At 54.6% G+C, this 57,671-nt stretch carries 57 protein-coding genes and 1 rRNA gene (1 of these 58 running past the window's edge); all 58 read left to right on the top strand.

Annotation, left to right across the window (positions count from 1 at the left end):
• Positions 1-390 carry the 3' portion of a lipopolysaccharide heptosyltransferase II gene (gene waaF / locus WC317_04330; protein ID MFA5339363.1) on the top strand. 657 nt of this gene lie to the left of the window's left edge, so 390 of the gene's 1,047 nt are visible here — the last part of the coding sequence; its start codon lies off the left edge, out of view; its stop codon occupies positions 388-390.
• 94 nt (positions 391-484) lie between these two features.
• Complete coding sequence (rfaD, locus tag WC317_04325) at positions 485-1,402, top strand: ADP-glyceromanno-heptose 6-epimerase (protein MFA5339362.1); 918 nt, start codon at positions 485-487, stop codon at positions 1,400-1,402.
• Between the two features lies 1 nt (position 1,403).
• Positions 1,404-2,408 (top strand): D-glycero-beta-D-manno-heptose-7-phosphate kinase, encoded by a 1,005-nt coding sequence (gene rfaE1 / locus WC317_04320; protein MFA5339361.1) that lies wholly within the window; start codon positions 1,404-1,406, stop codon positions 2,406-2,408.
• 2 nt (positions 2,409-2,410) lie between these two features.
• On the top strand, positions 2,411-3,142 hold the full coding sequence (gene kdsB, locus WC317_04315) for a 3-deoxy-manno-octulosonate cytidylyltransferase (GenBank protein ID MFA5339360.1): 732 nt from the start codon (positions 2,411-2,413) through the stop codon (positions 3,140-3,142).
• Positions 3,139-4,761: a CTP synthase gene (locus WC317_04310; GenBank protein MFA5339359.1), complete on the top strand. Its 1,623-nt coding sequence runs from the start codon at positions 3,139-3,141 to the stop codon at positions 4,759-4,761. The genes kdsB and WC317_04310 overlap by 4 nt, the downstream gene beginning before the upstream one ends.
• On the top strand, positions 4,758-5,588 hold the full coding sequence (gene kdsA / locus WC317_04305) for a 3-deoxy-8-phosphooctulonate synthase (protein ID MFA5339358.1): 831 nt from the start codon (positions 4,758-4,760) through the stop codon (positions 5,586-5,588). The genes WC317_04310 and kdsA overlap by 4 nt, the downstream gene beginning before the upstream one ends.
• A 3-nt stretch (positions 5,589-5,591) precedes the next feature.
• Positions 5,592-6,548: a KpsF/GutQ family sugar-phosphate isomerase gene (locus WC317_04300; GenBank protein ID MFA5339357.1), complete on the top strand. Its 957-nt coding sequence runs from the start codon at positions 5,592-5,594 to the stop codon at positions 6,546-6,548.
• Between the two features lies 1 nt (position 6,549).
• Positions 6,550-7,050 (top strand): HAD-IIIA family hydrolase, encoded by a 501-nt coding sequence (locus WC317_04295; protein ID MFA5339356.1) that lies wholly within the window; start codon positions 6,550-6,552, stop codon positions 7,048-7,050.
• A gap of 114 nt (positions 7,051-7,164) precedes the next feature.
• The gene (gene gspE, locus WC317_04290; GenBank protein MFA5339355.1) at positions 7,165-8,862 is read left to right on the top strand and encodes a type II secretion system ATPase GspE; all 1,698 of its coding nucleotides are present in this window, start codon (positions 7,165-7,167) and stop codon (positions 8,860-8,862) included.
• Positions 8,863-8,864: 2 nt separating this feature from the next.
• A complete protein-coding gene (locus WC317_04285) occupies positions 8,865-10,079 on the top strand; it encodes a type II secretion system F family protein (protein ID MFA5339354.1) in 1,215 nt (404 codons plus the stop codon).
• Positions 10,080-10,150: 71 nt separating this feature from the next.
• A complete protein-coding gene (locus WC317_04280) occupies positions 10,151-10,606 on the top strand; it encodes a type II secretion system protein (GenBank protein ID MFA5339353.1) in 456 nt (151 codons plus the stop codon).
• Between the two features lie 3 nt (positions 10,607-10,609).
• Positions 10,610-10,981 carry a type II secretion system protein gene (locus tag WC317_04275; GenBank protein ID MFA5339352.1) on the top strand — a complete coding sequence of 124 codons (372 nt, stop codon included), beginning with the start codon at positions 10,610-10,612 and terminating at the stop codon, positions 10,979-10,981.
• A complete protein-coding gene (locus WC317_04270; protein MFA5339351.1) occupies positions 10,971-11,483 on the top strand; it encodes a hypothetical protein in 513 nt (170 codons plus the stop codon). Before WC317_04275 ends, WC317_04270 begins: the two co-directional genes overlap by 11 nt.
• Positions 11,480-11,899, top strand: a complete 420-nt coding sequence (locus WC317_04265; protein MFA5339350.1) for a pilus assembly PilX N-terminal domain-containing protein — start codon at positions 11,480-11,482, stop codon at positions 11,897-11,899. Before WC317_04270 ends, WC317_04265 begins: the two co-directional genes overlap by 4 nt.
• Positions 11,896-13,332 carry a pilus assembly protein PilM gene (pilM, locus tag WC317_04260; GenBank protein MFA5339349.1) on the top strand — a complete coding sequence of 479 codons (1,437 nt, stop codon included), beginning with the start codon at positions 11,896-11,898 and terminating at the stop codon, positions 13,330-13,332. The genes WC317_04265 and pilM overlap by 4 nt, the downstream gene beginning before the upstream one ends.
• Positions 13,320-13,901: a type 4a pilus biogenesis protein PilO gene (gene pilO / locus WC317_04255; GenBank protein MFA5339348.1), complete on the top strand. Its 582-nt coding sequence runs from the start codon at positions 13,320-13,322 to the stop codon at positions 13,899-13,901. The genes pilM and pilO overlap by 13 nt, the downstream gene beginning before the upstream one ends.
• Positions 13,888-14,304 carry a hypothetical protein gene (locus WC317_04250; GenBank protein ID MFA5339347.1) on the top strand — a complete coding sequence of 139 codons (417 nt, stop codon included), beginning with the start codon at positions 13,888-13,890 and terminating at the stop codon, positions 14,302-14,304. The genes pilO and WC317_04250 overlap by 14 nt, the downstream gene beginning before the upstream one ends.
• A 40-nt stretch (positions 14,305-14,344) precedes the next feature.
• Positions 14,345-15,277: a lysophospholipid acyltransferase family protein gene (locus WC317_04245; protein ID MFA5339346.1), complete on the top strand. Its 933-nt coding sequence runs from the start codon at positions 14,345-14,347 to the stop codon at positions 15,275-15,277.
• Positions 15,274-16,056 carry an LPS export ABC transporter periplasmic protein LptC gene (lptC, locus tag WC317_04240; protein ID MFA5339345.1) on the top strand — a complete coding sequence of 261 codons (783 nt, stop codon included), beginning with the start codon at positions 15,274-15,276 and terminating at the stop codon, positions 16,054-16,056. The genes WC317_04245 and lptC overlap by 4 nt, the downstream gene beginning before the upstream one ends.
• Before the next feature lie 9 nt (positions 16,057-16,065).
• Entirely contained in the window at positions 16,066-16,788 is a 723-nt protein-coding gene (gene lptB, locus WC317_04235) for an LPS export ABC transporter ATP-binding protein (protein ID MFA5339344.1), read from the top strand.
• 71 nt (positions 16,789-16,859) lie between these two features.
• Positions 16,860-17,414, top strand: coding sequence for a ribosome-associated translation inhibitor RaiA (gene raiA, locus WC317_04230; GenBank protein ID MFA5339343.1), 555 nt, complete (start codon positions 16,860-16,862; stop codon positions 17,412-17,414).
• A gap of 10 nt (positions 17,415-17,424) precedes the next feature.
• Positions 17,425-18,699: a trigger factor gene (tig, locus tag WC317_04225; GenBank protein ID MFA5339342.1), complete on the top strand. Its 1,275-nt coding sequence runs from the start codon at positions 17,425-17,427 to the stop codon at positions 18,697-18,699.
• 1 nt (position 18,700) lies between these two features.
• Positions 18,701-19,309: an ATP-dependent Clp endopeptidase proteolytic subunit ClpP gene (clpP, locus tag WC317_04220; protein ID MFA5339341.1), complete on the top strand. Its 609-nt coding sequence runs from the start codon at positions 18,701-18,703 to the stop codon at positions 19,307-19,309.
• Between the two features lie 22 nt (positions 19,310-19,331).
• Positions 19,332-21,701, top strand: coding sequence for an endopeptidase La (lon, locus tag WC317_04215; protein ID MFA5339340.1), 2,370 nt, complete (start codon positions 19,332-19,334; stop codon positions 21,699-21,701).
• Between the two features lie 11 nt (positions 21,702-21,712).
• Positions 21,713-22,879 (top strand): alanine--glyoxylate aminotransferase family protein, encoded by a 1,167-nt coding sequence (locus WC317_04210; GenBank protein MFA5339339.1) that lies wholly within the window; start codon positions 21,713-21,715, stop codon positions 22,877-22,879.
• 9 nt (positions 22,880-22,888) lie between these two features.
• Entirely contained in the window at positions 22,889-23,545 is a 657-nt protein-coding gene (locus WC317_04205; GenBank protein MFA5339338.1) for a sulfite exporter TauE/SafE family protein, read from the top strand.
• Between the two features lie 14 nt (positions 23,546-23,559).
• Positions 23,560-25,143: a phosphoglycerate dehydrogenase gene (serA, locus tag WC317_04200; protein MFA5339337.1), complete on the top strand. Its 1,584-nt coding sequence runs from the start codon at positions 23,560-23,562 to the stop codon at positions 25,141-25,143.
• A gap of 1 nt (position 25,144) precedes the next feature.
• Positions 25,145-26,425, top strand: a complete 1,281-nt coding sequence (locus WC317_04195) for an adenylosuccinate synthase (protein MFA5339336.1) — start codon at positions 25,145-25,147, stop codon at positions 26,423-26,425.
• Between the two features lie 121 nt (positions 26,426-26,546).
• Entirely contained in the window at positions 26,547-28,778 is a 2,232-nt protein-coding gene (locus tag WC317_04190; GenBank protein MFA5339335.1) for a sodium-translocating pyrophosphatase, read from the top strand.
• A gap of 38 nt (positions 28,779-28,816) precedes the next feature.
• Positions 28,817-29,437: a DUF47 family protein gene (locus WC317_04185; GenBank protein MFA5339334.1), complete on the top strand. Its 621-nt coding sequence runs from the start codon at positions 28,817-28,819 to the stop codon at positions 29,435-29,437.
• Complete coding sequence (locus WC317_04180) at positions 29,430-30,437, top strand: inorganic phosphate transporter (protein ID MFA5339333.1); 1,008 nt, start codon at positions 29,430-29,432, stop codon at positions 30,435-30,437. The genes WC317_04185 and WC317_04180 overlap by 8 nt, the downstream gene beginning before the upstream one ends.
• 129 nt (positions 30,438-30,566) lie before the next feature.
• Positions 30,567-31,229 (top strand): hypothetical protein, encoded by a 663-nt coding sequence (locus WC317_04175; GenBank protein MFA5339332.1) that lies wholly within the window; start codon positions 30,567-30,569, stop codon positions 31,227-31,229.
• 12 nt (positions 31,230-31,241) lie between these two features.
• The gene (locus tag WC317_04170; protein MFA5339331.1) at positions 31,242-31,742 is read left to right on the top strand and encodes a peptidoglycan-binding domain-containing protein; all 501 of its coding nucleotides are present in this window, start codon (positions 31,242-31,244) and stop codon (positions 31,740-31,742) included.
• Positions 31,742-32,413: an OmpA family protein gene (locus WC317_04165; GenBank protein ID MFA5339330.1), complete on the top strand. Its 672-nt coding sequence runs from the start codon at positions 31,742-31,744 to the stop codon at positions 32,411-32,413. The genes WC317_04170 and WC317_04165 overlap by 1 nt, the downstream gene beginning before the upstream one ends.
• An 85-nt stretch (positions 32,414-32,498) precedes the next feature.
• On the top strand, positions 32,499-33,515 hold the full coding sequence (locus WC317_04160; GenBank protein ID MFA5339329.1) for a DUF4912 domain-containing protein: 1,017 nt from the start codon (positions 32,499-32,501) through the stop codon (positions 33,513-33,515).
• Complete coding sequence (locus WC317_04155; protein ID MFA5339328.1) at positions 33,516-35,096, top strand: 1,4-alpha-glucan branching protein domain-containing protein; 1,581 nt, start codon at positions 33,516-33,518, stop codon at positions 35,094-35,096. It abuts the gene before it with no gap.
• A 2-nt stretch (positions 35,097-35,098) separates the two neighbouring features.
• Entirely contained in the window at positions 35,099-35,806 is a 708-nt protein-coding gene (locus tag WC317_04150) for an isoprenyl transferase (GenBank protein ID MFA5339327.1), read from the top strand.
• Complete coding sequence (locus WC317_04145; protein MFA5339326.1) at positions 35,803-36,660, top strand: phosphatidate cytidylyltransferase; 858 nt, start codon at positions 35,803-35,805, stop codon at positions 36,658-36,660. Before WC317_04150 ends, WC317_04145 begins: the two co-directional genes overlap by 4 nt.
• The gene (locus WC317_04140) at positions 36,657-37,802 is read left to right on the top strand and encodes a 1-deoxy-D-xylulose-5-phosphate reductoisomerase (GenBank protein MFA5339325.1); all 1,146 of its coding nucleotides are present in this window, start codon (positions 36,657-36,659) and stop codon (positions 37,800-37,802) included. Before WC317_04145 ends, WC317_04140 begins: the two co-directional genes overlap by 4 nt.
• The gene (gene rseP, locus WC317_04135; GenBank protein ID MFA5339324.1) at positions 37,802-38,860 is read left to right on the top strand and encodes an RIP metalloprotease RseP; all 1,059 of its coding nucleotides are present in this window, start codon (positions 37,802-37,804) and stop codon (positions 38,858-38,860) included. Before WC317_04140 ends, rseP begins: the two co-directional genes overlap by 1 nt.
• Positions 38,857-39,963, top strand: coding sequence for a flavodoxin-dependent (E)-4-hydroxy-3-methylbut-2-enyl-diphosphate synthase (gene ispG, locus WC317_04130; GenBank protein ID MFA5339323.1), 1,107 nt, complete (start codon positions 38,857-38,859; stop codon positions 39,961-39,963). Before rseP ends, ispG begins: the two co-directional genes overlap by 4 nt.
• Before the next feature lie 4 nt (positions 39,964-39,967).
• A complete protein-coding gene (gene proS, locus WC317_04125) occupies positions 39,968-41,284 on the top strand; it encodes a proline--tRNA ligase (GenBank protein MFA5339322.1) in 1,317 nt (438 codons plus the stop codon).
• A 205-nt stretch (positions 41,285-41,489) separates the two neighbouring features.
• Positions 41,490-42,503 carry a tetratricopeptide repeat protein gene (locus WC317_04120; protein ID MFA5339321.1) on the top strand — a complete coding sequence of 338 codons (1,014 nt, stop codon included), beginning with the start codon at positions 41,490-41,492 and terminating at the stop codon, positions 42,501-42,503.
• A 162-nt stretch (positions 42,504-42,665) separates the two neighbouring features.
• Positions 42,666-43,130: a ribosome maturation factor RimP gene (gene rimP, locus WC317_04115; protein ID MFA5339320.1), complete on the top strand. Its 465-nt coding sequence runs from the start codon at positions 42,666-42,668 to the stop codon at positions 43,128-43,130.
• A 13-nt stretch (positions 43,131-43,143) separates the two neighbouring features.
• Positions 43,144-44,343, top strand: a complete 1,200-nt coding sequence (nusA, locus tag WC317_04110; GenBank protein MFA5339319.1) for a transcription termination factor NusA — start codon at positions 43,144-43,146, stop codon at positions 44,341-44,343.
• A gap of 3 nt (positions 44,344-44,346) precedes the next feature.
• On the top strand, positions 44,347-46,446 hold the full coding sequence (infB, locus tag WC317_04105; protein MFA5339318.1) for a translation initiation factor IF-2: 2,100 nt from the start codon (positions 44,347-44,349) through the stop codon (positions 46,444-46,446).
• Positions 46,447-46,448: 2 nt separating this feature from the next.
• Positions 46,449-47,429, top strand: coding sequence for a tryptophan--tRNA ligase (gene trpS / locus WC317_04100; protein MFA5339317.1), 981 nt, complete (start codon positions 46,449-46,451; stop codon positions 47,427-47,429).
• The gene (locus WC317_04095; protein ID MFA5339316.1) at positions 47,426-48,229 is read left to right on the top strand and encodes a segregation/condensation protein A; all 804 of its coding nucleotides are present in this window, start codon (positions 47,426-47,428) and stop codon (positions 48,227-48,229) included. Before trpS ends, WC317_04095 begins: the two co-directional genes overlap by 4 nt.
• The gene (scpB, locus tag WC317_04090) at positions 48,216-48,941 is read left to right on the top strand and encodes an SMC-Scp complex subunit ScpB (protein MFA5339315.1); all 726 of its coding nucleotides are present in this window, start codon (positions 48,216-48,218) and stop codon (positions 48,939-48,941) included. The genes WC317_04095 and scpB overlap by 14 nt, the downstream gene beginning before the upstream one ends.
• The gene (pheA, locus tag WC317_04085; GenBank protein MFA5339314.1) at positions 48,823-49,881 is read left to right on the top strand and encodes a prephenate dehydratase; all 1,059 of its coding nucleotides are present in this window, start codon (positions 48,823-48,825) and stop codon (positions 49,879-49,881) included. Before scpB ends, pheA begins: the two co-directional genes overlap by 119 nt.
• Before the next feature lie 11 nt (positions 49,882-49,892).
• Positions 49,893-50,984 carry a histidinol-phosphate transaminase gene (gene hisC / locus WC317_04080; GenBank protein MFA5339313.1) on the top strand — a complete coding sequence of 364 codons (1,092 nt, stop codon included), beginning with the start codon at positions 49,893-49,895 and terminating at the stop codon, positions 50,982-50,984.
• 1 nt (position 50,985) lies between these two features.
• Entirely contained in the window at positions 50,986-51,999 is a 1,014-nt protein-coding gene (gene aroF, locus WC317_04075; GenBank protein MFA5339312.1) for a 3-deoxy-7-phosphoheptulonate synthase, read from the top strand.
• Entirely contained in the window at positions 51,989-52,831 is an 843-nt protein-coding gene (locus WC317_04070) for a prephenate dehydrogenase (GenBank protein MFA5339311.1), read from the top strand. The genes aroF and WC317_04070 overlap by 11 nt, the downstream gene beginning before the upstream one ends.
• Entirely contained in the window at positions 52,828-53,493 is a 666-nt protein-coding gene (gene cmk / locus WC317_04065; protein MFA5339310.1) for a (d)CMP kinase, read from the top strand. The genes WC317_04070 and cmk overlap by 4 nt, the downstream gene beginning before the upstream one ends.
• 3 nt (positions 53,494-53,496) lie before the next feature.
• Positions 53,497-54,129 (top strand): lysophospholipid acyltransferase family protein, encoded by a 633-nt coding sequence (locus WC317_04060; protein ID MFA5339309.1) that lies wholly within the window; start codon positions 53,497-53,499, stop codon positions 54,127-54,129.
• A 58-nt stretch (positions 54,130-54,187) separates the two neighbouring features.
• A complete protein-coding gene (gene rpsA, locus WC317_04055) occupies positions 54,188-55,750 on the top strand; it encodes a 30S ribosomal protein S1 (protein ID MFA5339308.1) in 1,563 nt (520 codons plus the stop codon).
• A gap of 1 nt (position 55,751) precedes the next feature.
• Positions 55,752-56,945, top strand: coding sequence for a tyrosine--tRNA ligase (gene tyrS / locus WC317_04050; GenBank protein MFA5339307.1), 1,194 nt, complete (start codon positions 55,752-55,754; stop codon positions 56,943-56,945).
• A 312-nt stretch (positions 56,946-57,257) separates the two neighbouring features.
• Positions 57,258-57,671 (top strand): 16S ribosomal RNA (locus WC317_04045); the annotation flags it as partial.

Here is a 57,671-nt window from a genome sequence, read left to right as displayed (position 1 = left end):
GTGATAATCGGAGGGCCGTCGGATGTCAACACCGTAAAGGAGGTCGAGACAGGGATGCTCCACAAGCCCCTGGTCCTATCCGAAGAGCATTCGCTCGGCGAAGTCGCCGCGCTGCTCAAGAAGTGCAAGCTCCTTATCTCCAACGATTCCGGCCCGGTCCATATCGCTGTTGCCGTAGGCACGCCCGTGGTCTCGATCTTCGGCCGCCTCGATCCCGGCCTCTCGCCGCAGAGGTGGGGCCCGGTCGGACCGGACGACATCGTCATCCACAAGGATGTAGGGTGCGAGGAATGCCTCGCGCACAACTGCAAGCTCAGCTTCAAATGCCTCGACGCCATCACGGTCGAGGAAGTCTTGACCGCCGCCGAAAGCCTCCTCACTAAGACCTGATATCTTTCCCGCATAAACCGCTGAGATCCAAGGATAGGAATTGACATCGGGGCAGGTTGGTGGTAAACTTTGGAAGAACAAGGGGTTATCAATAATGAAATTCCTGGTTACCGGAGCCGCCGGATTGATCGGCTCCAACCTCGCTTTAGAGCTCCAAAAACACGGCAAAGTCACCGCCTTGGACGACCTTTCGGAGGGAAAGAGGGAGAACCTCGCCCGCTACAAGGGCGATTTCATGCACGCCGACATCCGCAACGCGAATTACCCTAAATTCCTCAAAGAATGCGACGCGATATTCCATGAGGCCGCGATAACCGACACTACCGTGACCGACAGGAACCTGATGTTCTCGGTGAACGTTGACGCCTTCAAGCGCCTCCTCATATACGCGAAATCCATCGGCTGCAAAAAGATAGTCTATGCCTCGAGCGCCGCGACTTACGGGAAAGGGAAAGTCCCGATGAAGGAGACCGACAGGCCCGCGCCGGCGAACATATACGGCGAGAGCAAGGTCAGGATGGAACAGGCCGCGAAGGCCTTCGTGAAGGAGAACCCGGATTTCTCGGTCATCGGCCTGCGCTATTTCAACGTATACGGCCCGGGCGAGACGCACAAGAAAAAGGCGGCGAGCATGATATACCAGCTCTACCTGCAGATGGCGGCCGGGAAGAACCCGAGGATATTCAAGTGGGGCGAGCAGTACCGCGATTTCGTATACGTCAAAGACATCGTCGGCGCGAATTTGAAAGCCTTAAAATACGATAAGAGCGGCGTATTTAACGCCGGGACCGGAGAGCCGAATACTTTCAATAAGGTGATAGAGGTCCTGGATAAGGCGATGAAGAAAGACCTGCAGCCGGAGTATTTCGACAACCCCTACGGTTTTTACCAGGACAGGACGCACGCGGATATGTCCTGGAGCAGGGCCGAGCTTAAATTCATTCCCCAATACGGCATCGAAAAGGGGATAAAAGATTACGTATCCATTCTCAAAAAAAAGAAAAGGCGCTGATATGTTAAAGCACGACGACCTCTCTAAGATAGAGCATACGATATCGAAATTCAAGGGCGTGAAGATATTGGTCATCGGGGACCTGATACTCGACGAGTTCATATGGGGCGATTCATCGAGGATATCGCCCGAGGCGCCGGTGCCTGTCGTCCTGGTAGAGCGCGAGTCGCTTATGCCGGGCGGCGCGGCTAACGTGGCGAACAATATAAGCGCGATAGGGGCGAAGGCGTATCTCGCCGGCGTGATAGGGAAAGACGAGCATGGCCGGCAGCTCGAGACTATCCTGAAGAAGAAGGGCGTAAACCTTGAGGGCATCGTCTCGGACCCCGGCAGGCCAACGACATTGAAGACGAGGGTCGTCGCGCGCCACCAGCAGGTCGTGAGGATAGACCGGGAGAATTCCAGCCATTTAAGCGGGCCGGTCCATAAAGAACTCGCAGATTACATAAAGAAAAAGATAAAAGATGTTGACGGCATAATAATAGAAGATTACGGCAAAGGGGTCATAACCCCGGCCGTCCTGAAAGAAGTGATCCCTCTCGCGAGAAAGCACGGGAAAGTGATAGCCGTCGACCCGAAGGAAGAGCATATTTCATATTACAAAGGGGTGACAGTCATAACCCCCAACCGCAAAGAGGCGGAGGCGATGGGCGGCATAAAGGCGTCGGACGACGCGTCATTGAACAGGCTGGGCCGGTCCCTCCTGCAGAGGTTAAAACTGCAGGCTGCGCTCATCACATTGGGCGAGCAAGGAATGCGGCTCTTTGAGCGCGGAGGCAGGATAACACATATCCCGACAGTCGCGCAGGAGGTATTCGACGTATCAGGCGCCGGGGATACGGTGATCGCGGTCTTCGCGGCGGCCTTATGCGCCGGGGCGAAGATGATAGAGTCCGCGCATATCTCCAATTTCGCCGGAGGTATAGTAGTCGGGAAGGTCGGTGTCGCGACGACATCGCAGAATGAATTGAAAGCGCGCATAAAAGACCACCATTGGCAGGCTTAGGAATGGACGCTATCGGCATAATACCGGCGAGATACGGTTCTACCAGGTTCGAGGGCAAGGTCCTCGCCGACCTCATGGGCAAACCGGTGATACAGCATGTTTGGGAGAACGCGAGGAGAGCTTCCACACTCGACGACCTGATAGTGGCGACCGACGAGGAGAAGGTAAAAGAAGAAGTGGAGCGTTTCGGGGGAAAGGTAGTGCTTACCTCAAAGGAGCATAAGACAGGGACAGACAGGTTAAGGGAGGTCGTTAACCCGATCGATACCAAAGTCGTCGTGAACATCCAGGCCGACGAGCCGCTCCTGCATCCGTCGATGATAGACGATATCGTCAGGCCGCTCCTCGAGGACAAGAGCATCTCGATGACGACGCTTAAGAAGAAGATAACCGATCCCGAGGACCTCAGGAATCCCAACGTGGTAAAAGTGGTCACCGATAAGAACGGCTACGCGATGTATTTCTCGCGTTCGCCGATCCCGTTCCCGCGTTTCCACGACGGCGTCGTCTTTTACAAGCACATCGGGCTTTACGGTTTCACAAAAGAATTTCTTTTCACGTTCACTACCCTTCCTGTTTCGGCCCTGGAGAACATAGAGGGGCTGGAGCAGTTGCGCGTCCTCGAGAACGGCTACAAGATAAAGGTCGCCGAGACGCAGTTCGACACCATAGGCATCGACACGCCGGAAGACCTCGAGCGCGCGAAAGAAGTATTGATATCGAGGAGTAAATGACAAAATACATATTCATAACCGGAGGGGTTGTTTCCAGCCTGGGTAAAGGCATCGCTTCCGCCTCGATAGGAAAGCTTCTTGAGTCGAAAGGGCTGAAGATAACTATACAGAAACTTGACCCTTACATTAACGTCGACCCCGGCACGATGAACCCGTTCCAGCACGGCGAGGTCTATGTGACCGATGACGGCGCCGAGACCGACCTCGACCTCGGCCATTATGAAAGGTTCACTTCCATAGTGACGGGGAAGGATAATAATGTGACGACCGGAAAGATATATAATTCGGTCATCACCAAGGAGCGTCGCGGCGATTATCTCGGCGGGACGGTCCAGGTCGTCCCGCACATCACCAACGAGATCAAGGATTCGATAAAGAGGGTCGGCAGGGGCAAGGGCATAGATGTTGTCATATGCGAGATAGGCGGCACCGTGGGAGACATAGAGTCACTTCCTTTCCTTGAGGCGATAAGGCAGCTTAGGCTCGAGAAAGGCCGCGGCAATGTCCTGAACATACACCTGACCCTCGTCCCTTATATTAAGGCCGCCGGAGAACTCAAGACAAAACCCACCCAGCATTCGGTCCAGAAACTCCGCGAGATCGGCATCCAGGCGGACCTGCTTCTTTGCAGGACAGAGAAGTCGCTCTCGAAAAAATTGAAAGAAAAGATCGCCCTCTTCTGCAACGTGGACGAGGACGCCGTATTCGAGGCGAAAGACGTCAAGGATATCTATGAGGTCCCGCTTATGCTCAAGGATCAGGGCCTCGACAAGAAGATCGTCAAGCTTCTCGGCCTGCATTGCCGCGACAAGGGATTGAAAGACTGGGTTGAGAAGGTCATAAAGCCCGCCCTGAACCCGTCGAAGCATACCACTATCGCGGTGGTGGGAAAATATATTGAACTGCAGGACGCTTACAAATCCATCTACGAGTCGCTGCGCCACGGCGGGATCGCCAATAACGCGCGCGTCGATATAAAAAGGGTCGAGTCCGAGAACCTTGAGAGATACGGCGCAGAGAAACTCCTCGGCGGCGTAGACGGTATACTTGTCCCCGGCGGGTTCGGGACGAGGGGGATAGAAGGCAAGATCAGGGCGGTGAGGTTCGCGCGCGAGAATAATATCCCGTTCTTCGGGATATGCCTCGGGATGCAGTGTGCGACGATAGAATTCGCCCGCAACGTATGCGGCCTTGATAAAGCGAACTCCACCGAGTTCGACAAGAATACCCCGCATCCGGCGATAAGCCTCCTGGAGGAGCAGCGGAAAGTGACGCAGATGGGCGGGACGATGCGGCTCGGGAAATTCCCCTGCAGGATCAGGAAGAACACGAAGACCTACGAGGCGTATAAAAAGCCTCTTGTATACGAAAGGCACCGCCACAGGTATGAATTCAACAACAAATACCAGGACGCGATGGCGAAATGCGGGCTTATAGTGACTGGCGTCTTCCCTAAGGCAAGGCTTGTGGAGATCGTCGAGCTGCAGGGGCACCCGTGGTTCATAGGATGCCAGTTCCATCCCGAGTTCAAATCGAAGCCGGATAATTGCCAGCCGCTCTTCAGGGAATTTGTCCGGGCCTCGATAGAGTCCGGATCAAAAAGGGGCGATAGACAATGACAAAGACCGTATCGGCAGGCAGGATAAGGATAGGCGGCAGGGGGCCGCTCGTTTTAATAGCGGGCCCTTGCGTCATCGAGAGCGAACGATCGGCCGTGCGCCACGCGAAGGCGATAAAAGCGATAGCTGAGCGCCTCGATGTCCCGTACATATATAAGTCGAGCTACGATAAGGCGAACAGGACGTCGATGAGGTCGTACCGCGGCCCGGGGATCAAAAAGGGGATACGGATCCTTAAAAGGGTAAAGGAGGAGACAGGCCTTCCTATACTGAGCGATGTGCATTGCAAGGAGGAACTCGACGCAGCGGCGCGGGTCCTCGATGTCATCCAGATACCGGCGTTCCTTTCCCGCCAGACCGATTTCATAATCGCGGCAGCCAAGACCAAAAAAACGATAAATATAAAAAAGGGCCAGTTCATGGCGCCGTGGGACGTAGGATTTGCGATAGAAAAAGTCGAATCGGCCGGGAACAGGTCCATAATAATCACCGAGAGGGGTGTCAGTTTCGGATACAATAATCTCATAAGCGACATGAGGGCGCTGCCGATCTTGGCCGGGCTGGGTTATCCGGTCGTATACGACGCCACGCATTCGGTCCAATTGCCCGGCGGGATGGGCAAAGCGTCGGGCGGCGAGGGCAGGTTCATCCCGGTCCTGGCGCGCGCGGCGGTCGCCGCGGGATGCGACGGCTTATTCCTCGAGGTCCACGAGGACCCCAGATGCGCCTTATGCGACGGGCCTAATTCGCTGGCGCTTAAAGACCTTGAAGAGTTACTGGTGACCGTAAAAGAGATAGATTCGGCGGTAAGAAGGAAAGGGATATAAGAGATGATGAGGCGGGCTAAGGAGGTCCTTAAGATCGAGGCGGAAGCTATTTTTTCGCTCATAAAGCGGGTCGACGCGAATTTCGAAAAGGCGGTCAAGCTCATGCTTGCCTGCAGGGGAAAGGTGGTCGTTACCGGAATGGGGAAACCCGGTTTTATCAGCGCGAAGATCTCGGCGACATTGTCGTCGACCGGGACGCCCAGCCTCTACCTGCATCCGGCCGACGCGATACACGGCGACCTCGGCAGGGTCACGAAAGACGATGTCGTCCTGGCCATATCAAATTCGGGAGAGACTGAGGAGATTATAAGGCTCCTTCCCACTTTAAAGAAGATCGGCGCGAAGCTCATAGCGATGGTGGGGAATACGGAGTCTTCGCTCGCCAGGTACAGCGATGTCGTGCTTAACGTCGCGGTCAAGAGGGAGGCGTGCCCCCTGAACCTCGCCCCAACCGCGTCGACGACAGCGATGCTCGCGATGGGAGACGCGCTCGCGATAACCCTGCTCGACCGCCGCGGTTTTAAAGAAGAGGATTTCGCGTTCTATCACCCGGGCGGCTCCCTCGGCAAGAGGCTTATCCTGAAAGTCGGGGATATCATGAGGAAAGGCAAGGCAAACCCGGTAGTGAAAGATGACGCGAAGGTAAAGGCCGTCCTCCTTAGAATAACCGAGGCGCGGGCCGGTTCGGCAAGCGTAGTGAACAAGAAAGGCGTCCTAGTCGGCATATTCACCGACGGCGACCTGAGGCGGCACCTTGGAAAAGACGCCGCGCTCCCCCTGAGACAGGTCAGGGAAGTCATGACAAGGAACCCTATAACCATATCGAAAGAGATGCTCGCCGCGGACGCGTTCCGGATCCTGCGCGAGAGGAAGATAGACGAGATACCGGTTGTCGACAATAAGAGGAGGCCTATAGGCCTTGTCGACGTGCAGGATCTCTTGAAGGCGGGGCTTGTTTAGTATGGATATCCGGGAAAGGGCCGCCAAGATAAAGCTGCTTATCCTGGACGTCGACGGGGTCATGACAGACGGCAAGATAATATACGACAACTACGGCGACGAGTTCAAGGCGTTCGACGTTCAGGACGGGTACGGCCTGACCCTCTGGTGGAGGGCCGGCCTGAAGTCCGCGATAGTGACCGCCAAGAAATCCCGCATAGTCTCCCGCAGGGCGAAGGTCTGCCATATCACCAAGGCCTTTATGAACGTGAAAGACAAGGGCGCGGCCTATGAAAAGCTCCTCAGGATATTCAAGATTACCGATGAAGAGGCGTGCTTTATCGGTGACGACCTGATAGATATGCCGATCATGAAGCGCGCCGGCCTCGCCGTCGCGGTCCCTTACAGCAGGCCCGAGGTCAAATCCGCCGCCCATTACACCACGAATGCAGGAAGCGGCCGCGGCGCGATACGCGAGCTTATAGAGATCATCCTCAAGGCCCAGAATAAATGGCCGGAATAGTCCCCAGCCCAAAATACGTTGACAAAAAAATCCCGCTCACGTATACTATTTAATCGGAATAAGTTAACAATTTAAAAAGTCGTAAAAAAGCAGCCCTTCTTACAAGGAGTGGTGATGCCGAAGGGAGAGAAGAAGTCTCTTGGCGAAGCTCTGGTCGAGCGCGGCCTTGTTACTCCGGAGAAGCTCAAGAAGGCTAAGGAGGAGGCCGACAGGACAAAAGAGCCTCTTCGCCGCGTCCTGACAAGGCTCGGCATGGTCGAAGAGGACGCCATCATCTCCTTTTTCGAGCAGCAGCTCGGCATCCCGCGCATAGATTTCTCGAATTATTTCATCGACCCAAAAGTCATCGATATCCTCCCCGAAAATTTCTGCAGAAAGAACATGATCCTTCCTTTATTCAAGATCGGAGGGACCCTTACCATCGCCATGGTAGACCCGCTGGATATCTTTGCCCTGGACGAAGCCCGCCTTAAGGCCAAATGCGAAGTGGAGCCTGTCGTCGTCCCGGAGAAGGAACTTATCGGGGCCTTCGACCAGTATTACGGCGCGCGCGGGACGATGGATGATATCGTAAAATCCGTCGATAAAGATAAATTTCAGATAAAAGAGGGCGCGGAATCCGACCTCAAGGCCCTGCAGGGGCTCGTCGAGGAGGCGCCGATAGTCAAGCTCGTGAATCTCCTGATAAGCGAGGCGATAAAGGCCGGGGCCTCGGATATACACATAGAACCCGACGAGATCTTCCTGGGGACGAGATACAGGGTTGACGGCGTCCTGCACGAGGTCATCTCCCCGCCGAAAGACCTCCAGTCGGCGATAATATCGAGGATAAAGATCCTCTCGGGAATGGATATCGCGGAGAGGAGGGTCCCCCAGGACGGGAGGTTCCAGCTGAAGATCGAGAACCGCCAGATAGACTGCAGGGTCTCGACGATACCTACCGTATACGGCGAGAATGTCGTCATAAGGCTCCTCGACCTGAACAGCATCCTCTTGGGATTGAGCGAACTCGGTTTCTCCCGGGAGATGCTTAACGTATACGAGAAACTTATACGCAGGCCTTACGGCATAATACTCGTGACCGGCCCGACCGGCTCCGGAAAGACGACCACGCTCTATTCCTCGTTAAGCACCATAAATTCCCCGGAAAAGAATATCGTGACGATAGAGGATCCGATCGAATACAGGTTGAAGCTCGTGCGGCAGATGCAGATAAATACGAAGGCCGGGCTCACTTTCGCGAACGGCCTGCGTTCCATCCTCCGGCAGGACCCGGACATCATAATGGTCGGCGAGATCCGCGACCTCGACACCGCCGAGGTGGCGATACAGGCGGCGCTTACCGGCCATCTCGTATTATCCACGCTCCATACCAACGACGCTCCCGGCGCGGTCGCGCGCCTCGTGGACATGGGCGTCGAACCGTTCCTGGTCAGCTCTTCGGTCCTGGCCGTCATAGCCCAGAGGCTCGTCCGCGTCATATGCAAGGATTGCAGGGAGAACTACGTCCCCTCCGCGAAATTATCGGAAGAGGTGGGCCTGTCATCATCGAAACAGGTAAAGTTTTACCGCGGCAGGGGCTGCGACAAGTGCCTGCATACCGGGTATAAAGGCAGGGTCGGCATATTCGAATTGATGCTTCCCGACGACGCCATAAGGGCGCTTACCGTCGCAAAATCCTCTTCCGCGGAGATAAGGAAGGCCGCTATCAAGAACGGAATGAAGACGATGCAGGAGGACGGCATAGAGAAGGTCAAGGCCGGCATAACTACCCTCGAGGAAGTCCTGAGGGTCACCCAACAGGAAGAATAGGCATGTCCCTATACCGCTATAAGGCGAGAGACGAATCGGGGAAATTCGTGGAAGGGGTGATGGAAGCTCCGGCAGAGGCCGATCTCGTCGAAAAACTCCGCAAGATGGGGTATGTTATAACCGGGGTCTCGGTCGCCTCCGGCGGATTTTCTGTCGGGGACTTTATCGGCGGGTTCGGGGGCATAAAACCCGAGGATATGATATTCTTTAATATCCAATTATCGAATATGCTCGAAGCGGGATTGCCCCTCTTGACCTCGCTTAGGACCATCTCCGCTCAGACGGAGAACAGGAGGCTTAGAAAATTACTGGAAGACGTCACGGTCAAGGTGGAGACAGGTTCTTCGCTCTCTGAGGCGCTTATGGCCCACCCGCTGGCTTTTTCCAGGCTCACGATAAGCATGGTCAAGGCGGGCGAGGCGAGCGGCAACCTTTCCCTCGTGTTGAAGAGGCTGGCCGATTTCGGCGAGAACGAGCTGGACCTTAGGCAGAAGGTCAGCGGCGCGTTATTGTATCCCGCGGTCCTGTCCGTAGCCGCGGCCGTCGTTATTTTATTCATAGTTACGTTCATAATACCGAAGTTCGCGGATATATTCTTGCGGGCAAATATTCCGCTCCCGATCGTCACGCGCATACTCTACGGCGCGGGGATGGCGATAAAAGATTACTGGTACATTTTCGCCCTCGGCCTGACCGCGCTTTTCCTGGCCGCGCGTATCTACGCGGATACCCGCGGAGGGCGCTTAAAGGTCGACGGCCTTAAACTCGCCGTCCCGGTGGTCGGTCCGCTCATCCGCAAGGCGGCCATAGCCAGGTTCGCCCGGATGCTCTCCACGCTTTCGGCGAGCGGCGTGGATATACTCGAATCGCTGGAGATACTCGAGGCGACTATCGGCAACGAGGTCTTATCGCGCGTGGTCGCGAAAGCGCGCGAGGCGGTGCGCGGCGGGAGCAAGATATCAGAGCCGCTTAAAGCGAGCGCGGAGTTCCCTCCGGATACGGTCCAGATGATCGCGGCAGGCGAGGAGACCGGCAACCTCGACATAATGCTGAATAAGGTCGCCGATCTCTACGAGGCGGCCGTCGCTTATCACATAAAGAGGCTCACGTCCCTTCTCGAGCCGGCATTTTTATTGATAATGGGTAGTGTCGTGGCCGTCATCATGGCCTCGATATTGGTTCCTATGTTCGACCTGGTAAAAGTGTTAAGAAGGTGAGCGCTTGACATATGCGTCAAGCGCGAATGGTAGATGTTCACCATCTACCATTAACGAAAGGAGGAAGTAAGATGAGGAAGGGGTTTACGCTTGTAGAACTTCTTATCGTCATCATGGTCATCGCGATACTGATAGGGATCGCCCTGCCGAGGTTCGGAGGCATGCGCGACGAGGGCAACACGACCAAGGCCGCCGCGGAATTGAGGACGTTGCAGGCAGCGGTAGAATCGTGGTATATGCACCGCAACCCGCATACGTATCCGGCAGCGGGCGGTAGTTGGGAGACCCAGTTGACGACGGCCATCCCGCAGATACTAGGCTCTGTTTTATATGACCCGTTCGGCGCCTCGGCGACGACGCAGTACAGATATGCGGTCAGCGGAGCGTATTATGTGATCTGGTCTCTCGGCCCCAACAGGACGGCTACGATAACAGGTATCAGCGCCACGGGAACGGTGAATCCCGCAGGCGCGACAGGCGATGATATCTTCGTCTCAAACGGGACTCCGGGTTCGGGAGGTTTTTAGCTTTTGGCCAAAATCGGCGCGCGCGGTTTTACGCTGATAGAGATCCTGATCGTGATCGCGCTTTTCGCGGCCGGCGCGGTAGTGCTGCTGCAAATATTAAGTATGGGCATTTACGGCAGCGTCGAGAACGAGAATACGGTGCTCGCTACCGCGCTTGCGCAGGTGAAGATGGAAGAGATTCGCAACGTCCCGTATGCCTCGATAGTCCCCGAGGCGAGGACGGCGGCAGGCAGCCCTTACGCGTTATTTGAGAGGGAGGTCCTGGTCCTGGGCGCTAAACCGAACCTTAAACAGGTAACGGTCAATATCTATTGGAGGCAAAGGTCGGGAGACGTGAAGATATCCTTAGTCACGTATGTCTCGGATGTCAATTAGGGACGGGCGCGGCCTCACCCTGATAGAGGTCGTCTTTAATATGGCGCTCGTTTCCGTTTTAATGTGCGCCATAGCCCTTACTTACATGGTCGGGTTAAGGATATTGGGCGAAGAAATGACGAGGGGAGGTTTCATTAAAGATATATCTTACGGACTGAATACTATGTCATGCGACCTGAGGCAGGCCACGTCTTTTATAGCGCCGACGGACACCCGCAGCCTGACTTTCCTCGCGGATGTCGACGGCGACGGCAGCCAGGAGACCATCCGCTACCGGCTGGCGCGCGGCAACCTGCTGCGCACGCAGGACGGCGCCGGCGGGCCGGTGGTGGCGCGGAACGTCCAGTCGCTGGCGTTCAGGTATTACAGGCCCGATGATAACACCAACCCGATGCTCGTGATAGTCCCGTCCCAGATAAGGGTCGTGGGGATCGACCTGACATTTGCGAGCGGGGCGGAATCGATCCAATTCATGGCTAAAGTCAGGCCGAGGGGCATATGAGAGGGCGTGGTTTCGCGCTGATAATCACATTTGTGTTCATGACGGCCCTCGCCGTCATGACGATGGCTATAGTATCCATGGTCTCTTCCAATACAAGATCCGCCGGATTTCAGCTCGACGATGCGAAGGCGTTATATCTGGCCCAGGCAGGCGTTGACAATATATTGAGCGATGTGCGGGCCGGGCGTCCGGTCGCGGCCGTTCCCGCGCCCATACCGCTCGGCGACGGGACGGTCGAGTATGTAGCGGTCACCCGCGTTTCCGATACGTTAACTATCGATGTGCGGGGCAAGATGCCTCTTGACCTCCCCGCAACGGGGAAAGAGATAAAAGCGCGCCTCGTCGCCGTCTATACGGACGATGGAAGCGGCAAGTTCCTTGCATGCTCTTCCTGGAAAGAGAGTTACGAGCAATGAATTTCAAAAAGAAAGAGATATATATAGGCATAGATATCGGTTCCTCGGCGATAAAAGCGGTCGAGATAGGGACCGGGCCTGCCGGAGATATCATTTTAAAAAAAGCCGGCCTCGTCCCGAAAGAGGAAGGCGTAAAGAAGGCCGTGGCCGGCATGAGTGTCAAATCCGCCAGGGTCACCTGCGTAGCCGATTGCCCGGAAGGATGCCTGCGTTATTTCACGATACCAAAGATGTCGGACCGGGAGATACCCGAGGCAGTGAGATGGCAGGTGAAAGAGAAGGTATCCCTGCCGCTTGACGAGCTCCTTATTGATTACAAACTGCAGGAGACCGCCGAGGGAGGCGTAAGCAAATACAAAGTGAAGCTGGCCGTGATGCCGGCAAAGGCGGTAGACAGTATAGTGGGAGCCCTCGCCGGGGCGGGCATCAGCCCGGCCGCGCTCTTCCCGCCGCCTATTGCCATAGAGAAGCTGTCGAACCGCATGGGCCTTAAGGGAGGCGAGGCCGCCGCGGTCGTGGATATCGGGCATAATTATACCGGGATAAATATCATAAAAGACGGTTATCTTGCGTTCACAAGAAATGTCAATTCAGGCGCCGCCGCGATCACCAAAGACCTGAACCGCCCGGCGGCGGAACGGCTGGCGCAGGAGATCGACCGGTCCCTCCACTATTACGGGAACGAATCGTCCGGAGACAAGGTCGGGTCGGTCTTCCTAACCGGAGGCGGCGCGTCGATAAAGGGACTGGCGGAATTTTTACAGGAGAACATCGGCGTTCCGGTCTCTCAGGGAGACCCATTTAAGGGGATCTCTCTGGAAAAGGGCGCGCTCGCCGATCCGGCCCCGGCATCAGGCATCTTCGCCAACGCCGTAGGCGCGGCCTTAAGCGAGGGCCGGGGGATAAACCTTTTGCCGCCGGAATTAAAACAAAAGACCATACGCACATTCGAGAAAGCGGCGGTCGAGTCGGTGGTAGCCGCGGTCGCCGTTTCCCTGGTGCTCTCTTTTATCGGCATGAGGATGCAGCTGGCTAACTACGACAAGAAGATAAGCTACGGGATAAAGGAGATGGAGGTCATGAAACCCCAGCTGGAGATAACATCGCATTATGAGCGCCTCGCGGTAGAACTCTCCGAAAGGAAGGCGTTTATCGACTCGGTCCTCTCAGGCATCCCGCCGTGGAAAGAGGCGTTAAAAGAACTCAGCAACAGGCTCCCGAAATACGCGGTCCTCTCGAGCCTTAAGGCTGACGCGTCCGGTTTAGAGATAAGCGGCCAGATCACAGGCGACGTCAAGAACCGCGAAAAGGCCCTGTCCGGCATCATATCGTCGCTTGAAGGAGGCATGTTCAAGAGCGTGACGCTATTGAACGCCAAGATGGGCGAAGGCATGAATTCAAATACGGAGTTCGATATCAAATGCCTGTTCTGAAAAATATAGGACTGAAGAAGAATAAGACGGCTGTGGCGGTCATCACCGGGATCGTCATATTCCTTATTCTGTTCGCGGTGGTTCTCGCTCCGGCGAGGAAGGAACTGGCCGAGAAGAAGAAGACCTGGCGCGAGCTCAATGCCCAGCTTACCGCCGGTCGCAATAAACTTTCCGCGTTCAAATTGGATAAGGCCGGGGTAGAGGCGAAAGTCGGGGACCTGCGCAAGCGGCTCCCTTCAAAGAGCCCGACGCCGGCTATACTCGAGGAGTTGGCGAAGAAGGGTAAGGGTCTCAACATAGATTTCATCTCGATAACGCCCCAGCCGGCCGAACCGCTCCCTGAGATGTCCGCGGCGTTCAATTGCAAGGCGTTACCCATAGACATAAAGATGAGGGCGGCCTATAAGAGCCTCGGGGATTATCTCGGATCGTTGGATAGTCTGGAGAGCAGTTTTGCGGCCGTCCCGGAATTCCGGATCGCGAAAGACGAGAGGACGTTCCCGAAATTAATAGTGGATATGAAGGTGTTCACGTATACCCTGGAAGAGGCCGAAAGTGGACAAGAATAAACAGCAATTAGTCATCCTTGGGGTAGTCATCGCGATATTTATTGCCGTTACCGCGATGGCCGTCCTGAAGCCGCGCGCTAAAAAGCCGGAGGAGGCGAAAACCGCTCCCGCGGCCGCAGCCCCGGCCCAAAAACCCGTCTTCCAAAAAGAGCGTATGACAAGCTCGTTCAAATCCTGGGGCAGGGACCCGTTCGCGATCGGCGGCGGGCCGGCCGAGGCCGGCGCAGGCCCGGCATCTCTTAGCGGGATCTTCTGCGACCCCGGGAAGAGCTATTGCATAATAGACGGCAAGGTGGCGAAAGTAGGCGACCAGGTATCGGGATACAAGATATTGGAGATAACGAAAGACGCCGTGACCGTCAAGTCCGGCGATGAGATAAGGACCCTCAGGATAGGGCGTTAGCGCTTGACTTCACGCATATCTTTTGCTATTATAACCCGTTGTGAAGCACAGAATCAGGAGAAGGTATCTTTATTACCTTCTTAGGACAGCCAGTTTTATCTCGCTTCTCTTCCCGATAAAAATTAACAAATTTTTAGGCAGGCGAATGGGAGAGTGCGCCTTTTTTTTGGTGCCCGGCCACAGGAAGAGCGCGATAGAGAACCTCAGGATCGCGTTCAAGGGAGAGAAGACCGAAGCTGAAATAAGGGCTATCGCCAAGGGTATCTTCCGCAATTTAGGCGAGAACCTTTTTGAGATATTAAGCGCTTCTAAACTGACCACCCGGAACATAGACAGGCACGTCAGGATAAGAGGCCTCGATATAGTAGACAAGGCTCTTTCGCAGAAGAGGGGTTTTATAGTCCTCTCGGCGCATCTAGGCAACTGGGAGCTCCTTGCCGGATGGTTCGGCCTCAAAAAATACCCGGTGAACGTCCTCGCCCGGAGGCTGCGTTACGTGAAGTTTGACGATTGGATGAACGGCCTGCGCCGGAAGATGGGCGTCAACGTCGTGATGCGGGACGAGTCGGTAAAGACGATACTCAGGCTGCTGCGCGGCGGGCAATCGATCGCGATACTTGCCGACCAGGATATATCCTCCGTCGACGGGGTTTTTGTGGATTTCTTCGGGCGTCCGGCTTACACGCCGACCGCGCCGGTCATACTTGCCCTCGCAACGGCCGTGCCGATAATCCCGATGTTCATAGTGCGCGAGGGGAATAGCCACACCATATATGTCGAGGAGCCGCTCGAGCTCGAGATAACCGGAAATAAAGAGAACGATATAAAAATAAATACGGAAAAGTGGTCGAAGGTCGTCGAGTCGTATATACGGAAGTACCCTTCGCAATGGGTCTGGATGCATAACAGATGGAAGACGAACCCCCAGACTGCGAAAGGGTTCGTCCTGAATGAAATGAAGGGCTCAAAATGAGATTAAATAAGGTCGCGACCGCCCTGCTGGTGGTGTTCTTGTTCACGGGCTGTGAAGGCAAACAGGCGAAAGCGCCGGCCCCGCCCGAGGAAGAGGCGGAGATCTCGGGCGACCAGAGGATGATGGCGTTCTCGCTGTCCGGTTTCGAGAAGACCGGCAAGAAGAAATGGGAGGTCCAGGGCAAATCCGCGGATATAGTCTCCGAGGTGGTCAATCTTACCGATATCGTCGCTAAGGCCTACGGCGACCAGAGCGACATGACGCTTACGGCCGACAAAGGCTCATTCAACAGGGGTTCGAACGACGCGCATTTCGAGTCGAACGTCGTCGTGACCGGCACTAACGGCACGGAGATGAAGACCGACGCGCTCGACTGGAAGAACGCCGAACAGAAGGTAGTGACCGATAAGCCGGTCGTGATGAAGTCCGACGCAAAGGGAAAGAGCGTAGGCGAGTTCGCCACTAAAACGCCTACGACCATAACCTGCGACGGGCCGATGGAGATAGATTACGGCAAAAGCTACGCCGTCTTCAACAAGAACGTCAAGGTAGAAGACGAGCGCGGCCAGGTATTCTGCGACACGGCGACGGCATATTACGACACGAAGACAAAGCAGGTCTCGAAAATAGTAGCCAGGGGCAACGTGAAGATAATGAGGGAAGGCAGCTGGACGTACAGCGACGAGGCGACTTACCTCGCGCCTGAGCAGAAGGTCATCCTCACGGGATCTCCAAAGGTAATGATATATCCCGAAGATAAGAAAGAAAAGCAAAAATAAGGATCTTTGATGCACCTCCTCGAAACGAAGGGTCTCCAAAAGACATATAACCGCCGCCGCGTTGTCAACGGGGTCGATATATCGGTCAGGCGCGGAGAGATAGTTGGACTGCTCGGGCCTAACGGCGCGGGGAAGACGACGACCTTTTATATGATAGTCGGCCTGGTCGAGCCGGATAGCGGCCAGATATTCTTTGATAACCAGGAGATAACCGGCCTGCCGATGCACAGGCGCGCCCGCTGCGGCATAGGATACCTTGCGCAGGAGCCGTCGATATTCAGGAAACTTACCGTCGAGGAGAATATAATGGCCATCCTCGAGACGCTAAGGATATCGAAGAAGGAGCGCCGCAAGAGGCTTGAGATGCTCCTGGGCGAATTGAGGATATCGCATCTCGCCAGGAACTACGCCTATACTTTGTCCGGCGGCGAGCGCAGGCGCCTGGAGATAACCCGCGCGCTAGTGACCGAACCCACTTTCATATTGTTAGATGAACCGTTCTCGGGCATCGACCCGATAGCGGTCGCCGAGTGCCAGGAGATAATCTGTTCGCTGAGGGAGAAAGGGCTCGGCATACTTTTGACCGACCATAATGTCCGCGAAACGCTTTCCATAACCGACAGGTCTTATATAATGTCCGACGGAAAAGTCCTGATATCCGGCACCGCGGAAGAGCTCATCTCCGACCCGAAGGCGAGGCAGATCTACTTAGGCGAAAAGTTTAGAATGTGAGCAACGAAGTTGCTCACCCTAAAGATGTTTTAGCTAAAAGAGGGTGAGTGGCCGATACTTAAGGAGGTAACATGGACGTAGTCATCACGGGCAGGCATTTTGATGTCACGGAAGGCATGAAGGCCCACGTAAACGATAAGATAGCGAAGCTGGACAAATTCTACCACAAGATCCTCGAGTCGCACGTCATCCTTTCGGTCGAGAAGTTCCGCCACGTCGCCGAGCTGACGGTAATCGGCAAGCACTTCAAGCTGACCGCGACCGAGACGACCTCGGATATGTACGCGTCGATCGACGCGGCGATCGCTTCCCTCGAAAAACAGTTGAGGAAACTCCACGACAAGATAAAGGAGCACAGGGTAAAAGGCTCTTCCGGCAGGATCAGGGAGCTCGCGGCCAGGTCGTTATCCGCGATAAGGGGCGTCTTCAGGCCCGAAAGGGAGGCCGCCGGCCCGAGGATAGTCGAGACCCAGCGCGTCGCCGAGAAACCTATGTCGGTCGAGGAAGCCGTGGAGGAGTTGAAGATATCGAAGGGCGAATTCATCGTCTTCAGGAGCGCCGAGGACAACAGGATAAATGTAATATATAAGAGAAAGGACGGTGACTTCGGTCTGATAAAGACCTGAAGCGATCATCATGAAAGTAAAAAGCAAAGACCTTGGAGGTTCGCGCAGGGGTTTCGAGATAGAGGTCCCCGCGGACCATATAAAAAATAAATACGAAGAGATAATCGGCGAGATCGAGAAATACGCCGAGGTGCCGGGTTACAGGGTAGGCAAGGCCCCGCGCTATCTCGTGGAGACGCATTATAAGGACAAGGCCGGCGAGGAGGTCAAGAAGCGCCTCATCGGCGAGGCGGTGATGAAGGCGGTAAAAGACGCCGGCATCGACATGATAGGCATGCCGTCGGTTACCGATATAATTTTCGAGGCGGAGAAGCAGCTCTCGTTCAAGGCGGAGGTCCACGTGCGGCCCGAAGTGAAATTGAAGAACTACAAAGGCCTCAAGGCCGTGAGGCAGAAAGCCCAGGTCGCGACCGAGGATGTCGATAAGGTGATAGAGGACCTCCAGGAGAGGCACTCCCAGCTTAAGGATGTCGAGGGGCGCCCGGCGAAGGAGAACGACTGGTGCCTTTGCGACGTCGAGATATCGGTAGAGGCCAAGCCCGGCGAGAAGAACGAGAACGTCTGGTTCCCGCTCAACCCGAAATCTACGAAACCCGAGTTCATGAGCCAGCTTTTGGGCGCGGTCCCCGGCGATACGAGGACGGTCAATACCATAATGCCGCTGAATTATCCGCGCAAGGAGCAGGCCGGAAAACAGGCCGTATTCATAATAACCGTCAACCAGGTCAAGGAGAAGATAGCGCCGGCGATCGACGACGAGTTCGCCAAGGACGTCGGCGGGTTCAAGTCCCTGCTCGAGCTTCGCGGGAATATCCGCGAAGAGCTCACCAAGGCGAAGGAACAGGAGGCGAGGTTCAAGGTGGAAGAGGACCTCGTAGGCCAGCTCATCAAGGGCGCGAATTTCGAGGCCCCGGAGATGATGGTGGACACGGAGGCCGAGCACCTGTTAAAAGACGCGCAGAACAGGCTCCAGTATATGGGATATAAGAAAGAGGATATCGAGAAGGAAGAGGCCGCCATGAAACAGAAATTCAGGGACGAGGCGGTCAGGCGAGTGAAGTCGTATTTTATACTCGATAAGATCGCCGAGCTGGAGAAGCTGGCAGCGTCCGAAGAGGATATCAGCAAGCGCGTCGAGCTTTTGGCGGCGCGAGCCAAGAAGACGGCAGAGGAAGCGAAAAAATATCTCGAAGAAAATAACCTCATGGAAGACATTAAAGCCGAGATATCGCAGGACAAGGCGATGGAGTTCCTCATTGAAAACGCGAAAATAGAGGAGGTCTAAAATGGCAGACAAGGAACGGTCGCAGATGCTCGTTCCCATGGTAGTCGAGCAGTCAGGGCGCGGGGAACGCGCGTATGACATCTATTCGAGGCTCCTTAAGGACAGGATAATATTTATCGGCACTCCGATAGACGATGTCGTCGCCAACCTTGTCATCGCCCAGCTGCTCTTCCTGCAGATGGAAGATCCCGATAAGGACATCAGCGTATACATAAATACGCCGGGCGGGGTCGTGACTTCCGGACTCGCGGTCTACGATACGATACAGTTCTTGAAACCCGATGTCTGCACTTACTGCATCGGACAGGCGACCTCTATGGGCGCGATACTTTTAGCCGCCGGCACGAAGGGCAAGAGGTTCGCCCTCCCGAACGCGCGCATAATGATGCACCAGCCCTGGGGCGGGACGCAGGGCGCGGCCGCGGATATAAGCATCCAGGCGAAAGAGATATTGAGGATGCGCGACAAGATAGAAGAGATACTCGCCAAGCACACAGGCCAGCCGCTCGACAAGATAAAGAAAGACACGGACAGGGATTATTTCCTGAGCGCCGAAGAGGCGAAGACCTACGGCCTGGTCGATGAAGTCATAACCGGAAAGAAAAAATAACTTTATTCCCTATCCATAGAATATGAAAAAAGAACACCAGTTAAAAGAGTCATTGCCGCTTCTGCCCCTGAGGGATATGGTCGTATTTCCTTTTATGGTCGTCCCCCTTGTGGTCGGGCGCGAGAAGTCCATAGCCGCGGTCGAGGAAGCCTTATCCAAAGATAAGACGATCCTTCTCTGCGCGCAGAGATCGGTAAAGGTCGAGGAACCTTCGCTTGACGATATCTACCAGTCCGGCACGGTCGGCCAGATAATCCAGTCGGTAAAACTGCCGGACGGCTCGTATAAGTTACTCGTCGAGGGGCTCTACCGCGCGAAGGTAAAGAAACTCCTGCCTACCAAGGAATATCTTAATGCAGGGATCGAATACGCCTCAGTGCCGGTCGAGAAGACGATCGAGGTCGAGGCGCAGATGCGCTCGCTGGTCAACCAGTTCGAGGAGTATGTCAAACTGAACCAGCGCGTCCCGACCGAGGCGTTCGCGACGATCGCGAACATCCCGGACCCGGACCAGATGGCGGACACGGTCGCGTCGTATCTCACGATGAGGGTCGCGGAGAGGCAGGTGATACTCGAGATCATCGATCCGGTCGAGAGGATCAAGCGCCTTACCGAAGTCCTCAATTCCGAGATCGGCATACTCCAGATAGAAAAAAAGATATCATCTACCGTCAGGAAGCAGATAGAGAAAGCGCAAAAGGAATATTTCCTCCAGGAACAGCTTAAGGCCATAGAGAAAGAGCTCGGCCAGAAGGACGATTATAAGAACGAGCTTGATGACCTTAAGGAGAAGATAAAACAGGCGAAGATGCCGAAGGAAGCGCTGGATATAGCGCTGCGCGAGGTCGAGAAACTCTCGAGGATGTACCCGACCTCCCCGGAGGCGACCGTCTCGCGTAATTACATCGACTGGCTCGTCGCGCTGCCGTGGTCTGTCAAGACCGACGACAACCTCGACATCAAGAACGCCGAGAAGATATTGAACGAGGACCATTACGGCCTCGAGAAACCGAAGGAAAGGATCCTCGAATACCTTGCCGTCCGCAAGCTCGTAAAGTCGATGAAGGGCCAGATACTCTGTTTCGTCGGGCCTCCCGGCGTGGGAAAGACCTCGCTGGCGAAGTCCATCGCCCGGACGCTCGGCCGCAATTTCGTCCGCGTCTCCCTCGGAGGCGTTCGTGACGAGGCCGAGATACGCGGCCACCGCAGGACATATATCGGATCCCTCCCGGGCCGCGTCGTACAATCCATAAGGAAAGCGAAATCGAGGAACCCGGTCTTTTTGCTCGACGAGGTCGACAAGATGTCCACGGATTTCAGGGGCGACCCCGCCGCGGCGCTGCTCGAGGTGCTCGACCCGGAGCAGAATTCGACATTTTCCGACCATTATCTCGAAGTGGAGTTCGACCTCTCGGATGTCATGTTCATTACGACAGCGAACTTCCAGGACAATATACCCCTGCCCCTGCAGGACAGGATGGAGATGATAAAACTTTCGGGTTATACCGAATACGAAAAGGTGAAGATCGCGCAGGGGTTCCTTATCCCCAAGCAGATAAAACTGCACGGCCTTAAGGAAGAGAATATAAAATTCACTGCGGATGCCATATTAAGGATAGTGCGCAGGTATACGCGCGAGGCGGGCGTCCGGAACCTCGAGCGCGAGATAGCGCGCGTCTGCAGGCGGATAGCCAAGGACGTCGTGAAGAAAGAGAAGGACCTGAAGATTCGCCTTACCGGAAAGCGGATCGAGAAATATCTCGGCCCGGTCCAGTTCACCGAGCCGAAGAAGGAAGAGAAGAACGAGGTCGGTGTCTCCACGGGGCTTGCCTGGACAGAGGCGGGCGGCGATATCATCTCCATAGAATCGACCCTCATGACCGGAAAAGGGAAATTGACCCTGACCGGAAAACTCGGCGAGGTCATGCAGGAATCGGCGCAGGCGGCGTTGAGTTATATCCGCTCGCACGCCAGGGAATTCGGCATAGATGATAATTTTTATAAGAAACTGGATATCCATATACACGTACCTGAAGGCGCGATACCGAAGGACGGCCCGTCGGCCGGCATCACGATGGCGACCGCGCTTGTATCGAGCCTGACGAAATGCCCGGTAAAAAAAGACGTCGCGATGACGGGCGAAATAACCCTGCGAGGCAAAGTCCTGCCGATAGGCGGGCTCAAGTCAAAGATACTCGCCGCGCACATGGTCGGCATCAAGACGGTCATAATACCGAAAGAGAACGAAAAGGACCTCGTGGAGATACCGAAGGCCGTATTAAAGGATTTAAAGATAATACCCGTCGAATATATGGACCAGGTCCTGGAGATAGCGCTTGAAAGGAAATGCAGGAAAGCCGCCGTATACCAACATTTACCAATACAAACCTAGGAGGGTAAGGAATGAAAAAGAATTATCTTATGACGCCGGGACCCACGCCTGTCCCGCCTCAGGCATTGCTCGCCATGGCAGAACCGATAATCCATCACAGGACCCCGGAGTTCATGGAGATATTTAAGGAAGTATGCGAACTCTTAAAATTTGTTTTCCAGACGCAAAATGACGTAATAACGTTGACCTCCTCGGGCACCGGCGCCATGGAAGCCGCGGTCGCCAACCTGCTTTCGCCGGGCGATAAGGCGATATGCGTTCAGGGCGGTAAATTCGGCGAGAGATGGACCGAACTCTGCAAAGCATACGGCATTACTCCTATAATAATAAACGTTGAATGGGGCAAGGCGGTCGACCCGAAAGCCATCGAAGCGGAATTAAAGAAGGACGCGGGCATACAGGCGGTCTTTACGACGCTGTGCGAGACCTCGACCGGCGTGCTGACCGACATCAAAGCGATAGCCCAGATAACCAAGGCCCATAACGCGGTCATCGCGGTCGACGCGATCTCCGGCCTCGGAGCCGAAGATATAAAGACCGACGATTGGGGCATAGACGTCGTGGTCTCCGGTTCGCAGAAGGGGCTCATGATACCCCCGGGGCTCGCATTCATATCTTTGAGCAAGAAGGCGTGGGAGAAGGTCGAGAAATCCAAGAGTCCGAGATATTACCTTAGCCTTAAGAAGGCGAAAAAAGCGATCGATGCGACGGACACTCCTTTCACCCCGGCGATATCGCTGGTCATCGCGCTGCGCGAGACGCTGAGGATGATGAAGAAGGAAGGCCTCGACGTGATATTTAACCGCCACAAGATACTGGCTCTCGCGACCCGCGAGGCGATGGAGGCGATGGGGCTTAAGCTCTTCGCGCCGACCGCGCCCTCGAACGGCGTTACGGCTGTGCGCTTACCCGAAGGCATAGACGGCGAGAAACTCGTAAAACATATGAGGGATAAATACGGCGTGGGAATAGCCGGAGGCCAGGCCGAGCTTAAGGGCAAGGTTATCCGCATCGCGCATATGGGTTATATAACGGATACGGACATACTCATGACGATCGCCGTGCTCGGCATGGCGCTCGCCGAGATGGGATTCAGGGGTGAACCCGGAGTAGGGGTCGAGGCCGCCGAAGAAGTATTGCTCGAAGGCCGCGACAGGGGTCCGGTCGAAGCAGCATAGGAGATTTAAGTGTCTGGCGAAACGATGGTGTTGGCCGCCACGGCGGCATCACTGGGTTTCTTCCATACGATAGCAGGCCCAGACCATTATGTTCCTTTTATAATGATCGCGCGCGCCCGCAAATGGTCTTTGCCGAAGACGGTCTTTATAACATTTTTGTGCGGCATAGGGCATATTTTAAGCGCCGTCCTTTTGGGGGTAATAGGCCTCGCCCTCGGAGTGGCGCTAAGCAAGATAAAAGCCTTCGATGCCGCGCGGGACAGCATAGCGGCGTGGCTGTTCATAGCATTCGGCCTGGTGTATTTCATATGGGGAATGAGGCAGGCCGCCAGGAATAAGATCCATACGCATAACGACGAGCATCTCCATGTGCATGACCGCGGCAGCGAGGCGAACATAACGCCGTGGGTGCTCTTCGCGATATTCATATTCGGGCCGTGCGAGGTGCTGATACCTCTCGTCATGTACCCGGCGATGAGGAACAGCATGATGGAAGCGGCCGTGGTGACGATCATCTTCGGAGCCGTTACGATCGTCACCATGATCGGCGTCATCACGGTGTCTTTATTAGGACTTGACCTGCTTCCGGCAAGGAAGATAGAACGTTACACGCACGCTTTGGCAGGGCTGGCAATAATGATCTGCGGTGCCCTTATAATAATCTAAGAGGAGAGGACAAAATGTACAAGGTGCTCGTAAGCGACGCGCTGTCCGAAGAAGGGTTAAAAGTATTAAAGGACGAAAAAGAACTTCAGGTGGATGTGAAGTTGAAGCTCCCGCCGGAGGAACTCAAGGCGATCATAAAGGATTATGACGCCCTCGTCGTCCGCAGCAGCACCAAGGTCAACAAGGATATCATAGAAGCCGCGACGAAACTTAAGGTCATCGGGCGCGCGGGCGTCGGATTGGATAATGTCGACGCGGATGCCGCCTCGAAACGCGGTATCATCGTCATGAATACGCCGGCCGGAAACACGATATCCACCTGCGAGCACACGTGGTCTTTGATGCTCTCGATGTCGCGCAACGTCCCGAACGCGAACGCCTCGTTAAAAGAAGGCAAATGGGACAGGAATAAATATATGGGCGTCGAGCTCTACGGCAAGACGCTCGGCATCATCGGCCTCGGCCGCATCGGCACCGAAGTCGCCAGGCGCGGTATGGCGTTCGGCATGAGGGTCATTGCTTACGACCCGTTCCTTACGGTCGCGAGGGCAAACGACCTCGGCGTCGAGCTGGTAGAAATAAAAGATATTATTACTGAATCGGATTACATCACCGTCCACACGCCTATAACCAGCGAGACGAAACACTTGATAGGCGAAAAGGAATTCGAGCAGATGAAAAAAGGCGTGCGCCTGATCAACTGCGCGCGCGGCGGCATCATCGACGAGAAGGCGCTCATCAAGGCCCTCGAGTCGGGCAAGGTCGCGGGCGCGGCCCTCGACGTATACGAGGAGGAACCGCCGAAAGATTTCACGATGTTCAAGAACGAAAAGCTCGTCGCGACGCCGCATTTGGGCGCGTCCACCGAGGAGGCGCAGGTAAACGTCGCCATCGAGGTCGCCAAGCAGGTCGCCGACGCGCTTCTGGGCCGCGGCTGCAGGAACGCCGTAAACGTCCCGTGCGTCGACCCGGAGATATACAAGGTCATACGGCCGTATATTACCCTTGCCGAAAAGATGGGGCTTGTGGTCGGGCAGTTGGCCGATGCAAGGATAGCGGAAGTGAAGGTCCAATATTCCGGAGATATCATCGAGCATGACCTCGCGTCGGTGACGATCGCCTTCCTGAAAGGGCTGCTGACGCCCGTACTCCAGGAGACGGTCAATTTCGTCAACGCATCGTTCATAGCCAAGGAGCGCGGGATAAAGATCGTTGAAACGAAGACCTCGCAGGCCGAGGAGTTCGCAAACCTCATAATCGTCGAGGCGCAGACCGACAAGGGCAAGGTTGTGGTTGCCGGCACGCTCTCCCCGAGGAAGAACCCGCGCATAGTCAAGATAAACGATTTCTACGTAGAGGCCTCGACTACCGGGTATCTTTTGATACTCTCGAACGAGGACAAGCCCGGGATCGTCGGCCAGATAGGGACCGTGCTCGGCCAACACAAGATCAATATCGCAGGCATGACGCTGGGGAGGACGAAGGTCGGCGGCCACGCGATGACGGTCCTCAACCTCGATGAGGAAGTCCCGGAACCGGTCATGAAAGAGATACGTTCGGCGAAACATGTGCTGGACGCCAAACTGATAAAATTCTAATATGGCAAAAAACACAGTCGTAGTAGGCGCGCAGTGGGGAGACGAGGGCAAGGGGAAGATAATAGATATCTTCTCCCGCGACGCCGATTATATCGTGCGGTACCAGGGCGGCAATAACGCCGGCCACACCGTGGTCATCGGCAACGAGGAGTTCATCCTGCATCTTGTCCCGTCCGGGATACTGCATAAAGGCAAGATCTGCGTCATCGGCAACGGCGTCGTCGTAGACCCGGAGGCGCTCATAAGCGAAATAGAAAGCTTGCGCTCCAAAGGGATAGAAGTCGATGATAACCTGAAGGTCAGCGACCAGGTCCACCTGATATTCCCTTATCACAAGGAGATCGACCGCCTAAGCGAGCGCCGCAAGAAGATCGGCACGACAGGCCGCGGTATCGGGCCGTGTTATGTCGACAAGGTCGGCAGGTGCGGCATCAGGCTCGCAGACCTTTTAGATGACGAGTTATTCAAAAAGAAATTAAGCGAGAATATCGCGGCAAAGAACGAGACCCTGCAGAAATTGTACGGCCATTCGGGGTTCTCGTTCTACGAGATCTATAACCAGTTCGTCGAATACAGGAAGAAGATAGCGAAGTACGCCTGCAATACCACCATAATCTTAAACGAGGCGGTCAAGAAGAAAAAAAGGCTCCTGCTCGAAGGCGCGCAGGGGACGCTCCTTGACGTCGACCACGGCACGTACCCGTATGTCACGAGTTCCAACGCGACAGCCGGCGGCGCGTGCACCGGCACAGGCCTCGGTCCGTCGAAGATCGACAAAGTAGTCGGCGTGGTAAAGGCGTATACTACGCGCGTCGGGGAAGGGCCTTTTCCCACCGAATTCGGCCCGGACCTGATGGAAGTCATAAGGCAGAAGGGCAAGGAGTTCGGCGCGACGACCGGCCGGCCCAGGAGATGCGGCTGGTTCGACAGCCTGATAGTCCGGCACTCGGCGCTGGTCAACAGCCTCGATGCCATCGTGGTCACGAAACTCGATGTCTTAGACGAGTTGGAGACAATAAAGATCGCGGTCGCGTACAAGTATAAAGGAAAGACATATAAAGATTTTCCGGCGAACATCGAGATGCTCTGGGATGTCGAGCCGGTCTATGAAGAGCTTCCGGGCTGGGGAGAGGATACCTCGGGCACCGGGAGCTTCTCGAAATTACCAACTAACGCCAAGAGGTACCTCAGGAAGCTCGAGAGCCTCATTGGCGTAAAGATAGAACTCGTCTCTGTTGGTAGCAGGCGTGAGCAGGTATTCAAGATGGGAGGAAAGAAGTAATAAAATGAAAAGGTCGTCTAAGTTATTCTTAGTTGTTGCCGCACTAGTATTATTGTCCAATATGGCGCTGGCGTTGGAAGCCGTTGCGCCCGCGGGCGAGGGGTTCAAGGCGTTCGCTTTCATGTACAGCCCGGCTTTTTCGGTGATGGAAAAATTCGCGCTATGGTCGATCCTTGGTGTCGCCATACTCGGTCTTTTATATGCCGGGTTTTTGATGGCGCAGGTGCTCCGCTATGACAAAGGGACGCCGAAGATGCAGGAGATCTCCGATGCCATCCGCATCGGCGCGAACGCGTACTTAAGCCGCCAGTTCAAGGCGATAGTATTTTTGATGTTCATCCTGACGGCCGCGCTGTATTTCACCGCGGGCGCCACGCACATACAGATAGGAAGGTCGTGCGCGTTTTTGATGGGCGCGTTCTTCTCGGCGATGGTCGGTTTCGTCGGCATGAACCTGGCTGTCCAGGGAAATGTCCGCGTAGCCGCGGCCGCGAGGACGAGCTTCGGCCAGGCGCTTAAGATCGCCTATCGCACGGGAACGATCACCGGTATGCTCACCGACGGCCTCGGGCTGTTGGGCGGCACGGTAATATTCATGATATACGGCGAGCAGGCGTATGAAGTCCTGCTCGGTTTCGGTTTCGGCGGCACGCTCCTGGCTTTGTTCATGAGGGTCGGCGGAGGTATCTACACGAAAGCCGCTGATGTCGGCGCGGACCTCGTCGGGAAGATCGAAAAGGGCATCCCGGAAGATGATCCAAGGAATGCCGCGACCATCGCCGATAACGTCGGCGATAACGTCGGCGACTGCGCAGGCATGGCGGCTGACATCTTCGAGTCTTATGAAGTCACGATCGTCTCGGCGATGATCCTCGGATGGGCGTCGTTCGGCCACAAGGGCGTCATATTCCCGCTCTTAGTCCGCGCGGTCGGAGTTTTAAGTTCCATCTTCGGCACCTACCTTGTCCGTACGAGCGATAAGGTCAGGAATGCGATGCACGCCATCAACGTCGGTTTCTGGTCGTCGGCCGCGGTCTCGATCGTCGGTTTCTGCGCCATCGGGTTCTATTATCTGAGGTTCCCTGAGAAGACGCAGCTTGCGAATTGGGCGAGCTTCGGCGTGGCCGGGCTTGATATGAGGCCAGTATACACGACAATGGTCGGTATCATCCTGGCCATCACCATAAACCGCGTGACGGAATATTTCACGAAACCCGAAGCCGCGCCTGTAAAGTCCATCGCGAGAGCGACGCAGACCGGCCACGCGACCACGATCATCACCGGCATCGCCGTCGGATACGAGTCGACGGTCTGGGCCATCCTGATAATCGCGGCGGCTATCGGCGCTTCGGTCCTGATCTACGCCGGCACGAACCCGACGTATATCGCTTACGGCGTCGCGATGTGCGGTATCGGCATGTTGACATTGACCGGCAACAACATCTCGATGGATGTCTTCGGTCCGGTCGCGGATAACGCGAACGGCATCGGCGAGATGGCGCATCTCGATAAGGCCGCGCGCCAGACCCTGGCCGACCTTGACGCGGTAGGCAATACCACAAAAGCTATCACCAAAGGCATCGCGATAGGTTCGGCAGTCGTAGCGGCCGTTTCGCTATTTAACGCTTATATCACCGACATCGCGAAAGCCACCGGACAAACATACGAGCAGATAGCGGCATCTCTCTCGATCTCAGAGCCGAACGTGTTCATCGGCCTGCTGATCGGCGGCGCAATACCGTTCTTGTTCAGCTCGATGACGATAAGGGCAGTAGGCCGCGCCGCATTTCTCATCGTCCATGAAGTAAGGAACCAGTTCAAGGACAAAGAGATATGGGAAGGCACGAAAACGCCGGATTACGGGCGCGTGGTCGGCATCTGCACCGCGGCCGCGCAGAGCGAACTTGTCGGCCCGGGACTCCTGGCGATACTCGCTCCTATACTTGTCGGCTTGTTGCTCCATAAAGAGGCGCTCGGCGGTTTCCTCGCCGGCATGATCCTCTCGGGCCAGCTGTTGGCGGTATTTATGTCTAACGCAGGCGGCGCCTGGGATAATGCCAAGAAAACGATAGAGGACGGCCTGTACGGCGGAAAAGGCTCCGAAGCCCATAAGGCCTCGGTTACCGGCGATACAGTAGGAGATCCTTTAAAGGATACGGCCGGTCCCGCGCTGAACCCGCTCATTAAAGTCATGAACATGGTCGCTTTATTGATCGTAGGCATCATGATAAAGAACGAGACCCTTACCCCCGGCATCATAGTTATAGGCATCGCCGGGATATCGGTCATACTTTGGGTCATTCTTAGGTCTAGGAGAGATTCGAAGGAGATGTCCCTGGGCGACACACAATAGAACAACGATAAACCACAAACTCATCGCGGAGGAGTCTCATGTTCAGCCTGATACCTAAAGAAGTGAAGTTCTTCGATATGTTCGTCAGAAGCGCCGAGAACCTGTTAAGGGGCGCGAAGCTCTTGAGAGAAATATCGAACGATTTCAGCACTTTGGCTGAGGACGCCGCGAAGCTCGAAAGGCTCGAGCACGACAGCGACCAGATCACGCATGAGATAATGGAAAAACTCAACACGACGTTTGTGACCCCCCTGGACAGGGAAGACATACACGAGCTCACGGCGGCCCTCGATGACGTCATGGACTTCATCGAGGCCGCTACCGAGCGTATGGTCCTCTATAAACTTAAGGCCCCTACGCCGGAGATAAAAGAGATGGCGGAAGTCATCTTGAAGCAGGCGGAAGAGATAAATTACGTGATGCCGAAACTCAAGCAATTGAAACACTCCCAGGTCATGGAGCATTGCATCGAGATAAACCGCCTAGAGAACGAGGGCGACAGGATACAGAGGGAAGCCGTAGCGAAATTATTCGACGAGAAGGCCGACGCGCTTGAAGTCATCAAGTGGAGGGATATCTACGAATATCTCGAGACGGCCACCGATAAATGCGAAGACATAGCTGTTATCATAGAGGGTATAGTCCTTAAGCATGCATGATGGGCTCCTGCTTATAATACCGGTGATCGCTTTCGCGCTGATCTTTGATTTTCTGAACGGTTTCCACGATTCCGCGAATTCGATAGCAACGGTCGTCTCAACGAGAGTGCTTTCCCCGCGTTTCGCGGTAATGTGGGCGGCGTTCTTTAATTTCATCGCGTTCCTCTTCTTCGGCCTGCACGTCGCCAACACGATCGGCAAGGGGATAATCGATATCGCGATCATAGACAAGACGATCATTTTCGGGACACTCGTGGGCGCCTGCGGCTGGAATATCATCACATGGTATTTCGGGCTCCCGACAAGTTCTTCGCACGCGCTTATCGGAGGATTGGTCGGCTCGGCATTGGTAAAAGCCGGCACCGGCGCGCTCGTATGGAAAGGTATTATTAAGACGGTGACTTTTATTTTTGTTTCGCCGATACTCGGGTTTTTCCTGGGGTTGGCCTTCGGCGTGGCGGTCTACTGGCTCTTTAGCAGGAGCTCACCGACAAGGGTAGACCATATTTTCAGGAAGGGGCAGCTTGTATCAGCGGCGCTTTATAGTTTGGGCCACGGCGGCAATGACGCGCAGAAGACGATGGGCATTATCGCCAGCCTCCTCTTTAGCGCGGGTTACCTGGGGCCAAAATTCCATATCCCTCTTTGGATAGTGCTGACGTGCCATGCGGCTATCGCTCTCGGCACGATGTTCGGCGGGTGGCGTATCGTCAAGACGATGGGCCAGAAGGTTTCGAAACTCAAGCCGGTCGACGGTTTTTGCGCCGAGTCAGGCGCCGCGGCGACGTTATTCATGTCTTCGGCGTTCGGCATCCCGGTGAGCACGACGCACACCATCACCGGCGCTATAATGGGTGTCGGTTCGCTCAAAAGGTTGAGCGCGGTCAAATGGGGCGTGGCGGGCCAGATAATTTGGGCATGGATACTGACCATTCCCTGCTCTGCGGCGATATCGGCGTTGACTTATTACGTTATACACCTGGTAAGAACCCGCTTTTAATTGACATAGATGCGCTTTTTTGATAAGATAAAAAAAGGAGTTGCTCCGGTGCGGAGGCCTTTCTATTCAGCGGTTTTAGCCCTCACTTTGATTTCTTTTTTCAATTCGGCAAATCCTGAAGATAAGGCAATGACTGCTGCGCCCTTGGCCGCGACATCGTCGACGTCGCCGGCCGCAGAGGCGCCTGTGCCGCCCCCTGCAACACCGGCGGCACCGCAGCCTGAGAAGCCGGCCGAGTTTCCGCAGGCGAGACCCGTAGAAGAAGAAGTAACGGTCATCTTCGACGATTTTCTTCCCGCCGGAGCGGTGACCCAGGGGACATGGGATTGGGATACTGCGGTAAAATACAGCGGTGAAAAGTCCCACACGCAGCCGGCGGCAAAAGGTTTGGCCGAGCATTCTTACAGGTCCGCCCCGGTCGACGTCCCTGACGGCTATGTACTGGAACAATATGTGTATCTCGATCCCAAGGATCCCCCGTCCGGGATAATGTTGACGTTCAGGTTCGAGGCGGAGGACAGGGAAGGCGAGATCGGCCTCTACCGCGAGGGAGAGGAAGAGGTATTCGTATTCAACGAGGACGAGCCGGTGATATATGACGGTACTTTACCGGAGCCGGGCAAGTGGGAAAAATGGACGATCGACCCGGAAGACCTCGATCTCAACGGCGCCAGGATAACAGGTATTTCATTCGCGGTCTACGGCGGAAAGGCGAACTGGGACCTTACGTGTTTTGTTCCGTCGAAAAATATAAAACAAAGTCTGGTACCCGCAAAGGGGCCTAACAACTAAAGGAGATAGGGCATGTCAAGAAGAGCTGTGGTAGCCTTGGTGGCCGTGATATCGATATTTCTGTTGTCCAGCGTCGTACTGGCGATGGGCAGGAAAGTAAAACCCGCAGAACAGCAGCCCGCGTCGCTCGGCACCTCGCAGCCGGAGATAGAACTCGTAAAACCCGAACAGCTCGAGCCCAATCCCCCTATAACCGAAGAGATGAAAGAGAACAAGCCCCAGGAAGCCGGCATCAAATTGGCTCCCGATGAAGCTACAAAGAACAGGCAGATACAGGCCGCCCTTAAAAACGCAGGGTACGATCCCGGCGCGATTGACGGGAAATTAGGCGCCAAATCCAAGAAAGCTATAAAGGAATTCCAGGCCGCGAACGGCCTTAAGGCAGACGGCAAAGTCGGCGCGAAGACATGGGCGAAACTAAGCACATATATTTTACCGGCCGGAACCACGGAGAACGAGGCGGCCCCGGTTACCAATTTCGATAAGGCTACACCGAAAAAAGGAGGCAAGTGATGTTTAAGATATCCAGATTAGGCGTCGTCGCGTTATTATTGGCCGCGGTCTTTGCGGCCTCCGGTTGCGCGGTAGGTTTCTACAAGCGCAGCCCCAACGATATGCGGAAGATAGAGGACCTCAAGGCTGAGGTCGAGCGCCTCAAATTATTGAGGGACCAGGAGAACAGGGAACTTGAGTCGGCCAGGGCCGAGCTCGAGAGGAGATTGAAGGGCGAACAAGGCGTCAGCGTGGAGATGAGCGAACGCGGCCTCGTCGTGACGTTCCTCGCCGAAGTGCTCTTCGATTCCGGCAAGGCGAAGGTAAAGACGCCTGCGCATGAAGTGCTGGATAAGGTCGCGAAGGTGATAACCGATAAGGCCCCGGACAGGAACATCGCGGTAGAGGGCCACACCGATAACGAGCCGATAAAGAAATCCGGCTGGAAATCGAACTGGGAACTCTCTACGGCGCGGGCGACGTCAGTCCTCCATTATCTGGAGGAGAAGGGCATCGCGCCCAAGAAATTGCAGGCTACCGGTTACGGCGAATACCGCCCCGTGGCCTCCAACGATACAATCGAAGGCAGGCAGAAGAACAGAAGGGTAGAGATAATAATACTGCCCAGGATGTCGAAAGCGGAATCCGAATTCCTAAAGGAACACGAGAAGGAGTCGGAATACACTAAATAGGACGGCTTTAGATAGCGGAAGCGAAAAAACGTCGTCCTCATCATCCGGGGACGACGTTTGATTATTGGAAGGGAGGCGGATTTTCATGAAGAAAAGGGCAAAGGCCAAAACCAGGGCCGTCAAAAAGATAGTGAAAAAGACGAAAAAAACGGTGAAGGCCGCGAGAAAGAAAGCCAGACCCGTCTTAAAAAAGGCCAGAAAAGCGCGCGCCGTCAGGAAAATAACTGCGGGCGTGGCCCAAAGGGTCGAATTGGGCCGCGACAGGGCCGAGGAATCAAAATATTATCCGCGCCCAACGCCGTATCTGCCTCCGCGGCAATGGGAGCATGAGGAGCTGCCGTCAAAATACGGCGATACGCGCATCGTCGTGATGACGAGGGACCCCCATTGGATATTCGCTTATTGGGAGGTCGGCGACGAAAGGCGCATGCAGATAGAGCGCGAGGCAAGCGCATCTTGGGACAACCTAAGGAAGGTCCTGCGCGTCTATGATGTCACCGGCAAGGATTTTAACGGCTTGAACGCCAACAGGTTTTTTGATATAGACATCAATTCGGCCGCGGTCAACTGGTACATCAACGTCGGCGAGGCGGACAGGTCCTGGTGCGTGGACCTGGGCGTCATTACATCGAGCGGGAAGTTCATACTCATAGCCCGCTCGAATATCGTCTCCACGCCGCGCGACAACGCCTCGGACGTCATCGACGAAGAGTGGATGTCGATCGAGGAGCAGTTCCTGAAGCTCTACGGCCTCTGGGGCGGGTTCGCCGGCGCGTCGCCGGGCAAGGCCCAGATAAAAAAGATAATGAAGGAACGACTCCAGCAGGCGCTCGCCTCCGGCGGCATCAGCTCGTTCGTCCGCCCGGAGAAATTCCGCGGCTTCTGGATGGTCGTCAACACAGAGCTGATAGTATACGGCGCGACCGAGCCGGACGCGACGGTCACAGTCCAGGGCAGGCCCATAAAGCTCAACCGGGACGGGTCGTTTTCCCTGCGTTTCGCGCTTCCCGACGGGGAGCAGGTGATACCGGTAAAGGGTGTCTCGCACGACAAGGCGGAAGAGCGCACGATAACGCCCATAGTCAAGAAATACACAAAATAAATGGAAAAAGGCTATCTCTGTATAGTCCTGCACAGCCATCTTCCTTATGTACGGCATCCGGAGTACGAGGACTTCCTCGAGGAGGACTGGCTTTACGAGGCGATAACCGAGACCTACATCCCGCTAATCAGCGTCTATAACGGGTTGGTCAAAGACGGCGTGGATTTCCGCATAACGATGTCTATCACGCCGACGCTCTGTTCGATGCTCGCCGACCCGCTCCTGCAGGACAGGTACGTGAGGCACCTCGAATCCCTCATCGAACTCTCCGCCAAAGAAGTAGAACGCACGAGATGGGAACCCGCCTTCAACCGGCTCGCCCTGATGTACCAGGCAAAATTCATCGAGACGCGGCAGATATTCGTCGACAAATACCACAAGAACATCCTCGCCGCTTTCAAGGAATTCCAGGATATGGGCAAGCTCGAGATCATAACCTGCAACGCCACGCACGGCTTCCTGCCGCTTATGGAAGTGAACCCGAAATCGGTCCAGGCGCAGGTCCAGGTCGGCGCGAATAATTACGAAAGGTTTTTCGGCAGGCGCCCGCGCGGCACGTGGCTCGCCGAATGCGGATATTACCCCGGCGTCGACCGGCACGTGAAAGAAGCCGGAATAAGGTATTTCTTCGTAGATACGCACGCGATACTCCACGCCAGCCCGCGCCCGAAATACGGCGTCTACGCGCCGATATTCTGCAAGTCAGGCGTCGCCGCCTTCGGCAGGGATTTCGAGTCGTCAAAACAGGTCTGGAGCTCCATCGAGGGCTATCCCGGCGATTTTAATTACCGCGATTTCTACCGCGATATCGGTTTCGACCTCGACTTCGACTACATAAAGCCCTACATCCACGAGGCCGGCATACGCATAAACACGGGCATAAAATATTACAGGATAACAGGCAAGACCGACCAGAAGGAACCGTATAATCCCGACTGGGCCCGCGACTCGGCAGGCGCGCACGCCGGGAATTTCATGCACAACAGGGAGAAGCAGGCGGAGTACCTCTTCGACGTGATGGGGAAGAAGCCGATCATCGTGGCCCCTTACGACGCCGAACTCTACGGCCACTGGTGGTACGAGGGGCCGATGTTCCTCGATTTCCTTTTCAGGAAACTGCATTACGACCAGAAGACCGTCAAGCCCATAACGCCTTCGGAATACCTCGAGCAGAACCCCCGCAACCAGGTCTCGACCCCGTCGTTGTCGAGCTGGGGCTATAAGGGATACGCCGAGCACTGGCTCGACGGCTCCAACGATTGGATATACAGGCACCTGCATAAGGCCTCGGACCGCATGACGGAATTGGCCGATACTTATAAGGACGCGACAGGCCTGCAGCGCCGCGCCCTCAACCAGGCGCTGCGCGAACTACTGCTCGCGCAGTCGAGCGACTGGGCGTTCATAATGAAGACCGGCACGGTCGTCCAGTACGCCGTCAAGAGGACCAAAGACCATATATTGAGATTTACCCGGCTCTATGATGATATAAAGGCGGACCGCATCAACGAAGGATGGCTCGCCGATATCGAATGGAAGGATAATATCTTTCCGGAGATAGACTATAGAGTCCATACCTAAAGATGCCCGATAAAGACGTTCTTCCTTTGCATATCGCCGTCATAATGGACGGGAACGGCAGGTGGGCCAAAAAGCGCGGGCTGCCGCGAGTAATGGGCCACCGCGCCGGGATGAAGGCCGTCAGGGAAGTCATTAAGTCGTGCCGCGAACTGGGCATAAAACACCTTACGCTCTACGCGTTCTCCTCGGAGAACTGGAAACGCCCTAAAGCGGAAGTCGACGCGCTCATGCGCTTCCTTAACGAATATATAGACAAGGAATTACAGTCTTTTTTAAAGAACGGCATAAGGCTTAATTTTATCGGCAGGATGGGCGCCCTGCCGGATTTCGTGCGGCCTAAATTAAAAAAGGCGATGGAAGCGACCGCCGATTGCGGAAAAATGACGCTCAACGTCGCGCTCAATTACAGCGGCAGGGGTGAGATCGTGGACGCGGCTAAGAGGTTCGCCTCGCAGGTAAAGGCCGGCAAGCTCGGCGTCGACGATCTCGACGAGGATTCATTCGGCGGGTTCCTGTATACCGCCGGCCAGCCCGACCCGGACCTGCTGATCCGCACCTCGGGCGAAATGCGGATATCAAATTTCCTTTTGTGGCAGATATCTTACGCGGAATTATACGTGACGCCGAAACTCTGGCCGGATTTCAGGAAGGACGACCTCATGGACGCCATAAAGGAATACAGGAAACGCGAAAGAAGGTTCGGGGCATGACGGGACAGGCGGATGACAACCGCAATAGCCATAACAACCTTATACCGCGGCTGATAAGCTCGGTCCTCATAATTTTATTCGTGTTCTTTACCGTCCTCGTCTGGCCGGACTGGTTCTTCTGCCTGGTCCTTACCGTCATGATAGCGGCGGCGCTCAACGAGTTCTATTCGCTCGTCGAGAAGAAGGGGATACCGATATTCAAGATAAGCGGGATCTCGATAGCCATCCTCGTCCCGACGTCGATATACTTCACCTTCGAGCCCACGAAAGGGTGGGAACTGCTTTTCATCATCGCCGTACTCCTCATCATATTCATCCTGCAGTTCACCCGCAGGGAGAGCGACCAGGCGATAGTCGGCGTCTCGACGATGATATTCGGCATTCTTTATATCAGCTGGACGTTCAGTTTCCTCTTGAAGTTGAAACTCATAGAGCCTGACGGCCTGCCGGCCGGGAGCCTGCTGGTGGCGTTCCTGCTCCTGGTCACGAAGATCGGCGATATAGGCGCTTATTTTGTCGGGACGTATTTCGGCAAGCACAGCCTCATAGCGAGGATAAGCCCGAAGAAATCCGTCGAGGGGGCGATAGGCGGATTCGTATGCAGCGTGGCCGCCGCCCTGATAAGCAAGTCGTTCCTGCCGTCTATCCCGCTGCATCACCTGTTCATCCTGGGCTGTATTTTAGGGGTGTTGGCGCAGGTAGGCGACCTGACCGAGTCATTGATAAAACGCGACAGCCAGGTCAAGGATTCGGCGGTGCTTATCCCGGGGATGGGCGGGATGCTGGACCTCATAGACAGCATTTTGTTCACGGCGCCGACCTTATATTTTTACGCCCTTAAATTCCTCAAATGAAAAAGATAAACATACTGGGTTCAACGGGCTCTATCGGCGCTAACGCGCTGGATGTCATCGCGAGGCACCCGCGTGAGTTCTCGGTGGCCGGGCTCGCGGCTCATTCCAACGCCGACCTCCTCGTCCGCCAGGCAAAGAAATTCCGCCCCAAAGCCGTCGCGATATGCAACGAAGCGAAGGTAAACGGCGTCCGGAAGGCCCTATCAGGCACCGGGATAAGGGTATTAGGCGGCTACGAAGGCATAAACGAGCTAGCCGGGCATAAGGACGCGGATATCACGCTCGTCTCGATAGTCGGCGCGGCAGGGCTCTTGCCGACATTATACGCGATAGATTCGGTCAGGACAGTCGCGCTCGCGAACAAAGAGCCGCTCGTCATGGCCGGCGGGATAATAACCGCGCGCGCGAAGAAGCGCGGCACGAAGATAATACCTGTCGATTCCGAGCACAGCGCGATATTCCAGTGCTTAAACGGCCACAACAGGGAAGACTTAAAGAAGATATACCTTACAGGCTCGGGCGGGCCGTTAAAGAATTTAGACGCGAAAAAATTTGAAGCCCTTTCTCCCGATGAGGTAGTAAACCATCCACGCTGGAAGATGGGCAAGAAGATATCGGTGGATTCGGCGACGCTGATGAACAAGGGCCTCGAGATAATCGAGGCGAAATGGCTCTTCGGCGTCGATGTCGGCAAGATAGACGTCCTGATACACCCCGAGGCGATAATACATTCGATGGTCGAGTTCGTCGACGGGTCGATAATGGCGCAGTTGTCGCAGGCGGATATGCGCCTGCCTATAATGTACGCGTTCTCGTATCCGCGCAGGGTAAAGTCGACGCTCCCGGCGCTCGATTTCGTGAAGCTCGGCAAGTTCACGTTCTCGCCGCCGGACTTCAAAAAGTTCCCGTGCCTTAAAATGGCATACGAGGCGGCGAAGAACGGCGGTTCGCAGCCCGCGGTGTTAAATGCCGCGAACGAGGAAGCCGTGTTGGCGTTCCTCGGCAAGAAGATAAAATTCACACAGATACCGAAGATCATCGGGGGAGTTTTAGCCAAGCACAGGTCAAAGGCTAATCCTTCGCTCGATGAGATACTTCAAATAGACGCCTGGGCAAGACAACAGGCGAGGAGCTTGATCTGATGCTATCCTGGATCCTTGTAGTACTCGCGTTTTCCGTGATGATAATCATACATGAGTTGGGGCATTTCCTGGTCGCCCGCAGGGTCGGGATAAAAGTCGAGACATTCTCGATCGGGTTCGGCCCGCCGATCTTTTCCGTCAAAAAGGGCGGGGTCGAATACAGGCTCGGCGTTTTGCCGCTCGGCGGATACGTTAAGCTGCTCGGGGAAGACCCTTCGGAAAAACTTACCGGGGATAAAGGAGAATTGGCATCGCATTCTGTAGGCAACAGGTTTAAGGTATTTGCCGCGGGCTCTGCCCTCAATTACCTTCTCGGCTACGTGCTCCTTTCGGCGGTGTTCATGATCGGTTATCCGGTAATAACGACAAAAGTAGGCGCGTTGGTCGAGGATTACCCGGCCAAGAAGGCGGGAATGCAGGTCGGCGACAGGGTCCTGGCCATCGACGGCAAAGCCGTCGGCGACTGGGAGGAGCTTACCGGTATTATGCATAAGAAGACCGAAGGCGACGTCAAGCTGGCCATCGACCGGGCCGGGAAGAAATTAGACCTTCTCATCAGGCCCATGATCCGCGAAACAAAGGATGTCTTCGGCAACAAGGTCCGCATCGCCCAGGTCGGCATAATGAACTCCGACGAGCGCAGCGTCCAGAAATACGGCTTCTTCGGATCGTTCGCGGCGGGCGGAAAGAAGCTGATCGATTTCACCTATATGACCTATAAGGGCCTCTGGAGCCTGATAACCGGCAAACTCCCGTTCAAGGAGAATGTCATGGGGCCGGTAGGCATCTTCGGGACGATGAACGCGGCCGCGAAGATCGGCATAGTTCCGTTCCTTCTGCTGACCGCCCTCATCAGCGCCTTGCTCGGGATGTTCAATGTGCTTCCGGTCCCGCCGCTCGACGGGGGGCTGATATTATTCCTCGGCATAGAAAAAATAATGGGCAGGCCTCTCAGCAGGAAGGTGCAGGAGATCGCCATGCAGGCGGGCTGGATGTTCTTTATCGCTTTGATGCTCTTCGCGACATACGGCGACATATTCAGGATGATAGGGAAATGAAAATAATAAGGCGCAAGACAAGGACTATAAACTTAGGCGGGGTGAAGATAGGCGGGACGAGCCCTGTAACAGTTCAATCGATGATAAAATCCCGCCTCAGCGGGGCCAAGACCGATACCATGGATGTTGCCGCTACGGTCGCGCAGATAAAAGAGCTTGAGCTCGCCGGTTGCGATATCGTGCGCACCGCGGTAAAAGATGCCTCATGCTGTGACGCCCTCGCCAAAATAATGAAAAAGATAAACATCCCGCTCGAGGCCGACATACATTTCGATTACTGGCTGGCGATAAAGGCGATAGAGGCTGGCGTTGACGGCGTCCGGCTCAACCCGGGCAACGTCTACAAGAAAGACGAAGTCGCCGCGGTGATAAAACTGGCGAAGAAGCGCCATATACCGGTTCGTGTCGGTGTAAATTCGGGCTCTGTCCCGCTTCCGAATGGCAGGAAGGTAAGCAAAGAAGAATTTTCTCGACTGATGGCCAAGACCGCCTCGGACTATTTGAAACTCATCGAGTCGTTCAATTTTCGCGACCTGATGGTCTCTTTGAAATGCTCAGACGTGCCGCAGACGATAGACGCTTACCGTCTCATGGCAAAGAAATGCGATTATCCGTTCCATCTGGGCGTAACAGCCGCCGGCCCTGAACTCTCGGGCACGGTCAAGTCCACACTGGGTATCGGCATCCTGCTCGCAGAGGGGATAGGCGACACGATCCGCGTCTCGCTCACAGGCGACCCTGTCCAGGAAATCATCGTCGGGAAAAATATAATTCAGGGGCTCGGACTTCGCAGGTTCGGCCCTGAGGTCCTGTCATGCCCGACTTGCGGCAGGACAGAAGTTGACATAATAGGTATAGCAAATAAAGTCGAGCAGGCGCTCGGAAAGATAAAAGATAAAAAAGGCAAGCTCTCGAGCTTGCGCGTGGCTGTCATGGGTTGTGTAGTCAACGGCCCGGGCGAGGCGAAAGAGGCAGACCTCGGCATCGCCGCCGGCAAGGGCAGCGGATTTCTCTTTATTAAAGGCAAGCCCGCGCGTAAAATAAAAGAGAGCGAGTTCGTCAGCGCGATAGTAACCGAGATAAATAAAATACTGAGGGGTTGACAACATGAGATGGACCCAGGCACTGATCCCGACACTTAAAGAAGACCCGGCAGAGGCGGAGATAATAAGCCACAAGCTTATGATCCGCGCCGGGCTTATCCGCAAGCTCACCGCAGGCGCTTACACATACCTGCCGCTCGGATGGCGCGTCCTTAACAAAGTAGAGAATATAATCCGCGAGGAGATGGACGCCAAAGGCGCGCAGGAGATCCTGATGCCCGCGCTCCAGCCCTCCGAATTATGGAAGGAATCCGGAAGATACACCGCCCTAGGCGAAGATATGATAAAGTTCATCGACCGCCATGGCAAGGAGACTATCCTTGGCCCGACCCACGAGGAGATAATAACCGACCTCGTCAGGGGCAGTGTCAAGTCCTACAAAGAACTGCCTCTCATACTTTACCAGATACAGGTCAAATTCCGCGACGAGATACGCCCGCGCTCCGGCGTTTTGCGCTCGCGTGAGTTCATAATGAAGGACGCCTATTCATTCGACCGCGACATCAAAGGCCTCGATGAAAATTATAAAAAAATGTATGACGCCTATTGCGCAATATTCACGCGTTGCGGCCTGAAATTCATCGCTGTAGAGGCCGATACCGGCGTGATGGGCGGCGACGTTTCGCACGAGTTCATGGTATTATCCGAGAGCGGCGAAGATACGCTCGCCCATTGCCCGAAATGCGGCTACGCGGCGAGCCTGGATAAGCACCTGTTGAATCTTAACGTCAAAAAGGATTTCAAGATAGAGACTCTCGACGATATCAAGAAGATAGACAAGGGTGACAAGTGCCCTAAGTGCGGCACCGAGATAAAGCTTGAACAGGCGATAGAAGTCGGCCACGTATTCAAGCTCGGAACCAAATATTCAAAGGCGATGTCCGCCAATTTCCTCGGCGAGGACGGCAAGGAAAGAATATATATAATGGGTTGCTACGGCATCGGCGTAAACAGGATAATCGCCGCGCTCATCGAGCAGAGCCACGACAAGGACGGCATCATCTGGCACCAATCGATAGCGCCCTACACAGTCGCAATACTCCCGCTCAACACCGCTCACACAGCTTCGATGGAGGCAGCCGAGAAGATATACGCCGAGCTGACCTCCGCCGGAATCGAATGCATCCTCGACGACCGCCCCGAACGCGCCGGCGTAAAGTTCAAAGACTCCGACCTCATCGGCTTCCCGATACAAATAATCATAGGTGAAAAGAATATCGCCAACGGCGAAGTAGAGATCAAAGACCGCAAGACGAAAGAAGTCAAAGTAGTCAAAATAGATAAAGCGGTACAGATAGTCAAAGAATCTTTGAAAGCGTAACAGCAAAGTAATCCAGGCGGGTCCTGCCTGCCGAGCACCTCGCCCGCTCACTATGGTTCGCGGCCAAGGGCTCCGTCGGCAGTCACCCGCTGAAGAGAATAAAGCGCAAAATGTGGAGTGTTCCAAAGTGACACGTCCCTGACACTTTTGAATTAGGTATTTTTTTCTCATGGTATTAAAAACGTTTCGAGGCGGAATGGTATCCATGAAAATAATACTTATATTCGCTTTAGCCATATCCTCGATAGCTTGTAATTGCTATGCGGAATACGAGATAGATGAGAATCTGACCGCCCGTGAGCATTTTAACAAGGGCATGGTTTATTATAACAGGAAGAATTACGACCACGCCATCCTGCAGTTCACCAAAGCCATCCAGATGAACCCACAGTTTGCCGATGCCTTCAAACAGAGGGGGAACGCATTCCTTAAATTGGGTGATTACGACCGCGCGATCTGGGACTACGACTACGCGATAGAGCTTAATCCTAAATACCCGAACCTCTATTTGGACCGCGGTTCCGCATATCTCAATAAGGGCGATTCCGAGAAAGCCCTTGCCGATTACACTAAGGCTCTGGAGATCAGCCCCAACTTTATTATGGTCTATGAAGGCCGCGGTATGGTATACGCGGATATCGGCGATCATGACAAAGCGATAGCGGATTTTACGAAGATAATCGAACTCGAGCCCGATAACGCCCGCGCTTTTTATCGCCGCGGAAACGCATACAACGCTAAAGGGGAATACGGAAAAGCCATCGCGAATTATAACAGCGCGCTGAGCTTATCCCCAAAATACTACAAGGCGCGTTTTGAACGCGCGAGCGCCTATTTGAATAAAGGGGATATCGACAGGGGGATATCCGAGTACGACAAATTGTTAATGGAAAACCCGTATGATGACGCCGCCTATAATAACCGGGGATATGGCTACTTCCTGAAAGGCGATAACGAATCTGCGATAAAAGACTATTCCGCGGCCCTTGAACTTAATCCCTATGACGTGGATGCCTGGGATAACATAGGCATATCGTATTACCTGACGGAAAGGTATTCTTTGGCGAAAGAGTCGTTTGAAACTGCGGCGGAGATGGGTTCCGTCTGTTATGAGTGTTACTATTATTTGAGCGAGATGTACGCAAAAGACGGTGAAACCGAAAAAGCCAAAATATACAAGGACAAGGCGCGGCAGTATAAACAGCAAGGGATTAAATAGGGAACGTCCGCATAGCTTTTTTCACCCAAAAATCCCCTTGACACCATAGCCTCGTCGTAGTATACTAACTTTACATTTAGCGCCACTTTTTAAAAGGAGAAGTGGGTAAAAAACTACCCGCTTTTTTTGTTGTCTTTTTCCGGAAAACAGCCCTAAATAGCCATGGAAGAGAAAGTTATACTGGAAAAGGTAAGTGAACTTACCGCGCCGCTGCTGTCTGGAGCGGGCATAGAACTGGTCGACCTGACTTACCGCAGGGAGACGGGGGGCATGGTCCTGCGCTTTACGGTCGATAAGGCCGGCGGGATAACGGTCGGCGATTGTGGTGCCCTGAACCGTAAAATAGCGGGCATCCTAGACGAAGCGGACCCGATAGACGGTCCATATTTGCTCGAAGTGCAGTCGCCGGGCCTCGACAGGAAGCTCGTCAAGACGAGCGATTTCGAGCGGACGATAGGCAAGGATATATTTGTGGTTACTTACGGCCCGGTAGATAACAAGAGGGAGTTCACCGGGAAACTGAAGTGGGTAGGCGAGGAGAGCATAAAGTTAGAATTTCCGACGGGCGGTGAGGTGACGATCCCCCGTAACATGATAGCGAAAGCGAAGCTTCACTTCGAATTTTAGAAAAGGAAAAGATATGAACGGAGAACTATTATCGGTTTTGGACCACTTAGAGAGGGAAAAGGGCATCGACCGCGAGGTACTGATAGCGGCCGTAGAGAGCGCCCTGGTCAGCGCCGCAAAGAAGGCGCTCGGCTCCCAGACTGAGGAGGTCGAGGTAAAGATGGACAGGAAGTCCGGCGAGGTAACGGTATTCTCGGGCGGGAAAGAGGTAAAGTCCGGGGACTTCGGCCGCATAGCCGCGCAGACAGCCAAGCAGATCATCATCCAGAAGATCCGCGAGGCCGAGCGCGACGTCATATTCACCGATTACACCAGCCGCGTCGGCAGCGTCGTGACCGGCACGGTATACAGGTTCGAGAAGGGAAATATAATCGTGGACCTCGGCAAGACCGAGGGCTTCATCCCGAAGAGCGAGCAGTCATCGAAAGAGAATTTCAGGCAGGGCGACCGCATAAAGGCATATGTCGTCGAGGTAAAGAAGACCGGCAAGGGCCCGCAAATAGTCTTATCGCGCGCCAATACCGGCCTTATAAAGAAGCTCTTCGAGCTCGAGATACCCGAGATATACGAGGGTATAGTCGAGGTAAAGTCCATTTCAAGGGAAGCCGGCGACAGGACGAAGATCGCCGTATTCTCGAAAGACGAGAAGATAGACTGCGTCGGCGCGTGCGTCGGGATGAGAGGTTCGCGCGTCAAGAATATAGTCAAGGAGCTGCAGGGCGAGAAGATAGATATCGTCCGCTGGAGCGACGATACAAAAGAGTATATATTGGCGTCGCTTAATCCGGCGAAGATATCGACGGTAAAGCTCGATAAAGAGGCGAAACGGGCGCAGGTCACGGTCGATGACGACCAGCTGAGCCTCGCCATCGGCAAGAAAGGCCAGAACGTCAGGCTGGCATCGAAGCTGACCGGATGGGAGATAGATATCAAGCCGAAGGTTGCGCTCCTTGAAGGGGCGCCCGCGGCAGAGAAGAAGGCAGCGGAGCCGGAAGAAGCGAAAGCAGCGGGAAAAGAAGAGAAAGAGGGAGTTCCGGATATATCATCGCTCGAGGGAGTAGGGCCGAAGACCAAAGGGTTGCTTGAGGAAGCCGGCCTTGATTCAATAGAGAAGATAGCCGCGTCCTCCGTAGAGGAACTTACCAAGATAAAAGGCATAGGCGAGAAAACAGCAGAAAAAATATTAAAAAGCGCGAAGGGGCTGGCAAAATAAAATATGAAGAAGGCTAAAGAAGAGAAGAAAGAAGTAAAAAAGAAACCGGTCAAGGCTGCCGCAAAACCAAAGGCCGTTGTTAAGAAAGTCAAGCCAGAGATTCCGGCCAAGGAAAAGAAAGTTGTTAAGGCCAAAGTTGAGGCCCCGAAGCCGGTTGTAAAGCTCGTGCCTGTGCAACCGAAGATTGAGGCTCCCAAGCCTGCACCGGTTATAAAGCCCGTTCCGGTTGCGCCAAAAATTGAGCCGAAAGTCGAAGCGCCCAAGCCGGCCCCGAAGCCGGAAGAAAAAACGGCCCTAAAGCCTGAAGTTATAGCTCCGATAGTTCCCCCGGCTCCTCCTGTAAAAAAAGAACCCGTTAAGATAGAGTGTAAATTTCCCATAACCATAAAAGACCTCGCCGTGAAATTGAACGCCAAGCCCAATGAGTTGATAATGAAACTCATGAGGCAGAAAGTCATGGCGACGATAAACCAGGCGGTCGATTACGATGTCGCCAGCCTTATCGCCGCCGATTACGGATTTGAATTCGAGAAACCCCTGACGAAGGAAGAAGAACTTACAAAGACTCTCGACGTCGAGGACAAGACCAAAATGGTCTTCCGCGCGCCGGTAGTCACGTTGATGGGCCACGTCGACCACGGCAAGACGTCTCTGCTCGACGCGATAAGGAAGAGCCGTGTCACAGAGCAGGAATCCGGCGGCATCACCCAGCATATCGGCGCGTATGAAGTGGCTGTCGGAAAGGGCCATATCACATTTTTAGATACTCCGGGACACGAAGCGTTTACAGCCATGAGGGCGCGCGGCGCGCAGGCGACTGATATCGTAATTTTGGTCGTCGCGGCGGATGACGGTGTCATGCCCCAGACAAAAGAAGCCATAGACCACGCGCGAGCGGCCGGAGTGCCGTTAGTCGTCGCGATGAATAAGATAGATAAGGCGGAAGCGAACCCGGACAGGGTCAAGAAACAGTTGATGGATATAGGCCTCATGACCGAGGACTGGGGCGGCAAGACTATTGCCATCGGCGTCTCGGCGAAGACCGGCAAGGGTATCGACGAGCTTTTGGAGATGCTCCTGCTTGAAGCCGAGATGCTCGAGCTCAGGGCCGACCCGACCAGGGCGGCGAAGGGCGTCGTCATCGAGGGAAGGATATCGAAGGGCGGCGGGCCTATCGCTACCGTCCTCGTCCAGAAAGGCACGCTGCGCCCCGGCGATACGGTCGTCGCGGGACAGCATTACGGCAAGGTCAGGGCTATGATAAACGACCTCGGCCACAGGATAAATGAAGCGCCGCCGTCAAAACCCGTAGAGATATTGGGCCTTGCCGGCGTACCCGAGGCCGGCGATGTCTTCTTCGTAGTGGCCGATGAGAAGGCCGCGAGGGAGATCGTCAACAGGCGCCTGGACGTCGCGAAAGCTACGCACTTGCAGCCTGTAAAGAGGATAACCCTCGAGGAACTTTCCCAGCAGGTCAAGGAAGGGAAGGCAAAGGAGTTAAAAGTCATCCTCAAGGCCGACGTGCAGGGTTCGGCCGAGGCTCTCGAACAATCGATCAAGAACCTCGAGACGAAAGACATAAAACTCGACGTCATACATTCCGCGGTCGGCAGCATAAACGAATCGGATGTCATGCTTGCCGCGGCTTCGAACGCCATCATAATCGGATTCCACGTCGACCTTACGCCCGAGGCCGCGCCGAAGGCGAAGCTCGAGGAGGTCGATGTCAGGTTATACAGGATAATTTACGAGGCGATCAACGACATAAAGAGCGCCATGGAAGGTATGCTCGAGCCGACGATCTCCGAGGTCTTCATGGGCCGCGCCGACGTCAGGCAGGTCTTCAAGGTCAGCAAGGCCGGAACGATAGCCGGCTGCTTCCTTGCCAAGGGCAAGGCGATAAGAGGCGCGTTGTGCCGCCTCTGGAGGGGTAAGGACAAGGTATACGAAGGGAAGATAGCCTCATTGAAGAGATTCAAGGATGACGTCAAAGAGGTCGCAGAAGGCTTCGAGTGCGGCATATCCCTCGAGAACTTCAGCAACCTAAACGCCGGCGACGTGATAGAGATATATGAGTTGAAAAAGACAGCGAGGAAATTGTAAGGATGAAGAAACGCATCTTAAGCGGGATGCGCCCGACCGGGAAATTACACCTGGGGCACCTGGCAGGCGCGCTTAAGAACTGGGTCGAGATGCAGGAGGAATACGACTGCTTCTACATGGTGGCGGACTATCATGCGCTGATGAGTGAGTATGCTGATCCATCCGCCATGAAGGAGAACGCGATAGATAACGTCGCGGATTTTCTCGCGTGCGGCCTCGATCCCGACAAGTCGGTGATCTTCGTTCAATCGCACGTGCCGGAACATCTCGAATTAAATATGATACTCTCGGCGATAACGCCGTTATCGTGGCTCGAGCGCTGCCCGACATACAAGGAGCAGCTGAGGGAAGTCGAGGGGAGAGACCTCGCGACATACGGGTTCCTCGGATACCCTGTCTTACAGGCGGCCGACATTTTGATATATAAAGCAAATGCGGTCCCTGTGGGCGAGGACCAGTTGCCTCACCTCGAGCTCACGAGAGAGATAGCTCGCAGGTTCAAGCATTTTTACAAGAAGGAGATATTCCCGGAGCCGGAGGCGATAATGACCACCACGCCGAGGTTGTTGGGGGTGGACAACAGGAAGATGTCTAAGAGCTACGGCAACGCGGTCAACCTCTCGGATACGCCGGAAGAGGTAAAGAAGAAGATAAAGTCGATGATAACCGACCCGCAGAGGATAAAGAAGGATGACCCGGGCCATCCCGACATATGCAACGTATATTCGTATTATAAATTTTTCTTCCCCAAAGAGATGGGGAACCTGTCCGAGGAGTGCAAGGCCGGCAATATCGGCTGTGTAGAGGACAAGGGCAAGCTCGCGGACTGCATAGTCGAGCTCCTGAGGCCTATACAGGAAAAACGTAATAAACTTATCAAAGACAGGAAAGGGATCGAAGCCGTCCTTGAGAAAGGCGACAAGAAAGCCCGTGAATTCGCCCGAGTCACAATGGACGAGGTAAAGAAGGCAGTCGGTATATGACCTATAAGGTAAAACTTGATGTCTTTGAAGGTCCGCTCGACCTTCTGCTTTATCTGATAAAAAAAGAAGAAGCCGACATCTTTGACATTCCGATCGCGAAGATCACCGAGCAGTACCTCCAGTACATCGAGTACATGAAACTGCTGGACCTTAATATCGCCGGCGAGTTCATCGTGATGGCCGCGACATTGATGCATATAAAGTCGCGCCTCTTATTGCCGCCGGATGAACAGCCGCCGCTCGAAGAGGAAGAAGAGGACCCGCGCGCGGAACTCGTGCGCAGGCTGATAGAATATAAGAAATTCAAGGAAGCGGCCGGAGAACTTTCGGAATTGGAACGGAGAAGGTCTTTAGTATTCCCGCGTTCGGTCGATGAGGCGCAGTATATCGACAAGAGTGAGGGGCCGTATTTCGAGGCGTCGATATTCGACCTTATAAACGCCTTCTCGACGATACTGAAGTCGGTGTCGAGGGAGGCGTTCCTCGAGGTCGTGAAGGACGAATACACGGTCGAGGAGAAGGTGCACGAGATATTCCACCTCCTCGTCGAGCAGCCGGTAATAAATTTCGGGGACCTGTTCAAGAGATCGAAGAACAGGCTCGAGCTTATAGCGACTTTCCTGGCGCTTTTGGAGCTCATAAGGGTAAAGGAAGTCTCGGTAAGGCAGCGCAGTATGTTCGGCGAGATCGAGGTCGTCCGAAACGCGGACAAGATCAGCCCGAAACTGAAGGCGATAGCCGGCGAAGGGCAAGGTCCTTCGCTAAGCGAAGGGGAGGCTGCTAAGAATGGAATCGAGTGAGCTGAAAAAGATAATAGAGGCGCTTCTCTTCGCTTCCGAGAAGCCGATAACCGTCGAGCAGATGAAAGAGGTCATCGAGGAAGTCGAGACGAAGGATATAAAGGCCGCCCTCGTCGAGCTTATGGCTGAATACGAGACGCTCGGCAGGAGTTTCAAGGTCTACGAGGTCGCCGGCGGTTACCAGATGGTCACGGCGCCCGAGTTCGTGGATTATTTGAAGAAGTTTTACAGGGTCAAGTCGAAGGACAAGCTCAGCAAGCCCGCGCTTGAGACCCTCGCGGTAATAGCTTACCGCCAGCCGATAACCAAGTCCGAGATAGAGGACATCCGCGGCGTCAACGTAGACGGCGTGGTCGAGACGCTCGCGGACAGGATGATGATAAGGATAACCGGCAGGAAGGACGCGCCGGGAAGGCCGATACTTTACGGGACCACAAAAGAGTTTTTGGACAGGTTCGGGTTGAGTTCGTTGAACGAGCTGCCGAAGCTCGGCGAATTCACCGAAGCCGACATCGATGTAAACGAATTGAAACAGGGACTGGCAAAAGAAGGCATCACTGAACCGGAAAGCCAGGAGGTACAGGAGGTAAATGATGGAACTGGAGAAGTTGCGCAAGCAGATAGACCTGCTGGACTCGAAACTGGTCAACCTGCTCAACCGGAGGGCGCGCCTAAGCCAGAAGATAGGCCGCCTGAAGGCGAAGGCAAGTAAGGCCGTATATTCGCCGGACAGGGAGAGGATCGTATACGAGAGGATCTCCTCGCATAACGGAGGGCCGCTCTCGAACGAGTCTTTGCAGGCGATATACAGGGAGATAATGTCAGGCTCGCTCGCGCTCGAGAAGCCGCTGAAGATAGCTTATATGGGGCCGCCGGCGAGTTTCTCCAATATCGCGGCGCTCAAGAAATTCGGTTCGTCGGTCCGGTACCTTCCGGTAAATACGATCACGGATGTATTCGCCGAGGTCGAGCACGGCAGGGCGGATTACGGCGTCGTCCCGATAGAGAACTCTATCGAGGGCGCGATAAACTACACCCTCGACATGTTCATGGAATCCGACTTGAAGATATGTTCGGAGATCTCGATAGAGATATCGCATAATCTTTTGGCGAAGTGCCGGATGGACCAGATAAGGAAGATATATTCCAATCCGAGTGTCATCGGGCAATGCAGGATGTGGCTTGAAGCGAACCTGCCGCGCGTTGAGTTGATAGAGGTCTCATCGACTACAAAGGCGGCGGAGATGGCGGTCAAGGAGAGGGGCGCCGCAGCAATAGGATCTAGCCTCGCGGCAGATTGCTACGGGCTCAATATCCTCGCGCGTTCGATAGAGGACAGCCCGCATAATATGACGAGGTTCCTGGTAATAGGAAAAGTCGAGAACAAGCAGACCGGCAAGGACAAGACGTCGATAATGTTCGCGGTAAAGGACAGGGTCGGCGCGCTTCACGATATGCTGGTGCCATTCAAGAAGAGCAGGATAAACCTGACGAAGATAGAGTCGCGCCCGTCGAAGAAGAGGGCGTGGGAGTACCGCTTCTTCGTCGATATGACAGGCCACCATGAAGACGCGGCCATAAAGAAGGCGCTTAAAGAACTTGAGCGCGTCTGCACGAACTTAAAGATACTCGGGTCTTACCCGATACCATAAAAGGGAAGAGGATGAGCAGGTTAGCTAAAAAAGGCGTAATGAATATAGAGCCCTACCAGCCGGGCAAACCGATTGACGAGGTCAAGAGGGAGCTCTTGCTGGAGGAGGTCTATAAACTCGCCTCAAACGAGAACTCACTCGGCCCCTCGCCCAAGGCGGTGGCCGCGATAACCAAGGCGCTCAAAAGCCTGAACCGTTACCCTGACGGCAACTGCTTTTATCTTAAGACGAAACTCGCGAAGAAGCTCAAGGTAAAACCGGAGAACATCACCTTCGGCAACGGATCGGACGAACTGATAGCCGTGATAGTCCAGGCATTCATGAATGAGGACGAGAACGCTGTCATCGCGGATCCCACGTTCCTTGAATATCGGCTGATAACCGAGGCATACGGCAGGGAGGTAAAAGTCGTCCCGTGCGTCAACCTCAAATACGACCTCGACGGTATGCGGAAGGCGATCGACGGCAAGACAAAGCTCGTCTTTATCGCGAATCCGGACAACCCGACCGGGACGTATATCAGCGACAAGCAGATAACGAGATTCCTCGAGAATATCCCGGATAATGTCATCGCCGTGATGGACGAGGCGTATTATGATTTTGTCGACGCGAAGGATTATCCGGACACGATGAGGCACCTGAAGGACAAGAACCTCATTATACTGCGGACTTTCTCGAAGGCATACGGGCTCGCAGGCCTTAGGGTCGGCTACGCCCTTGCGAATGCCGAACTTATAGAATGCATGAACAGGATCAGGCAGCCGTTTAACGTGAACTCACTGGCCCAGGTCGCGGCGCAGGCAGCCATCGATGATGCGGATCACCTGAAGAAGACCAGGGAGACGGTCCTTAAAGGTAAGAAATTTATCTGTAGCGCGCTGGATAAGATGGGTGTCGCGTATGTCCCGAGCCAGACTAATTTCGTGCTCGTGGACGTAAAGCGCGACAGCTGGGAGTTCTTCCAGAAGCTCCTGAGATACGGCGTGATAGTCAGGGATATGAAGCCGTATAAGCTGGAGAGCTATATCCGCGTCACGATAGGGACCGATAAAGAGAACAAGAAATTTTTGGAAGCTTTTAAGAAGGTATCGAAGGAGATATAGGATGATAATCGTCTTAAAACCCGAAGCTACAGAATCACAGATAAAACATATAGTGGAGAAGGTCAAGGCGCTCGGCCTGAAGCCGATGATATCGAAGGGCGTCGAGCGCACCATCATAGGCCTGATAGGCGAGGAAGACGTGCTCCGCTCCACTCCGCTCGATGTCTTTCCCGGCGTAGAGAAGGTCATGTCGATCCTCGCGCCGTATAAGCTCGTCTCGCGGGAATTCAAGCACGAGAGCAGCGTAATAAACGTCGGCAAGGTCAAGGTGGGCGGGAAGAAGATAGCGGTCATGGCCGGGCCATGCTCTATCGAGAACCGCGAGATGCTTATCCATATAGCGAAGGATATAAAGAAGGCCGGCGCTTCGGTTTTGCGCGGCGGCGCCTTCAAGCCCCGCACTTCGCCTTACAGTTTCCAGGGCCTAGGCGAGGAAGGCCTTAAATACCTGAAAGAGGCGCGCGAGAAGACCGGCCTGCCTGTCATAACCGAAGTGATGGATATCCGCGACATCGCCCTGATCGAGAAATACGTTGATATACTCCAGGTCGGCGCCAGGAATATGCAGAATTTCAATCTATTAAAGGAAGTGGGATTATCGAAGAAGCCGGTGCTCCTGAAACGCGGCATGTCGTCGACCATAATCGAGCTGTTGATGTCGGCCGAATATATATTGTCTAACGGGAATTTCAACGTCATGCTCTGCGAGCGGGGGATAAGGACTTTCGAGGACCAGACGCGTTTCACGCTGGACCTGAGCGCCGTCCCGGTCCTTAAAAAACTGACGCATCTGCCGGTCATAGTCGATCCCAGCCATGCCGCGGGCAAGTGGGGATATGTCCCCGCCTTGTCCAGGGCCGCTATAGCCGCCGGCTGCGACGGCTTAATAGTAGAGGTCCATCCTAAACCCGAAGAGGCGTTCTCGGACGGCGCTCAGTCGCTTGTCCCGGATAATTTTGACAAGATGATGAAAGATCTTAAAGCCGTAGCGAAGGCGGTCGGGCGTGATATTTAAAAAAGTGACGATAATCGGGGTCGGCCTTATCGGCGGCTCCATCGGCGAGGCCTTGAAGCAGAGAGGCCTGGCCGGGACAGTGGTGGGCGTAGGGCACAGGGCTTCCTCGATTAATGAGGCTTTGGCTCGCGGCGCGATAGATAAAGGGACGCTCGATGCAGTCAGGGGCGTCGCCGGCGCCGACCTGGTGATAATAGCCACTCCGGTCTGCCTTATACCGGGGGTTGCGAAAAAGATATCTCGTTCCCTGAAAAAAGGCTGTATCGTCACCGATGCCGGAAGCACGAAGGCCGAAATAGTCGCCTCGCTTGAACGTATCTTGCCGAAGGGCGTGGATTTTGTCGGCTCGCATCCTTTGGCCGGTTCGGAGAAACGGGGCATCGTATTCGCGCAGGATAACTTATTCAGGGGTTCGATCGTCATAATGACCAAGACAAAGAAGACAAAAAGACCGGCGCTGGCTAAATTGAGCAGGTTCTGGAAGTCCCTCGGCGTGGAGAGGGTCGTAATAAAATCACCCGAGGAACACGACAGGATAGTCGCGGAGATAAGCCATCTTCCGCATATCGCCGCCGCCGCGATCATCAATACGGCGAGCGACAAGTCGCTGGAATTCGCCTCGAGCGGATTCAAGGACACGACCCGCATCGCGGCGAGCGATCCAGTCATATGGCGCGATATATGCGTGACGAACAGGAAAGAGATATTAAAGGCGCTTGAAAGATATGAGCGCAATATCGCCAGGCTCAAGAAACTGATAAAGAGCGGCTCGGCCTCCCGCCTGAGCAGGGAATTCGAGCGTTCTAAAGCTAGGAGGGAGAAGCTAAGTTGAGGCGTCCGGTTATCGCTATCGATGGCCCTGCCGGTTCAGGGAAGAGCACCGTAGCGAAACTCGTAGCGCAGAGGCTCGGCTTCCTGTATATAGATACCGGGGCGATGTACCGCGCGCTCACCATTAAGGCGCTGCGGACAAAAGCGGACTTAAACGACGAAGCGAAACTCGGCGCGCTCGCAAGGGCGACCGATATAAAGTTAGAGCAGTCCAGCGGTTCATTGAATGTTTACCTTGACGGCGAGGACGTGACCTCCGAAATAAGGACGCCCGAGATCACGAACAAAGTCAAATATATCGCGCGCGCGAAACCTGTCCGCGAATGCATGGTCGCCAAACAGCGCAAGTTGGGCGAAGAGGGCGGCACCGTGATGGAAGGCCGCGATATCGGGACCGTAGTCCTTCCGGACGCGGACAAAAAGTTTTATATCGACGCCTCATTTGACGTCAGGGTGGGCAGGCGGCACAAGGAATTGAACGGGAACGGCGCCGCCTTGACCGAAGAGGAAGTAAGAAAAGACCTCAAAATACGCGACGAGAGCGATTTCAACCGCGCTATCGGCCCGTTGAAGAAAGCCGAAGACGCGATACTGGTAGATACGACAGACCTGACGATAGAAGGCGTCGTGGATAAAGTCCTGAGTATTATAAAGGCCTTATAGATAATGATGTATTTCCTTGTAAGAAATACTTGCAAGCTGTTCCTTTCCATGTATATGGGTTTCAGGGTTTACGGGCAGGAGAAGATCCCGAAGAAAGGGGCTTTTATCTTGGCCAGTAACCACGTAAGCCATCTCGACCCGCCGGCTATGTCGGCCGCTTCGCCGCGCAGGCTTCGTTTTATGGCGAGGCGCACCTTGTCGGATAACTGGTTGTTCAAGCAGGTGGTCGGCAGGTGCAATTTGATCCTTGTAAACAGGGACAAGGGGGATATCGGGGCTATGAAGTCCGCGATCCGCCTCCTCAGATCCGGTAAGGCGGTCTTTCTATTCCCGGAAGGGACGAGGAGCGAGACCGGCGAGATGCAGGAAGCCCAGCCCGGTATCGGTTATTTGAGCCTGATGACAGGGGCGCCTATTCTGCCGGCTTATATAGAGGGGACGGATAAGGCCCTGCCCAAGGGCGCGAAACGCATAATACGTACGCCAATAGCCGTACATATAGGAGATCTGATCGATCCCAAAAAACTCGATCTTCCGCGCGACAAGAAGGAGGCCGCGCAAAAACTGGCCGATCACGTCGCCGGGGAGATCAAGCGCCTGGGGGAATCAGCAAAGCAGCAAGAAGTGACGCAGTAATCCCGCAAAGCGGGATAAGAACTAAAAAATCCAAAAGAAAGAAGGGAGTTACACGGAAATGGTTGATGAGAATCATGAAGAAATGTCCAAGATCTACGAGGACAGTTTTAAAGACGTAAAGGAAGGCGATATCGTAAAAGGCAAGGTGATCGGCATCACGGCGAAGGACCTTGTCATCGATATCGGTTACAAGTCGGAGGGCGTCATATCGTTCGAGGAGTTCAACGACCCGAAATCGATCAAGGTCGGCGACGAGCTGGATGTCCTCATAGAGGCGAAGGAGAATGACGAGGGCATGGTCGTCCTTTCGAAGAGGAAGGCCGAGCGCATGCAGGTCTGGGAGAAGATAATCGCCGAGCGCAAGGAAGGCGATATGGTACCGGGCCGCGTCACCAAGAAGGTAAAAGGCGGGCTCACGGTCGATATCGGAGTAGAGGCGTTCCTTCCGGCGAGCCAGGTCTTCTTAAAGGGCTTCGGCAACTTGAACCAGCTTTTGGGCCAGGTCCTTAATTTTGTCATAGTAAAGATCAACAAGCCCAGGAAGAACATCGTCGTTTCCCGTAAAGACGCCATAATCAGGGAAAGGGACGTAGCCAAAGGCAAGATGATGGAAGAGCTCAAACCGGGCCAATTGATCCCCGGCGTCGTGAAGAACATCACCGACTTCGGCGCGTTCATCAATGTAGCTCCCGGTGTCGACGGGCTTTTACATATCACCGACATGTCATGGGGAAGGATATCCCATCCGAGCGAGTTGGTCGCTGTCGGCGACAAGATAGAGGTTGTTCTCCTGTCGCTCGATAAGACGACCGGCAAGCTTTCTCTCGGCCTCAAGCAGAAGACGCCGAACCCGTGGGAACAGGTCATCACTAAGTATCCCGTGGGAAGCAGGGTAAAGGGCAAGGTCGTGAACCTCGTCCCTTACGGCGCGTTCGTCGAGCTCGAGAAGGGTATCGAGGGGCTCGTCCATATCTCCGAGTTCTCGTGGACCAAGAGGATAGGCCATCCCTCCGAAGTCCTCGCTATCGGGGATATGATAGAGGCGGTAGTCCTCAATATAGATAAGGACAGCCAGAAGATCGCGCTTGGCATCAAGCAGACCGAGATGAACCCCTGGACCGAGGTCGCCGGAAAGTATCCCGTCGGCACGCAGGTCAAGGGCAAGGTCCGCTCGTTCATCGATTACGGCGCGTTCATAGAGCTGGAAGAGGGGATAGACGGGCTGCTCCATAATACCGATATCTCCTGGACCAGGAAGATCAACCATCCTTCGGAAGTACTGAAGAAGGGACAGAAGATAGACGCGGTGGTCATGTCTGTCGACGCCGAGAACAGGAAACTGGCGCTAGGTATGAAGCAGTTGGTGCCGGACCCATGGCCGGAATTCGTCGCGAAGTTCCAGCCCGGCACTGTCGCCGAAGGGATGATAACGAAGATAACGAACTTCGGGCTTTTTGTCGAACTCTCTCCGGACCTCGAGGGCCTTGCCCATATATCCGAGCTCCCGGTCGAGGCGACAGGCAAGCTTGAAGAGGCATATAAAGTCGGCGACAAGGTGACCGTCAAAGTCCTGCGCGTCGACGATGCGGAAAGAAGGATCGCTTTAAGCCTGAAGGCCTAAAATGGACACAGCAAAACAGCTTGAGATTATTAAGCGCGGCGCGGTAGAGATAATAAACGAATCCGCCTTGGCCGGTAAGCTGAAGAAGAAGAAACAGCTTGTCATCAAGGCGGGGTTCGACCCGACTGCGCCGGACATCCACCTCGGCCATACCGTCTTATTAAGGAAGCTGAGGCATTTCCAGGACCTGGGCCACAAGGTCATCTTCCTTATAGGGGACGCTACCGCCCTGGTAGGGGACCCGTCGGGCCAGAATCAGGCGAGGAAGGTCCTCACCAAGGAAGAGATAGAGAAGAACGCCAAGACCTACGAAAAACAGGTCAGCAAGATACTCAAGACCGGCGATAAGGAACTCTTCGAGCGCATGCATAACAGCTCGTGGTTCGCGAAGTTCGGTTTCGAGCACCTCGTCCAGCTCGCCCAGCGCTACACCGTGGCCCGCCTCCTTGAAAGGGATGATTTCCAGAAGAGGCTGAAAGAGGGCAAGCCTATAAGCTTCCTCGAGCTCTTTTACCCCCTGATGCAGGGATACGATTCTGTGATCCTTGACGCGGATATCGAGATCGGCGGCACCGACCAGAAATTCAATATGCTCGTCGGCCGCGACCTCCAGGAGGCCTACGGCAAGGAGCCGCAGGTCGTCATCACGATGCCGCTTTTGGTCGGGACCGACGGTGTTGCGAAGATGTCCAAGTCCTACGGAAATTATATCGGCATAAACGAGACCGCTAAAGAGATCTTCGGGAAAGTGATGTCGGTCTCGGATGAGCTGATGTTCAGCTATTACGAGCTGTTGACCGATGAGGATATGCAGAAGGTCAAAGCTATGCATCCGATGGATGCGAAGAAGAACTTGGCGTATCTCATCGTAAAAGATTATCACGGGGAAGAGGCCGCCGCGGCTGAGAAGAAGAACTTTGAGGATGTTTTCCAGAAAAGGAAGGACCCGGACGACGCTCCGGTAAAGAAACTTTCCGGCGGGCCGCTTAGCCTGAACCAGGTTTTTGACGGCGCGAGGGAAGAGTTCAAGGCCATGGGCATCGACTCCCGCAGCAAGCTGCTCTCTTTATTGGGGCAGGGGGCCGTAAAGCTCGACGGGGAGAAGCTAAATGACGCCGCCCGCCCGTCTTTCGGGCCCGGCAAGCGCCATCTCCTGAAGATAGGCCGCCATTTCCTGAATGTCGATCTTTCGTAGGAAAAAATAACTAAAAAAAAGCTTGACAAGCTTCTCCTGTGATGGTATCCTTGTCAGTTACCAAAAGGACGTATTGCTTTATCGACGGGTTTTTGGTATGGCATTACAACTGCACTTCGCTGCCAGGAAGGAGAAAAAAGAGTTTGAAAAAACTCTTTGACAGATCTGGATGAAGTAAAAAAAGAGAAGATGCAGTTTTCCCTGTAAATTCAGGCATCGTCTTCGATGCCTTTTTTATTTGCTAAATTTTCCGATCTTTGAAAATTGAATAGCCAAGTTCAACCGAGCGAGAAAGTTGGGGTTAACTCTTATTTTTTGGAGAGTTTGATCCTGGCTCAGAGTGAACGCTGGCGGCGTGGTTTAGGCATGCAAGTCGAGCGAATCTAGATTGACTTGAGTGGCCGCAAGGCTGCGAGAGTTGGTTTAGATTAGCGGCAAACGGGTGAGTAACACGCGGGTAATCTACCTTCGAGACTGGCATAACACTTGGAAACGGGTGCTAATTCCGGGTAAGACCACGGCACCGCATGGTGCTGTGAGAATAGGCGGGGAACCGTAAGGTCCTGCCACTTGAAGATGAGCCCACGTCCTATCAGCTAGTTGGTGGGGTAATGGCCTACCAAGGCGACGACGGGTAGCTGGACTGAGAGGTCGGTCAGCCACACTGGGACTGAGACACTGCCCAGACTCCTACGGGAGGCTGCAGTCGAGGATCTTTTGCAATGG

The sequence above is a fragment of the Candidatus Omnitrophota bacterium genome, from assembly GCA_041653595.1.
In the GTDB taxonomy this organism is placed as follows: Bacteria; Omnitrophota; Gorgyraeia; order Pluralincolimonadales; family Pluralincolimonadaceae; genus Pluralincolimonas.
Note: the sequence above shows the minus strand (reverse complement) of the source record. Positions and strands in the feature narration are given on the sequence as shown.

What these genes read in the sequence shown, in the direction of transcription:
- raiA (MFA5339343.1), top strand. Translation starts at nt 16,860, where the DNA reads ATGGACGTAGTCATCACGGGCAGGCATTTTGATGTCACGGAAGGCATG.
- serA (MFA5339337.1), top strand. Translation starts at nt 23,560, where the DNA reads ATGTACAAGGTGCTCGTAAGCGACGCGCTGTCCGAAGAAGGGTTAAAA.
- rpsA (MFA5339308.1), top strand. Translation starts at nt 54,188, where the DNA reads ATGGTTGATGAGAATCATGAAGAAATGTCCAAGATCTACGAGGACAGT.
- kdsB (MFA5339360.1), top strand. Translation starts at nt 2,411, where the DNA reads ATGGACGCTATCGGCATAATACCGGCGAGATACGGTTCTACCAGGTTC.
- gspE (MFA5339355.1), top strand. Translation starts at nt 7,165, where the DNA reads ATGCCGAAGGGAGAGAAGAAGTCTCTTGGCGAAGCTCTGGTCGAGCGC.
- tyrS (MFA5339307.1), top strand. Translation starts at nt 55,752, where the DNA reads ATGGACACAGCAAAACAGCTTGAGATTATTAAGCGCGGCGCGGTAGAG.
- WC317_04165 (MFA5339330.1), top strand. Translation starts at nt 31,742, where the DNA reads ATGTTTAAGATATCCAGATTAGGCGTCGTCGCGTTATTATTGGCCGCG.
- nusA (MFA5339319.1), top strand. Translation starts at nt 43,144, where the DNA reads ATGAACGGAGAACTATTATCGGTTTTGGACCACTTAGAGAGGGAAAAG.
- pilO (MFA5339348.1), top strand. Translation starts at nt 13,320, where the DNA reads ATGCCTGTTCTGAAAAATATAGGACTGAAGAAGAATAAGACGGCTGTG.
- aroF (MFA5339312.1), top strand. Translation starts at nt 50,986, where the DNA reads ATGATAATCGTCTTAAAACCCGAAGCTACAGAATCACAGATAAAACAT.
- WC317_04295 (MFA5339356.1), top strand. Translation starts at nt 6,550, where the DNA reads ATGGATATCCGGGAAAGGGCCGCCAAGATAAAGCTGCTTATCCTGGAC.
- lon (MFA5339340.1), top strand. Translation starts at nt 19,332, where the DNA reads ATGAAAAAAGAACACCAGTTAAAAGAGTCATTGCCGCTTCTGCCCCTG.
- WC317_04120 (MFA5339321.1), top strand. Translation starts at nt 41,490, where the DNA reads ATGAAAATAATACTTATATTCGCTTTAGCCATATCCTCGATAGCTTGT.
- WC317_04150 (MFA5339327.1), top strand. Translation starts at nt 35,099, where the DNA reads ATGCCCGATAAAGACGTTCTTCCTTTGCATATCGCCGTCATAATGGAC.
- WC317_04185 (MFA5339334.1), top strand. Translation starts at nt 28,817, where the DNA reads ATGTTCAGCCTGATACCTAAAGAAGTGAAGTTCTTCGATATGTTCGTC.
- trpS (MFA5339317.1), top strand. Translation starts at nt 46,449, where the DNA reads ATGAAGAAACGCATCTTAAGCGGGATGCGCCCGACCGGGAAATTACAC.
- ispG (MFA5339323.1), top strand. Translation starts at nt 38,857, where the DNA reads ATGAAAATAATAAGGCGCAAGACAAGGACTATAAACTTAGGCGGGGTG.
- rfaD (MFA5339362.1), top strand. Translation starts at nt 485, where the DNA reads ATGAAATTCCTGGTTACCGGAGCCGCCGGATTGATCGGCTCCAACCTC.
- rseP (MFA5339324.1), top strand. Translation starts at nt 37,802, where the DNA reads ATGCTATCCTGGATCCTTGTAGTACTCGCGTTTTCCGTGATGATAATC.
- WC317_04265 (MFA5339350.1), top strand. Translation starts at nt 11,480, where the DNA reads ATGAGAGGGCGTGGTTTCGCGCTGATAATCACATTTGTGTTCATGACG.
- WC317_04210 (MFA5339339.1), top strand. Translation starts at nt 21,713, where the DNA reads ATGAAAAAGAATTATCTTATGACGCCGGGACCCACGCCTGTCCCGCCT.
- proS (MFA5339322.1), top strand. Translation starts at nt 39,968, where the DNA reads ATGAGATGGACCCAGGCACTGATCCCGACACTTAAAGAAGACCCGGCA.
- WC317_04310 (MFA5339359.1), top strand. Translation starts at nt 3,139, where the DNA reads ATGACAAAATACATATTCATAACCGGAGGGGTTGTTTCCAGCCTGGGT.
- rfaE1 (MFA5339361.1), top strand. Translation starts at nt 1,404, where the DNA reads ATGTTAAAGCACGACGACCTCTCTAAGATAGAGCATACGATATCGAAA.
- WC317_04195 (MFA5339336.1), top strand. Translation starts at nt 25,145, where the DNA reads ATGGCAAAAAACACAGTCGTAGTAGGCGCGCAGTGGGGAGACGAGGGC.
- lptC (MFA5339345.1), top strand. Translation starts at nt 15,274, where the DNA reads ATGAGATTAAATAAGGTCGCGACCGCCCTGCTGGTGGTGTTCTTGTTC.
- clpP (MFA5339341.1), top strand. Translation starts at nt 18,701, where the DNA reads ATGGCAGACAAGGAACGGTCGCAGATGCTCGTTCCCATGGTAGTCGAG.
- pheA (MFA5339314.1), top strand. Translation starts at nt 48,823, where the DNA reads ATGGAACTGGAGAAGTTGCGCAAGCAGATAGACCTGCTGGACTCGAAA.
- WC317_04280 (MFA5339353.1), top strand. Translation starts at nt 10,151, where the DNA reads ATGAGGAAGGGGTTTACGCTTGTAGAACTTCTTATCGTCATCATGGTC.
- WC317_04140 (MFA5339325.1), top strand. Translation starts at nt 36,657, where the DNA reads ATGAAAAAGATAAACATACTGGGTTCAACGGGCTCTATCGGCGCTAAC.
- WC317_04190 (MFA5339335.1), top strand. Translation starts at nt 26,547, where the DNA reads ATGTACAGCCCGGCTTTTTCGGTGATGGAAAAATTCGCGCTATGGTCG.
- WC317_04300 (MFA5339357.1), top strand. Translation starts at nt 5,592, where the DNA reads ATGATGAGGCGGGCTAAGGAGGTCCTTAAGATCGAGGCGGAAGCTATT.
- rimP (MFA5339320.1), top strand. Translation starts at nt 42,666, where the DNA reads ATGGAAGAGAAAGTTATACTGGAAAAGGTAAGTGAACTTACCGCGCCG.
- kdsA (MFA5339358.1), top strand. Translation starts at nt 4,758, where the DNA reads ATGACAAAGACCGTATCGGCAGGCAGGATAAGGATAGGCGGCAGGGGG.
- WC317_04155 (MFA5339328.1), top strand. Translation starts at nt 33,516, where the DNA reads ATGGAAAAAGGCTATCTCTGTATAGTCCTGCACAGCCATCTTCCTTAT.
- scpB (MFA5339315.1), top strand. Translation starts at nt 48,216, where the DNA reads ATGGAATCGAGTGAGCTGAAAAAGATAATAGAGGCGCTTCTCTTCGCT.
- WC317_04160 (MFA5339329.1), top strand. Translation starts at nt 32,499, where the DNA reads ATGAAGAAAAGGGCAAAGGCCAAAACCAGGGCCGTCAAAAAGATAGTG.
- tig (MFA5339342.1), top strand. Translation starts at nt 17,425, where the DNA reads ATGAAAGTAAAAAGCAAAGACCTTGGAGGTTCGCGCAGGGGTTTCGAG.
- WC317_04175 (MFA5339332.1), top strand. Translation starts at nt 30,567, where the DNA reads ATGACTGCTGCGCCCTTGGCCGCGACATCGTCGACGTCGCCGGCCGCA.
- WC317_04270 (MFA5339351.1), top strand. Translation starts at nt 10,971, where the DNA reads ATGTCAATTAGGGACGGGCGCGGCCTCACCCTGATAGAGGTCGTCTTT.
- WC317_04145 (MFA5339326.1), top strand. Translation starts at nt 35,803, where the DNA reads ATGACGGGACAGGCGGATGACAACCGCAATAGCCATAACAACCTTATA.
- WC317_04180 (MFA5339333.1), top strand. Translation starts at nt 29,430, where the DNA reads ATGCATGATGGGCTCCTGCTTATAATACCGGTGATCGCTTTCGCGCTG.
- WC317_04170 (MFA5339331.1), top strand. Translation starts at nt 31,242, where the DNA reads ATGTCAAGAAGAGCTGTGGTAGCCTTGGTGGCCGTGATATCGATATTT.
- pilM (MFA5339349.1), top strand. Translation starts at nt 11,896, where the DNA reads ATGAATTTCAAAAAGAAAGAGATATATATAGGCATAGATATCGGTTCC.
- WC317_04060 (MFA5339309.1), top strand. Translation starts at nt 53,497, where the DNA reads ATGATGTATTTCCTTGTAAGAAATACTTGCAAGCTGTTCCTTTCCATG.
- infB (MFA5339318.1), top strand. Translation starts at nt 44,347, where the DNA reads ATGAAGAAGGCTAAAGAAGAGAAGAAAGAAGTAAAAAAGAAACCGGTC.
- WC317_04285 (MFA5339354.1), top strand. Translation starts at nt 8,865, where the DNA reads ATGTCCCTATACCGCTATAAGGCGAGAGACGAATCGGGGAAATTCGTG.
- lptB (MFA5339344.1), top strand. Translation starts at nt 16,066, where the DNA reads ATGCACCTCCTCGAAACGAAGGGTCTCCAAAAGACATATAACCGCCGC.
- hisC (MFA5339313.1), top strand. Translation starts at nt 49,893, where the DNA reads ATGAGCAGGTTAGCTAAAAAAGGCGTAATGAATATAGAGCCCTACCAG.
- WC317_04095 (MFA5339316.1), top strand. Translation starts at nt 47,426, where the DNA reads ATGACCTATAAGGTAAAACTTGATGTCTTTGAAGGTCCGCTCGACCTT.